The sequence below is a fragment of the Paenibacillus sp. J22FR5 genome (genome assembly GCF_059691975.1).
This window is the reverse complement of the sequence record NZ_JCAUAN010000019.1, coordinates 1-57671: the sequence shown is the minus strand read 5'-3', so window position 1 is coordinate 57671 and position 57671 is coordinate 1. Positions and strand designations below refer to the sequence as shown.

Annotated in this window: 45 protein-coding genes (1 of these 45 running past the window's edge); 8 read left to right on the top strand and 37 right to left on the bottom strand. The window is 44.5% G+C overall.

Features of this window, described 5'->3' with window-relative positions; all coding sequences use genetic code 11:
* The 3 genes from AC58P7_RS21760 to AC58P7_RS21750 form a co-directional block, all read right to left on the bottom strand.
* A protein-coding gene (locus AC58P7_RS21760) for an ABC transporter substrate-binding protein (RefSeq protein WP_497346567.1) crosses the window boundary here: on the bottom strand, nt 1-1483 show its 5' portion. 5 nt of this gene lie to the left of the window's left edge; 1483 of the gene's 1488 nt are visible here — the first part of the coding sequence; the start codon lies at nt 1481-1483; its stop codon lies off the left edge, out of view.
* An 84-nt stretch (nt 1484-1567) separates the two neighbouring features.
* Nucleotides 1568-2497 carry a carbohydrate ABC transporter permease gene (locus tag AC58P7_RS21755; RefSeq protein ID WP_497346565.1) on the bottom strand — a complete coding sequence of 310 codons (930 nt, stop codon included), beginning with the start codon at nt 2495-2497 and terminating at the stop codon, nt 1568-1570.
* A 38-nt stretch (nt 2498-2535) separates the two neighbouring features.
* Nucleotides 2536-3465, bottom strand: coding sequence for an ABC transporter permease (locus tag AC58P7_RS21750; protein WP_497346563.1), 930 nt, complete (start codon nt 3463-3465; stop codon nt 2536-2538).
* A 181-nt stretch (nt 3466-3646) separates the two neighbouring features.
* Here AC58P7_RS21750 and AC58P7_RS21745 point away from each other — a divergent pair, with 181 nt between their 5' ends.
* Together AC58P7_RS21745 and AC58P7_RS21740 are read left to right on the top strand one after the other, a co-directional pair.
* A complete protein-coding gene (locus tag AC58P7_RS21745; RefSeq protein ID WP_497346561.1) occupies nt 3647-5500 on the top strand; it encodes a sensor histidine kinase in 1854 nt (617 codons plus the stop codon).
* Complete coding sequence (locus AC58P7_RS21740; RefSeq protein WP_497346559.1) at nt 5493-7058, top strand: response regulator; 1566 nt, start codon at nt 5493-5495, stop codon at nt 7056-7058. The genes AC58P7_RS21745 and AC58P7_RS21740 overlap by 8 nt, the downstream gene beginning before the upstream one ends.
* A 153-nt stretch (nt 7059-7211) precedes the next feature.
* Here the strand turns inward: AC58P7_RS21740 and AC58P7_RS21735 are convergent, their stop codons facing one another.
* The 14 genes from AC58P7_RS21735 to AC58P7_RS21670 form a co-directional block, all read right to left on the bottom strand.
* On the bottom strand, nt 7212-9596 hold the full coding sequence (locus tag AC58P7_RS21735) for an alpha-L-arabinofuranosidase family protein (RefSeq protein ID WP_497346557.1): 2385 nt from the start codon (nt 9594-9596) through the stop codon (nt 7212-7214).
* 280 nt (nt 9597-9876) lie between these two features.
* Nucleotides 9877-11493, bottom strand: a complete 1617-nt coding sequence (locus AC58P7_RS21730; protein ID WP_497346555.1) for a response regulator — start codon at nt 11491-11493, stop codon at nt 9877-9879.
* Nucleotides 11490-13253 (bottom strand): sensor histidine kinase, encoded by a 1764-nt coding sequence (locus AC58P7_RS21725; RefSeq protein WP_497346553.1) that lies wholly within the window; start codon nt 13251-13253, stop codon nt 11490-11492. The genes AC58P7_RS21730 and AC58P7_RS21725 overlap by 4 nt, the downstream gene beginning before the upstream one ends.
* Before the next feature lie 115 nt (nt 13254-13368).
* A complete protein-coding gene (locus AC58P7_RS21720; RefSeq protein WP_497346551.1) occupies nt 13369-14766 on the bottom strand; it encodes an ABC transporter substrate-binding protein in 1398 nt (465 codons plus the stop codon).
* Between the two features lie 154 nt (nt 14767-14920).
* Complete coding sequence (locus AC58P7_RS21715) at nt 14921-15784, bottom strand: carbohydrate ABC transporter permease (RefSeq protein WP_497346549.1); 864 nt, start codon at nt 15782-15784, stop codon at nt 14921-14923.
* Between the two features lie 16 nt (nt 15785-15800).
* The gene (locus AC58P7_RS21710; RefSeq protein WP_497346547.1) at nt 15801-16694 is read right to left on the bottom strand and encodes a carbohydrate ABC transporter permease; all 894 of its coding nucleotides are present in this window, start codon (nt 16692-16694) and stop codon (nt 15801-15803) included.
* 186 nt (nt 16695-16880) lie between these two features.
* Nucleotides 16881-17741 (bottom strand): glycoside hydrolase family 43 protein, encoded by an 861-nt coding sequence (locus AC58P7_RS21705; protein WP_497346545.1) that lies wholly within the window; start codon nt 17739-17741, stop codon nt 16881-16883.
* Between the two features lie 16 nt (nt 17742-17757).
* Nucleotides 17758-19680 (bottom strand): alginate lyase family protein, encoded by a 1923-nt coding sequence (locus AC58P7_RS21700; protein ID WP_497346543.1) that lies wholly within the window; start codon nt 19678-19680, stop codon nt 17758-17760.
* A 208-nt stretch (nt 19681-19888) separates the two neighbouring features.
* Nucleotides 19889-20203 (bottom strand): glycosyl hydrolase-related protein, encoded by a 315-nt coding sequence (locus AC58P7_RS21695; protein WP_497346541.1) that lies wholly within the window; start codon nt 20201-20203, stop codon nt 19889-19891.
* Nucleotides 20204-20391: 188 nt separating this feature from the next.
* The gene (locus tag AC58P7_RS21690) at nt 20392-21516 is read right to left on the bottom strand and encodes a Ger(x)C family spore germination protein (protein WP_497346539.1); all 1125 of its coding nucleotides are present in this window, start codon (nt 21514-21516) and stop codon (nt 20392-20394) included.
* Nucleotides 21513-22613 carry a GerAB/ArcD/ProY family transporter gene (locus AC58P7_RS21685; protein ID WP_497346537.1) on the bottom strand — a complete coding sequence of 367 codons (1101 nt, stop codon included), beginning with the start codon at nt 22611-22613 and terminating at the stop codon, nt 21513-21515. Before AC58P7_RS21685 ends, AC58P7_RS21690 begins: the two co-directional genes overlap by 4 nt.
* A 22-nt stretch (nt 22614-22635) precedes the next feature.
* Complete coding sequence (locus tag AC58P7_RS21680) at nt 22636-23757, bottom strand: Ger(x)C family spore germination protein (RefSeq protein ID WP_497346535.1); 1122 nt, start codon at nt 23755-23757, stop codon at nt 22636-22638.
* The gene (locus AC58P7_RS21675) at nt 23754-24854 is read right to left on the bottom strand and encodes a GerAB/ArcD/ProY family transporter (RefSeq protein ID WP_497346533.1); all 1101 of its coding nucleotides are present in this window, start codon (nt 24852-24854) and stop codon (nt 23754-23756) included. The genes AC58P7_RS21680 and AC58P7_RS21675 overlap by 4 nt, the downstream gene beginning before the upstream one ends.
* Entirely contained in the window at nt 24851-26386 is a 1536-nt protein-coding gene (locus tag AC58P7_RS21670) for a spore germination protein (protein WP_497346531.1), read from the bottom strand. The genes AC58P7_RS21675 and AC58P7_RS21670 overlap by 4 nt, the downstream gene beginning before the upstream one ends.
* Nucleotides 26387-26689: 303 nt before the next feature.
* Between AC58P7_RS21670 and AC58P7_RS21665 the strand changes: the two genes are divergently transcribed.
* Complete coding sequence (locus AC58P7_RS21665; RefSeq protein ID WP_497346529.1) at nt 26690-26959, top strand: hypothetical protein; 270 nt, start codon at nt 26690-26692, stop codon at nt 26957-26959.
* Between the two features lie 100 nt (nt 26960-27059).
* On the opposite strand, the gene AC58P7_RS21660 is transcribed toward AC58P7_RS21665, so the two are convergent.
* From AC58P7_RS21660 to AC58P7_RS21600, 13 genes are all read right to left on the bottom strand, one after another.
* Nucleotides 27060-29270 carry an MMPL family transporter gene (locus AC58P7_RS21660; protein WP_497346527.1) on the bottom strand — a complete coding sequence of 737 codons (2211 nt, stop codon included), beginning with the start codon at nt 29268-29270 and terminating at the stop codon, nt 27060-27062.
* A 171-nt stretch (nt 29271-29441) separates the two neighbouring features.
* Nucleotides 29442-30101 carry a response regulator gene (locus AC58P7_RS21655; protein WP_497346525.1) on the bottom strand — a complete coding sequence of 220 codons (660 nt, stop codon included), beginning with the start codon at nt 30099-30101 and terminating at the stop codon, nt 29442-29444.
* Complete coding sequence (locus AC58P7_RS21650; protein WP_497346523.1) at nt 30098-31309, bottom strand: sensor histidine kinase; 1212 nt, start codon at nt 31307-31309, stop codon at nt 30098-30100. The genes AC58P7_RS21655 and AC58P7_RS21650 overlap by 4 nt, the downstream gene beginning before the upstream one ends.
* 213 nt (nt 31310-31522) lie before the next feature.
* Nucleotides 31523-32278 carry an alpha-L-rhamnosidase C-terminal domain-containing protein gene (locus tag AC58P7_RS21645; RefSeq protein ID WP_497346521.1) on the bottom strand — a complete coding sequence of 252 codons (756 nt, stop codon included), beginning with the start codon at nt 32276-32278 and terminating at the stop codon, nt 31523-31525.
* Between the two features lie 7 nt (nt 32279-32285).
* Nucleotides 32286-33824, bottom strand: coding sequence for an alpha-L-rhamnosidase-related protein (locus tag AC58P7_RS21640; protein WP_497346519.1), 1539 nt, complete (start codon nt 33822-33824; stop codon nt 32286-32288).
* Between the two features lie 15 nt (nt 33825-33839).
* Nucleotides 33840-34721, bottom strand: coding sequence for a carbohydrate ABC transporter permease (locus AC58P7_RS21635; protein WP_497346517.1), 882 nt, complete (start codon nt 34719-34721; stop codon nt 33840-33842).
* Between the two features lie 20 nt (nt 34722-34741).
* Nucleotides 34742-35665, bottom strand: a complete 924-nt coding sequence (locus tag AC58P7_RS21630; protein WP_497346676.1) for an ABC transporter permease — start codon at nt 35663-35665, stop codon at nt 34742-34744.
* Between the two features lie 97 nt (nt 35666-35762).
* Nucleotides 35763-37277, bottom strand: coding sequence for an ABC transporter substrate-binding protein (locus tag AC58P7_RS21625; protein ID WP_497346515.1), 1515 nt, complete (start codon nt 37275-37277; stop codon nt 35763-35765).
* 180 nt (nt 37278-37457) lie between these two features.
* Entirely contained in the window at nt 37458-39068 is a 1611-nt protein-coding gene (locus AC58P7_RS21620) for a response regulator transcription factor (protein ID WP_497346513.1), read from the bottom strand.
* A complete protein-coding gene (locus tag AC58P7_RS21615; protein ID WP_497346511.1) occupies nt 39049-40800 on the bottom strand; it encodes a sensor histidine kinase in 1752 nt (583 codons plus the stop codon). The genes AC58P7_RS21620 and AC58P7_RS21615 overlap by 20 nt, the downstream gene beginning before the upstream one ends.
* Before the next feature lie 206 nt (nt 40801-41006).
* Complete coding sequence (locus tag AC58P7_RS21610) at nt 41007-42344, bottom strand: glycoside hydrolase family 3 C-terminal domain-containing protein (RefSeq protein ID WP_497346509.1); 1338 nt, start codon at nt 42342-42344, stop codon at nt 41007-41009.
* The gene (locus AC58P7_RS21605; RefSeq protein WP_497346507.1) at nt 42296-42532 is read right to left on the bottom strand and encodes a glycoside hydrolase family 3 N-terminal domain-containing protein; all 237 of its coding nucleotides are present in this window, start codon (nt 42530-42532) and stop codon (nt 42296-42298) included. Before AC58P7_RS21605 ends, AC58P7_RS21610 begins: the two co-directional genes overlap by 49 nt.
* On the bottom strand, nt 42529-42816 hold the full coding sequence (locus tag AC58P7_RS21600) for a hypothetical protein (protein ID WP_497346505.1): 288 nt from the start codon (nt 42814-42816) through the stop codon (nt 42529-42531). The genes AC58P7_RS21605 and AC58P7_RS21600 overlap by 4 nt, the downstream gene beginning before the upstream one ends.
* 454 nt (nt 42817-43270) lie before the next feature.
* Here AC58P7_RS21600 and AC58P7_RS21595 point away from each other — a divergent pair, with 454 nt between their 5' ends.
* Nucleotides 43271-44899: a GMC oxidoreductase gene (locus AC58P7_RS21595; RefSeq protein WP_497346503.1), complete on the top strand. Its 1629-nt coding sequence runs from the start codon at nt 43271-43273 to the stop codon at nt 44897-44899.
* Nucleotides 44900-44944: 45 nt separating this feature from the next.
* Nucleotides 44945-45481: a sugar phosphate isomerase/epimerase family protein gene (locus AC58P7_RS21590; RefSeq protein ID WP_497346501.1), complete on the top strand. Its 537-nt coding sequence runs from the start codon at nt 44945-44947 to the stop codon at nt 45479-45481.
* A gap of 83 nt (nt 45482-45564) precedes the next feature.
* On the opposite strand, the gene AC58P7_RS21585 is transcribed toward AC58P7_RS21590, so the two are convergent.
* The 4 genes from AC58P7_RS21585 to AC58P7_RS21570 are packed head-to-tail and all read right to left on the bottom strand — an operon-like array spanning nt 45565 to nt 49733.
* A complete protein-coding gene (locus tag AC58P7_RS21585) occupies nt 45565-46686 on the bottom strand; it encodes a GerAB/ArcD/ProY family transporter (RefSeq protein ID WP_497346499.1) in 1122 nt (373 codons plus the stop codon).
* Nucleotides 46687-46711: 25 nt separating this feature from the next.
* Nucleotides 46712-46954, bottom strand: coding sequence for a hypothetical protein (locus tag AC58P7_RS21580; protein WP_497346497.1), 243 nt, complete (start codon nt 46952-46954; stop codon nt 46712-46714).
* An 11-nt stretch (nt 46955-46965) separates the two neighbouring features.
* Nucleotides 46966-48120, bottom strand: a complete 1155-nt coding sequence (locus AC58P7_RS21575; RefSeq protein ID WP_497346495.1) for a Ger(x)C family spore germination protein — start codon at nt 48118-48120, stop codon at nt 46966-46968.
* A gap of 53 nt (nt 48121-48173) precedes the next feature.
* The gene (locus AC58P7_RS21570; RefSeq protein ID WP_497346493.1) at nt 48174-49733 is read right to left on the bottom strand and encodes a spore germination protein; all 1560 of its coding nucleotides are present in this window, start codon (nt 49731-49733) and stop codon (nt 48174-48176) included.
* 150 nt (nt 49734-49883) lie between these two features.
* Between AC58P7_RS21570 and AC58P7_RS21565 the strand changes: the two genes are divergently transcribed.
* Nucleotides 49884-50402, top strand: coding sequence for a LysM peptidoglycan-binding domain-containing protein (locus AC58P7_RS21565; RefSeq protein ID WP_497346491.1), 519 nt, complete (start codon nt 49884-49886; stop codon nt 50400-50402).
* Nucleotides 50403-50428: 26 nt separating this feature from the next.
* Entirely contained in the window at nt 50429-51466 is a 1038-nt protein-coding gene (locus tag AC58P7_RS21560) for a GMC oxidoreductase (RefSeq protein WP_497346490.1), read from the top strand.
* On the opposite strand, the gene AC58P7_RS21555 is transcribed toward AC58P7_RS21560, so the two are convergent.
* The 3 genes from AC58P7_RS21555 to AC58P7_RS21545 form a co-directional block, all read right to left on the bottom strand.
* Nucleotides 51467-52252: a sugar phosphate isomerase/epimerase family protein gene (locus AC58P7_RS21555; RefSeq protein ID WP_497346488.1), complete on the bottom strand. Its 786-nt coding sequence runs from the start codon at nt 52250-52252 to the stop codon at nt 51467-51469.
* A gap of 230 nt (nt 52253-52482) precedes the next feature.
* Nucleotides 52483-54084 (bottom strand): GH35 family beta-galactosidase, encoded by a 1602-nt coding sequence (locus tag AC58P7_RS21550; RefSeq protein WP_497346486.1) that lies wholly within the window; start codon nt 54082-54084, stop codon nt 52483-52485.
* A 421-nt stretch (nt 54085-54505) separates the two neighbouring features.
* On the bottom strand, nt 54506-55336 hold the full coding sequence (locus AC58P7_RS21545) for an AraC family transcriptional regulator (protein WP_497346484.1): 831 nt from the start codon (nt 55334-55336) through the stop codon (nt 54506-54508).
* 142 nt (nt 55337-55478) lie between these two features.
* On the opposite strand from AC58P7_RS21545, the gene AC58P7_RS21540 reads away from it, so the two are divergent.
* Nucleotides 55479-57542 (top strand): beta-galactosidase, encoded by a 2064-nt coding sequence (locus tag AC58P7_RS21540; RefSeq protein ID WP_497346482.1) that lies wholly within the window; start codon nt 55479-55481, stop codon nt 57540-57542.
* Nucleotides 57543-57671: the final 129 nt, after the last annotated feature.

The following is a 57671-nucleotide window of genomic DNA, read 5'->3' as shown; positions in this document are numbered from 1 at the left end:
TCTTGGCACGCCAATCGTTGACTTGCTGTTGGATTTCGGCCATCACTTTGTCGAGTCCATTGTCCTTAAGCTTTTGCTTCACTTTGGGTAAATTTTCCTTAGGGTCAATGGTTCCTGAAAACAATGCATTATAAACGGCGTCCTTGGCATTTTTCAAGTTAGCTATTTCTGTTGTGATCTTGGAGGTGTCCAACTGGAAGCCTAATAACGGAGCGTTCTTAGCCGATTCATTGAACACTTTAAACTTCGCCCACTTGTCCGCAGGGTCATTCGTGTTTAAATAGGTCAGCATCAAATTGCCTACGGAGAAAGCAGGAAAACCATAGCCACTGTCCGGAATGGCTTCTTTGGAGGTGGTCCCAGACTTTTTATAATGTACGTTTTCGATGCCATAATCGATTAAATTAATTAAATTCGCGTCCGTGTACAGTAAATTCAGAAACTCCATTGCTTTTTCAGGGTGCTTGGATTTCGCATTGATGGCCTGCAGCGAACCGGCGACGGACCAATTGAATGTAATTGGATCATGCATGGGCATACTGACGACGCCATAGCCTGCATCACTACTCCATAAATTATCCGCATACGGCTGGGAATCCGCTACATCCACGAGCCATTTGCCTGTTTTAAAATAATCGCCGGCATCGTTTTGCGTTGCCACGTCTTTAGGCAAATAACCAGCCTTATAGTATTTGTTCATCGTCTCCAAGTAGCTTGCAGCCTCCGGTGTATCCCATACATTGACAAGCTTATAATCTTTGGTATCGAGTGAAACACCGATGAACGGCAGATCGCTGAAAGGAAGATCATAGGGCAGAAACTCGGCAATTTTCGCAGGAATCGGAGGGATATTGGGTTCGTTTTCTTTAAACGTTTTCAGCAACGGCTCAAGATCCTGAATCTTTCGAACCTTGGACACGTCCAATTTGTACTTGTCTACGTAAGTTTTGTTAAAGCGGAATACGCGCTGCTGTGGGAGTTCTTTGTTCGTCGGCAGCCCATAGTTATGCCCGTTCACCTTCGTCCCTTCTAGGAAAGCCGGATTGAGTGCTTGCTTAATGCCTTGCCCTTTATCCGTCAACAGCTTATCAAGTTCATAAAAAGCACCCTTCTTGGCGTTAGCAAAGTAATCATTGGCCCACGAACTAGTGAAAGCAATGTCATAAGCCTCGCCAGATGCGATAATGATCTGCATTTTTTGAGAGTAATCCCCCCAATCGAGCATTTTCATTTCGACGGTCGCGTTAATTTTATCCTTGATATACTTGTTGATTTCATCATTAACTTTCGCAAGGTCTTTGGGCGGGGTACCAATTGTATACCAAATTAATTTAACCGGACCTTCGACCGATGCCTGAGTCGCGCCCGGACTTGCGGCTGCTGGACTGCTTTTCTCGCTGCTGTTTGTACAACCTGCCAAAACCGCACCTGCTAGGAGGGCGGACAACATAACGCTTGCCCACTTTCTCTTCAATCTGACCATCTCCCTTTTCCATCTGAATGTTTATTTTAACACCTGAAGAGTAAAACCCTTCAAGCCGCCAAAACCTTTCAAGCATGAGTGTCGTCAATCCTTAACCGCACCGATCGTTAGACCTTCAACAAAGTAACGCTGAAAAAATGGATATGCTAACACGATGGGACCTGTAGCCAGTACAACCATCGCCATACGAGAAGTCTCCTGCGGAAGCGAACGAAGCATTTCCCGGCTTTGACCGCTGTTCAGCACGGCTGAATTCTGAATAATAAACTGCATGCTCGTTTCAATACGCATCAACAATGATTGAAGCGGGACGAGCCGGTTCGAATCGATGTAAAGCAAAGCGTTGAACCAATCATTCCAATATCCGAGTGTACTAAAAAGCGCAATGGTTGCCAGTCCGGGAAGTGCTAACGGCAGAACCAAGTTGAAAAGGATTCTGAACTCGCTCGCTCCATCGATCTTGCCGGATTCAATAATCGGGTCAGGAATCATCGTCTGGAAAAACGTTCGAAGAATCACGATATTATAGGCATTCAGCGCCATTGGCAGAATTAGCGCCCAGATCGTATCTTTCAAATGAAGCAATTGAGCGGAGATAATATAGGTTGGGACTAGCCCCCCGCCGAACAGCATCGTAAAAAAAGCGAGGAAAGTGAAAAACTTGCGATAAGCAAAACTTTTGCGTGAGAGCGCATACGCGTATAACGTCGTCATGATGACTGTGAGGGCTGTACCTGCAACGGTGACAAATAAGGTTACCCCATAGGAATGAAACAATTGATCACCGGTTTTGAAAATATAGGAATATGCATGCAGGCTCCATTTCTCAGGTAATATCCGGTATCCCTTCTGCGCCAATGAGTTCTCATCCGTAAACGATATAACGATAACAAACAGGAACGGAAACAGGCAGGCAGCCGCGAACGAACCGGCAATACAATGGAGCAAAGCGTTCCAACCGAACGGAAGGCGATGGATACTGCGCAGTTTCCCCGGTTGTGTAGATGGCATCATGGGTAAGTCCCCTTCCAGAAATTATTTAGAAATGACGTTTAGAAAAGCGCTTGATCCTCATTCACCTTTTTCACCGTCCAGTTCGCCCCAACGACCAGAATAAATCCGATCACAGATTGATAAAAACCTGCAGCCGCCGCCAAGCCGAAATCACCAAGCACCTTCATGGAACGATAGACGTACGTATCGATAACATTCGTTACTGGGTACAGCATCCCCGAATCGCGTGGAATTTGGTAAAAGAGCCCGAAGTCAGCTCTGAAAATACCGCCAATCGCCAGAATCGTCAGGATTACCATCATCGGACGAATTAGCGGAACTGTAATCTTGATTGTCTGCTGCCATTTATTCGCACCATCAATCATTGCTGCTTCGTAATAGGATTTATCGATACCCGATATGGCAGCCAAATAGACGACACTCGAATAGCCGATCCCCTTCCACATGCTCATGAAGACGAGGATGAACGGCCAATATTTCATTTCCGCATACCACGCAATCGGCTCCGCCCCGAACCAAGCAAGCAATTGATTCAAGATCCCTTTGTCCACGCTTAGGAAACTGAAAGCAAAGTAACTGACGATGACCCACGAGAGAAAATAGGGCATAAACATCGCCGTTTGGTAAAACTTCGCGAGCTTTTTCTGAGTCAGATTAAATAAAATGATCGCCATGGTGACGGACAGAACCAAACCGAGGAATATAAAAACCAGATTGTATAGTACTGTGTTTCTTGTAATGATGAAAGCGTCATGTGCATGAAACAAAAATTCAAAGTTTTTGAAGCCTACCCATTTGGAGTGGATCAGCCCGGAGAAGAATCCGCCTTGATCCAACCGGTATTCCTTGAAAGCCAGAAGGGCACCAGGCATCGGTAAATAACAAAAGATAAGAAACCAGAGGGTTCCCGGTAATACCATAAGCAAAAACGCTTTATTCCTCCCCATTTCTCGCACAAATCGCCGCATATTGTCATTCCCCTTTTTCATCTGTCTGTGCCTCGCAAATTCAATCTATCACAGGGCATTCACCCAAAAATAGTGAACATACTTAAGCTTTGTTGTAAAAATTAAAGTTAGCTGCCTCCGCCTCAATTGATAGGGCAACTGCTTCATGTTATCGTAGAGCTACATCGTTCGAAATTCTTCCATGGAGATGATCGCTACGTCCAGGCTATCCAAATTTCATTTCATTTTTTTTCGTACGCGTCTCTTTAATCAGATCCTGCTTATTTTTTCCAGCATTACGATCGTCACCTTCTGTTCAATGGCCGTGCTTGTTTACAAATATTCAACCAATTCTCTGCTGCAAAAAGAGCTCGGCTCACAGCGACAGGCCGTTGACAGTGTCACCCGTTATCTGGATCGCCAGTCGGATCAATCCCATGAAATCGTCTTCCAGCTTTATCAGAATCAGACATTGCTGAATGACATGCTGTTCTTTCTTCGCAATGATTTGCAGTTTTATATTCAAAACCGGTTCAATAAATACATAGCTAGTAACAGCAGCGTGGACACGAATGTGGAAACCTTCATCCGCACTCAGTTGGAGCACGATTCGGATATCCTTCAAATCGCGTTGTACAGCCGCAAGATGTCGTTTCTTTTCACTTTTAACAAGGACAAAACCCAAAATTTACGCATGCTGCGGGAAGAAAATCAAACCGTTGCGGAAGCCGTCAGCCGCATGCGTCTGGAGAAAATGTCCAGTGTCCACTCCCTTGGGATCGCACCCATCCTAAGCATATCCAAAGCGGGTGCCTATACCTTTGCCATGGATCTTAATGATCCGGATACCCTCCAAACCGATGGAGTTCTCCTGATTACTTATCAACCGGACAGTATCCGCCGGGTTCTGGACATGAGCAGCGAGGAGCTGATGGGCCACAGTTTGGTGCTATTCCCGAATGGCCAAGTCATCTATGACTCCCAGCATCGTTACGATGGGAGAAATTATCCGTTCACTGAACAATTAAAAGCGTCTTCCGGCTTAAGCGGATTAGATGAGAAATCGTATACGTCAACGATGCGATCGGCAAAATCCAACGTCCTTGTTAGCGGTATCGTGCCCTTATCGGAGCTAGAGCATCGTTACTCCCATTTCCGGAACAGAGTAATCACAATTACAGGAATCGGCATCGCGTTAACGATCATTTTCTCGTACATCGCCATGTACCGCTATTCCAAGCGAACACGAGAAATCGTCAGGGCCATGAAGCTGGCCCAGCATGGTAATCTGACAGTCCGCGTGCCGACTGGACGCAAAGACGAGTTAGATGACATATCCCGCAGCTTCAACCGCATGTGCGAGGAATTAATGAGTCATATCAATCAGGTTTACGTTTCCGATATCAAGCAGAAGCAAGCGGAATTGATCGCTTTTCAGGCGCAAATCAATCCACATTTTTTGTACAATACACTGGAAGCAATCCGCATGAGCGCACTAAAGAACGGTGCGGATGTCGCAGGGGAGATGCTGTACTTGCTTGGAACGCTGTTTCGTTATGCGGTGAAGCCGGAGACGAGTGTTACGCTTGAGGAGGAGTCCGAGTATTGCAGGCAATTTCTCGAATTGTACCGTGTTCGCTATAGAGACAAAATCGATTACCGCATCTCGATCGAGGAAGGTTTTCATAAATTTCGCGTGTTCAAGCTCCTATTGCAGCCGTTGGTTGAGAATGCTATCGTGCATGGCATCCGGACAGCCAGATCCGGCAATATGATAAGCATCCATGCGCATGCCGATGATACTACATCTTCCCTTATCATAGAGGTTAGTGATAACGGAGCAGGCATGGCTCCGGAGCGTCTTACCACACTACAAGACTTGCTTGCGGGAAAAGGGCATGCTAGCGCCTCCCCTTCACTTGGCCTGCGCAACGTTCATGAACGGATTCGGCTGATCTACGGGGAAGGATTCGGTTTAGAGATTAGCAGCCGTCCGAACGCAGGGACGATCGTTCGCGTACGGCTTCCATATGAAGGGGGGATATTTCATGCTTAATGTTTGGATTGTCGATGACGAACCCTTCATCCTCGACGGACTTGCCAGTCTTATAGAGTGGCAGTCCCTTAAGCTCGTTTTGGCGGGGAAAGCTGAGAACGGCGTTGATGCCCTTGCGCAAATTGAACAGCAAAACGCTCACGTTGATATTCTGATTACGGACATTGCGATGCCGGAAATGAATGGTCTCGAGCTGCTGCGCATTCTCAAAGAAAGAAACCCGGAGCTGAAATGCATTATTCTCAGCGGCTACAATGAATTCGATTATATTCGCCAAGGCATGCGCATTGGCATCGAGAATTATTTGCTGAAACCCATTCATTTCGAGGAGCTTACACAAACCCTACTCAATACCGTTGAGAAGCTGAACCGTTCCAAAATCGATATGTTGGATCAGGATCAGCGAGAATTGCTGAAAGATAACATCCTGTACCGTTGGGTCACAGGCCGTATCGGCAGCGAGCAATGGAAGCTGAGATCCGACTTCCTGCAGCTGCAGCTTAACGTTCCGTCCGTCATCGCAGCAATTGTCAAACCCAGCGCGGATGATGCTGCAACTTTCCCTAGGCAAGCCCTCCATATCCGAAGGATGGCCGCCACTTTCATGGAAAACAACGATATTCCCTTTCTCATCTTTCAGAATATTGATGATCATGTCGTTCTCGTATTGGATGCCGGCGGGAGCTTTTCCAACAAACTGGCCGATTTGCGATCCTATATGGATCAGTTCGCTGAGTTGTTATTCACGACGCTGGGCTTACGTCCAACAATCGCATTAGGCTCTGTGGAATCGGATTTCGAGGATGTGCCGGTCAGTTACCGTAATGCCTTGCATGCATTGGAGTACGAACTGCTTTTTCCCCATGAGAGGCTGTTGGACTTTGAACGCATCACTTCGACCAACGGCAGCAACCAAGACTCGTTTGTGGTCGATCCTCAAGAATATCTGCTTCTAGCCCACGCTTCTGATGACCAGGCACTTCATCAGCAAATTAGCGATTACTTTGCTACTTTCTCACAAATTGAAGGCATTTCGCCTGCGGTGCTTCGACATTCCGTCGTCGAACTCATTATTCAAATGAAAAAATGGCTGAATGATTTCGAACAGAGCCATCCGGTCTCGCAAACGTACCATGACATTATGAACCAAATCAGCGTTGCGACCACCATGGAACAACTGAAAGGCCTCGTCCATGCGATGGGGGACGTGGTTTCACAGGCTTTGAGCCTAAGAATGGAGAAGAGTCCGGTCATCAGACAGGTTCAGGATTATGTACAGCGTTGTTATATGGAGGATTTTTCACTGAAAACTTTAGGGCAAACGTTTCGTATCCATCCCGTTTATTTGGGTCAGTTATTCCAAAAGGAAACCAATCAAACGTTCTCCGATTATCTAAATCGGTTCCGCATCGAAAAAGCGATGAATCTGATGAGAACAACATCCTTGAAAACGCAGGATATCGCCAAAGCCGTAGGCTACTGGGATACGGCCCATTTCTACAAGCATTTCAAGAAAGTTGTTGGCGTCGCCCCCGCTCAATATCGCAAACTGATGTGAACCCACGCAAATAGGCCACCGCCGGAATACTCCTGACGGTGGCGAATGCAGGATAACATACAAGCTACAAGCTGGTATGTGAGAGAAAAGAAACCCGAACCGTCCTCATTATGGCGGTTCGGGTTTCTCTTCTACAATCCGGGACTTGCCCCGTCAAAGTCCTAGCTTAATCTTCAAAATCACGACTGCGTGGGCAGGTACAGGATACAATCTGCCGTCCAAATGGAGCGAGGAAGAGGTCGGCACCACGCGTGTCATCTGTTCCATGGTATTGTACGCATCTGGCTCATCGGCTGTTAAGAGCAGTTGTTTTCCGGCGATTTCCTTCATGTTCGTACCACGGATATCCAGCTCTGTATGAATGACAGATGCGGACGGATTAACCAGCTTCACGATCAGCTCGTTGTTCGTCTCATCCAACGTCGTAACCGAGGTCAAATAAGGAATGGCGCCATAGGCATGCTCATGGACGAGTTGTCCGTCTAGGTAACAACTGACCTGGTCGCGGCCGACAACGATACGCAGCTGCTGGTACTCAGCGGGCGTGATGCTGACCTTCGCATCCGCTGCCAGCTTGACGCGCGACCATCCCACGATGCGGACAAGCCGGCTGTCACCAGATGGCTCCAGCTCCCACAGAAAATAATTCTGCTTCTCCCACTGCTGATGGCGGTCGAGGAAGCGCAGCTTCAATCCATGCTCATCAAGCTTTACGTTCAACGTGACCTCCATTTGCTGCCACGAGGCATCGCCGATCCACAGAGCATTATGAAAAACACGGGAGGATGACGATTGCTCGCTAAGACGTTCCAGCTGTAACAAGGTATCGCTCCCAGACGAGATACGCAAGTCCTTTACCAGCCCAAGCTCGCTCAAGCTAAGCCCTAAGCCGCCGTGAATACGCGGAGGAAGATGATCTGATGTGACCTGGCTCTCCACGACGAATTCACCGCGATTCTCTCCGAACAGCTTCTGCACATAGTAGGATGGCGTACCGTACGCTCGGGTACTGTCAAAATAAATTAAATTCGGGTCCCACACCGTATGATGGATATTCGCAAACAGAGGGGCATAAGAGGACATGACAACAATGTCCTGATTGCGCTCCATGCCGGTCATAAAGGCGGCTTCGCTTAACGCTCCCTGTAGTGTTCCGTTCTTATTGTCGACAATCATCGCATATTCACCGACATAGATTTTCGGGCCGCTGCGGTCATAATGGTCGTACATGTCATGATACAGCTGATAGAATTCATTATCTGCATAGAAATGCTCATCCACAATTTCGACCGGCAGATCCTTTGTTTCTGTGCCGACCTCCCAATGGGTGTTCCAGATCGTTACGATTTCTGGGTAGGCCGCCTTCACCGCGTCGTAGAACACCTTGTAGCGGACGTTATACTCAGGACCGAAATTCTCGTTGCCGATCTCGATATACTTCAGGCCAAATGGCTCGGGGTGGCCATGCTGCGCCCGCAAAGCTCCCCACTTACTCGTGACCGGACCGTTGGCATATTCAATGGCATCAAGCATATCCTGCACCCATTCATCCAGCTCGTCCATAGGTATAAGCTCGCCGGGCCTGCCTTGGCAAGTCAGCCCGCAGTTGACGACAAACATCATTTCCAGCCCCATATCTTCGGCCATTAGCAAATATTCGTAATAGCCGAGTCCGTTCGTCGTCCGGTAATGCCACAGTGTCCAGTGGGATATCCGCTCCGATAGGTCGCCGATGGTCTTCTTCCATCTGTATGCGCTCTCCACAGAGAAGCCCTCAACGAAGCAGCCCCCGGGAAACCGGAGGAACGTCGGCGCAAGCCCCTGGAGCATGCTGACAAGATCAGAGCGAAGGCCATTCTTCCGCTTTTGGAACGTATCGGCTGGAAACAACGATACCAGCTCCAACCAGTACGTTCCGCACGTTCTGGAAGAGATGACAAGCCGCGCGTCAGGATTACTGTCCTTGCTTTCGAGCGTCAGCTCCATTTTCTGCCACTGCTCAGATCCAATGCAGACCGATTGCGAGGCATGAACCGCTGTTCCAGATGAATCCTCTAACGTAATGTCCAGGAAACCAGAGAAACCTGCATCTTTCCTCGCGTAGAAGGACAACTCGTATTTGGCCCCGGCATGAACGGGAATCCCCCAGAATCCGCTATTGCAGACCGCAGCTCGGCCACCTTCCGTACACGCAATATCGACACGAAGCGAGAGCGGATTGGCTGCATTGAGCGGCTGGGAATTATCCAACTGCATGCTGGCTTCTGTGCCTTCTTTGAGAACCAGCTGCCAGCCCGGTATCGGATCGGAATTATCGAATGGGCTTGTCCAGCCAGCAGGCGTATGCATCGTGCATCCATCCACATGGCACCGGTCAGGAACGATCATATCCTCAAACGAGCGGTTGTTGATCAGCTCGGCATAGAGCCCACCATCGCCGGCATGGTTAATCTCCTCAAAGAACAAGCCGTACATGGTCGGGCTGACCGGGAACTGCTTTCGGTCGGCATGGATCGTTACTTTTGCGGATTTACTCATCGTTGCTCAATCCCCCTATGGATTAATAATTTTATTTAATGATTAACATAATTATGATGCATTATACGACTGGATACTTACCATAATTACGACTTTTTCTATGCAAAATAACGACTTTTGCACAGAATCTGCACATGGTTAGCGCATCGGCGGTATCATTGGTGTGCTGATAGACACACAATAAGGGCTTCCCCTTTCGGCAAATATGCCGCATAGGAGAAGCCCTTATATTGAAGTTAAGATATCATCTTCTCTATGGGGTGTCCAATAAAGTCGGTTTCTATCCTTTTGCGCTATATAGCTGTTTGAATTCGGATGGCGTCATGCCTGTATGTTTTTTAAACAGTTCACTGAAATGCGGCCTGTCTTCGTATCCGAGTGCTTGTGCGATTTCTTGAACTTGTTTGCCTTGGGCGAGCATAAGCTTGGCCTGCTCCATCCGTTCTGTTGTCACAAACTGTACAACGGTCAACCCCGTAACTTTCTTAAACAGATTGGCAAAATAACTGCCGCTCAAAAAAACCAGTTTGGCGTAATCAATAACTGTCATGTTAGAGGCCACATTTTGACGTATGTGCTGAATCACTTGTTCTACGACTTGATTCGTATCTTCTACGTGTTGCTTCTGAATTAATTCGCAGCCGATCCTGCACAGTTCCTTGATGTTTCCTTGGAGCTCCTTCAGCTTGTAGAAGGAAAGATTTTTGATATACATGAAATGACGTTCGACTTGTTTCATTTCTTCATCCGTTAGCTTCTCTGAGAAAACACGTTTGATCAGGAAGGCCAGATCATCATAGTACCCCTTAACCACCTCTGGAGCCGGAGGCACGGAGGTCGTAACCGTTTCCTCAAATAGCTCGTCCACAATGGCACATGCTTTATTTAAGTTTCCAGACCGCAGGCAATAAGAGAGCTCTTTCTCCTTTTCCAGGGAGTAGCGCGGAACAGTCTGATGGTTTGGGCTCATATTTTGATAACTGTAGACAGTGTTGCCGCCAGTGTAGAAACTATACGAAAGGGCAGCAATCGCTTGCGCATAAGAATACGAAATTTGATGGATCGCCAAAACTTCTTCCCCAAGGCCTAGGGATACGGTGTATCTGGAATACTTTGCAACATTTTCACGGCACTGCTCCGAAATGGCTTCCACGCTTAGCGAATCCGGCGGATTGAATATGACTACAAACCGGTTCGTGTTATCACGGAACACAAATCCTTTGGTAAACCTCCTTAAGCTTTCTTCCAAAATATTTTGCACCGTAAACCGGATTAGCTCTACCTCCTGCACAGGTAAAGTTTCCGTCTGTTCAGCGAACTGATCAATTTCCGTCAGCATAACAACAAAGCGCTCCCGTTCCAGTCCGATGTTCAAGAAATCCCAACGTTTGGCCGCTAGTTCGGGAGTCGTTCGAAATTGCAGCAGCAGTTGGAAATATTCCTGCCTTAAATATGGCAAGCTTTCCCGAAGTTTTCTTTCCATCTCCTGATAGCGCTGAGTTTCCCCCATTTCCTCTTCGATCGACATCCTTGCCTTTAAGACCACTTCGATAATTTTCTTCGGTGTAATCGGTTTGACAATGTAATCAAACGCACCGAGTTGAACGGCTTGCTGCGCATACTGAAAATCGGTGTATCCACTTAAAAAAATGATTCTCGTGCGTGGAAACTTTGTCAATACCTGCTTTGTCATTTCCAAACCGTTGAGTTTCGGCATGCGAATATCGGTCAAGACAATGTGGGGCTCTGTTCTCTCGATGAGTTCAATGCCTTTCTCACCGTTGCTCGCTGTTCCTACAATGCGAATGCCATGCGTTTCCCAATTGATTTGACTCGCGATCCCATCCACCACAGTCTTAATATCATCAATTACACACATCCTAAGTTCTGTCGTCATTTGATATATCCCTCACCTGCTAGTGGTATTGTTAGAGTGACCGAGGTAGATACATAGGGTTCGCTGCTCATTTCGATATCCGCTTCATTACCGTAATGCAGCCGCAATCGGCCATAGACGTTGCGGAGTGCATAGCTTTTTTGGTGCGCTTGCTCTAGCCGCATATCCGCCATGACGGGTTGGACGTCCATGCCTGCACCATTATCCTCAACTCGAAGCCGCAAACTTGAATCCGTACGTGTTATAGAGATCTTAATGGTTCCTGTTTCCTCCATTTCTTGAAAGCCATGTAGAATGGAGTTTTCTACCAAAGGCTGCAAGATAATTTTCAATATCGGTTCCTCCAGCAGGGACTCATCCTCCAGCTCAATCGTGTATTCAAACAGATCCTCATAGCATTTTTGCTGAATAATCAGATACTGCCTGACGTGGTCGATTTCCATAGCTAGCGTTGTCAACTCGTGTCCGCCGTTGAGACCTAACTGGAACAGCAGCGAGAGCGAAGTGATCATTTCGGTAACATCATGATTCTGGGAGCTTTCTGACTTCCAAAGAATTGTGTTTAATGTGTTATATAGAAAATGCGGATCGATTTGCGCCTGGAGCGCCTTTACCTCCATCTTGCGTTTCTCGAACTCAGCATCTTTGACGTTCTCAATGAGTGAAGCGATTTCTTCCAGCATCCGGTTAAACTTTAACCCTACTTGCGTAACCTCATCTTGGTACTTGCTGGAAAACCTTACATCCAGATTATTATTTTCAACCTTCCTCATCAACCCTTGCAGTTTATGCAGCGGCTTCAGAAGCACGCTCGAGATGACATTGGACAGTACGAATGCCAATACGACACAGCACAACATGATGATCAGTGTGGTTGTTTTGATCTTGTTCACCTGGCGAAGCAAATCCGATTGCGTTTGCAGACTAACCATCGTCCAATTATCGGTCATCGTAAGCCGCGAATAATTGACTAGATAGGGCTTGCCTTCGAGGTTATATTTGAAAAATCCGCGGTCTTGAGCCTGTAACTGCTCTAGAAAAGCCGGGTCATCTTGAAATACAGACTTTTGGCTGTTTATGGGTAGAACAGTCTCACCGTTCCGTGAGATCAGAAAATAAGTACTGGCATGGTCGAGCAAATCGTCGGTGACGACACTGCGTAATGCGTCTTCTTTCACATTAACGACAACATTAACTTCGCGAAATTTATATTCGGTGACTGGCTTCATGATCATAGAGATGACCCTTTGCTTCCCGGAGAAGAGGAGATCCTCATGGTCTTCCACCCAAACAACTCGATCAGGGCTATCCAAATAAGGAGCTATGGCTGTATTCTTGAGTCGAACCTGACTGTTTCGAAGATCATTTGTAGCAAACAGTTCGCCGATCGGCGTATCTACTAAGACGGATTGAATGGAAGGTTCAATCAATTTCATTTGTCCAAACGGCGTTTGCAGTGAAGATAACCGTGTATAATAGTTTGTCCCATCATTTGCCGCCACATCATCCATGGCCAGCTTGAACGGATCACTAAGCATCATGGAGGAGGTTGCCACAATGATATGCCGCAGCTTTTCGTCCAGTACGCGTGCCGATTTATTCAGCGTATTCTGACTGGAAATAAACGCCCCCCTTTCTGTCGATCGAAAGGCAATCCAATAAGACATAATACCCGTAAGCGCAATGGAGAGAATTGTCAGCATCAAAACGGAAATACGCAGCCGTTGGCGGAGAGAAAGCTGATAGTACCATCTTTTCAAACTGTCCCATCCCCTTCTGGATATTCATAAACGTATAGAGATAAAAGATAAGAGACGCGCTGCTTTCGGCTGCGCGCCCCTTGCCCTATGGTTATCATTTTTCACCTAATGAAGCTTACTTTGCAAGGCTGCCCTGCAGCTTATTCGGATCGAAGCTCGGATTCGCTTTGGCTTTCGTATCGCCCGCCGTACGTGCTTTATCCAATCCGGCATTGTAGCGAGTCGTCAAATCTGTTAAGATCTTGTCCAAATCTCCGCCTTCAAGCATATATTTCATAATGGCGTTACCAGTTTTCATTCCTTCTACCTTCGTTTCCGTCACGCCAACCGGTGTTGGAGCGTACAGTGCGTCGAATTTTGTAGGTAAAAAGCCTTCGATACCCGGTGTTGTTGGCTTTTTGGCAACAGCGTTAACGTCCGGCACAATGGAGATCCCGTAACCTTTTTCATGATATTCCTTTTGGAAATCTAGATTGTAAATGTATTGCATAAATTTCCAAGCTTTATCTTTATTCGCCGTGCTTTTACTGATACCGATATAGTTCCCGGCAATAACGGATACGGTCCCTTGTTGGCTGCCATCGATCGTAGGCGGCAGGGCCGCGCTCCAGTTAATTTTTGTTGGGAATTGGCTTTGGTATACAGCAGGTTCCCCAGAGTGATTAAAATACATACCGATCTTTCCTGCAGCGAACTGTGCGCGCAGCGGATCAATGTCGAGCGACTCAACCCCAGGCAGCATGCTGCCGTCCTGCTTCATCTGACGGAGCGCCTCAACAATCGGCTTGTACACCGTGTAATCGAACAGTCCTGTTTTGTAATTGTAGCCATCTACCACGGAAGTTCCGCTGAGCGATCCGATCGGATTGGCGATCCTGCTGAAGGCAGACCCAGGGTTTTTGAAGTTTTCCGCGAAACCGTAGGCGCCAATATCTTTACCGGCTTCCGTAATTTTTTTGGCATCTTCTACCAATTCTTTGATCGTTTTCGGCGGTGCGGTGATTCCTGCTTTTTGGAAGAGATCAACGTTGTAAATCAATCTCCAATATTGCCCCGTATGCGGAAGTGAGTAGATTTTGCCATCCATCGTATTTAACTCTTCAACCAGCAAATTGTTGTACCGCTTCTTCATTTCGTCCGTCATCATATCGTTAATCGGCTGTAAATATCCTTTCTTCACAAACCCGGAAAAATCATTCGTCCTTAAGATGTCGGGTGCTTGGTTGCTTGCAAAAGCAATATCGACCGACTGATTAAAGTTATCAGCAAGAACCGTCATTTCAACTTCAATATTGTCCTTGTTTGTTTCATTGAATTTCTTGATGACTTCCTTCATGTAATCGGCATCGTGACGGTCAACTGTCCAATAAGACAGCTTCGTCTTCGCTCCTCCTGGGGTAGCGGAAGCAGAAGCATCTGTCGTTTTCGGCTGAGCCGTTTGTCCACCGCAAGCCGCTAGTGAAGCGACCATCGTTACGCCAAGCAGCGTGTTTAACACCATTTTTTTCTTCATGTTATAAAACCCTCCTAGTTTAGTTTACCTTAAGACTTGCTTTTAAACCAAAATGTAACTGCTTTCATCATAATTCCTCAGCACTTGGAACCGTGAAGGACAAATCAACTTTTGATAGTGGGAGAAAACACTTTCCTGAGGTATCTACAATCGGTTACCCTTTAACGCTTCCAGCTGTCACTTGGACAAATGACTTGTTCGCCAATACGTATACAACAAGGATCGGAAGGAAAGAAAGACACGCGCCCGCCATCATAAGGTGTGATTCCGCAGCGGCACCGATTCCGTATCGCAAATTGGCCAGTCCCACCGTCAACGTTTGCAATTTCGGATTCGTCATTGTGAATACCAGAGGCAAAATGTATTCATTCCATGCGCCGCGGAACGTGAATAAAGCGGTAACGCCAAGAGCCGGACTTAATAACGGAAGTATAATTCGCCAGTAAACCGTATAGAAATTGCACCCATCGATGTAAGCCGCTTCGTCCAGATCTTTGGGAATTGCCTTGAAAAAGCCAATCAGCATAAAATAGACCGTGGCATGCGCGCTGATCAAGATGATAATGACTCCCCAGAGTGATTTATTGAGGCCAAGCTTCACCATAAGATCGAACTGCGGCCTTAGTACAACCGCACCGATGGAAATAAACATCGTACTAGCCTGGAGCATCACGTACAATCGTTTACCAGGGAATCTCGTACGATCGACAGCATAAGCGGACATCGAGGCTACGAGCAGTGTGCCGATCGTCACAATTGTGCTGATAAAAAGGCTGTTCCATGTAAACTGTGCAAAATTTGCCTGCTTCCAAGCTGTTGCGTAGTTAGAGAACTGCCAGACAGTGGGCAGCAGGGTTGCTCCCGTTGTTAACTCTGCATTCGTTTTAAATGAACCCAATATCGCCATAACGATTGGAAATAGCGTAAAGAAAGCGATCACCAGTAAAAATAGCCATTTCAAGGCTTGCCCAATGACATATCCGCTTCTGATAACACCAGATTTCGTAGTTGTATGCATCCTGCAATCCCCCTTTTTAATCCTGATTCAGCCTCTTGGACAGATAGAAATAGACAATCGTAATTCCCCCGACAATCAGAGCCGTTACAAACCCTGCTGCACTACCGTAGCCGATCTGCTGCACAGTCGCAGACGAAGTGGAAACCGGGAAAAATAATTTAAACACATAGAGATACATAACATCGGTTTTACCAAAGGGTCCACCTTCGGTCAGCACCATAATGCTTTCATAGCCTTTCAATGCCGTGATGATAGCGAGCATAATGATCATTTGTAGAACTGGACCCAGCATAGGAATCGTAATGCTCCAAAATTTCTGCGCGGCATTCGCTCCATCGATAGATGCACTCTCATACAAGTCATCGGGAATGCCTTGCAGTCCGGCGATGAAAAGCAGCATATAGTTGCCGATCGCCCCCCAGATCGCGGTAATAATGACGGTCAGCATCGCGTAATTCGGTCCCAGCCAATCCACTGCTTTGGAAATCAAGCCATACTTGATCAGAAATTGATTGAGTAATCCGTTATACGAATTAAAAATAGTGAAAAATACGATGGACATCACCGAGGTACTAATAATGGTCGGCATAAAATAAATGGCGCGCAGAAACACTTTACCTTTCAATCCTTTATTTAAAATGACAGCAAGTATAAGTGAAATCGGCAGGACAATGATGATTTTCCCGCTCGCATAAATGAATGTGTTATACACCGAGTGCCAAAATTCTTGATCCCGAAATAATCTCGAAAAATTATCGAGTCCAATAAATTTTTTTGCTCCGTACCCTTGATAATCGTAAAACATATAGCTAAGCGCCCAAACAATCGGATAGATCCCAAGCGCTAACGTCAAAAATAGACTGGGAAAAATGAATACATAGGAATTGAAAATCGACATCCTTTTTCGCATCGTGCATCTACTCCTTTTGGTTTTTGTACTCCAAGCATAGTACAACCCCGCTCGGGTACGGGAGCGGCAATTCAACTGTGACCGTAGGACAATTCAACTGTGTTACATCGGGTAAAATCGGATACCTTCATCCTCGGCTCCATAGCAATAAGCCGCAAAGATATCTCTGCGGCTTAGCACGTTTATTCAATTATTTAGGTAGAAGAGAGAGAGCTCTCTTTCCCATTTAAGCTTCAAGACAGCACCATGCCTAGCTCCCCGCGGCAGCTGAATCATTGCGCTAACGTCCTCCCACTTTTTCAAGTCTAATGATCGGTAAGCGCTATAATACTGCTCTTGAAAGCCGTCAACCAGCATGATCCATATTGGTCTCCCACCCTCTTCCAAGACGTACATCGTTGGTCCCTCGGTAAGTGCAGGTGTCAAAAGGTCAGATATATGGCTAACCGAAGGGGTATCATCCTCTTCCTTAGCCAGATGACAGGAACGGATCGCCTTATAGGCTGTTCCTTTTTCGTTAATCCCCCGTTCATCTTTATACAACATCAAATAGTGATCCCCCAGATCCATGACGCTGGCATCGATTACGTTGTATCCGGGATCAAAAAATAGGGATGCCCCCGAAAAGGTTTCAAAATTACGAGTCGTCACAGACCATATCCGGTGGTTTCTTGTACCCTGTCCTACAGTGGAAGACCAAATAATTCGATACTCCCCCCGCACCGTGTCATAGAAAATTTCCGGAGCCCAAGTGTTCTGTGTTGTTGGTAGGTGCTCCATAACTGGAATCAGCTTTTCATCGTGCCAATGGATCAAGTCGCTTGAACGCGCGTAGCCGATACTCCGGCTGCGCCATCCGTCCGTCCAAATGAGATGAAATACCCCTTCTTCATCCTCCAGCAGAAATGGATCCCGAAGCTGTTTCGTTCCAATACTGGATTCAAATAAAGGCTTTCCTCCGTTCCGTTCCTCCCATTGCAGGCCGTCATTGCTTGAAGCCAAGAACAATTTCTCCTCTTTCTCTTTGAAATAACTGAACAGGTACATCGTCAGATTTCCCCTTCTATCGCGTCCAGTTGATTTCGTTACAATCGATATGAATATCCAGATTTCCCGCCTTATCCTTATAGGAAATCGAGACATCTTGCCGCCTATGGTCAATCTCCAGGCGTGTTATTTGTGGCGGTACCGTATTTTCCTCTAAGTCAACCGGTGTGCAGACAGTCACGATCCCCAATTTACCGGTCATTGTTCCTTTACCGACAATGGTTGATGTTTCCTCTTTGACACCATATATTTCAGAAACCCATCCCTGCTCGCTGACAACAGTAAAATGACCTGTCTGATCGCTGCTCGTTTTCCAAAGCATATGCAGTTGAAGGTCTGAGGAATAGTCAACCGTTGTCTTCGGCATGTTATCTAGAGGGCCTCCATCCAAAATTCTAACATTCGTGGAGGGAGGAAGCTGAAACCTCTGTTCAAAGTCATGCCTACCTTCGGCTTCCAGCCAGTCCACGATAATCATCAGATTGCTCTCTTTGCAAAGCAGCAGCCATCGGCGATGCAGAACCGGGTCATCCAACCTCATGTAACCATTATGGGAGGCATCGATAAAATCATACTCCTCCCCCGTGATCCATCGGTTCGTCACGCATTCTGCAAGCGGTTTTCCCCATTCCTGCGTGGAAACATATGGCGTCTGATCCAGCCCATCCACTGTAACCGTATTATGCGCTCGGGTGCTCTTGAAATAACGGCGCCACTCCCCTTCCTCATAGGTATACCTGCCTGGATCAAGAAAGAGCAGGTTGCGCTTCCACATCCATTCCAAATTCAGGGCATCCGCATGTCCATGGGCCCCTCCCATAGAGGCGGCGTCAAAAAATACATAATGTTGTTCATCCTTCATGATGTAAAACCCCGTTTGCGGAAAGGACACCGTAGCAGGAAGCTGCGGTTTGTAGGACTGCTGTTGTATTTTGAACGTCTCATACTTGTCACGACCGAATATCCAAAGAATTTCAGCGCTAATATTGCCCATTGAGATAAATTGCTCATCTTCCAGGATCGCACCCAATAAGGCAAGACGCTCCGTACTAGAACTTATCAGATCGGAATCACCCAAAGCTGTAGAGCCTTGATCGGGTCTGATCATCGCATGCGTGAATGCTGCCATTCTGCGAAGATTGTTTCCATACCATTCTGACATCGGATAACCAGATACCTTCCCAAGTAAATAGGGAGTGCCAAACATCTCAATACTCCCATTATGATAATGCATCGTTAATTCGCATTGTACACCATCCGGATCAATCTGATGGACCATGCACAGTTCCAGCCGCTCAGTGGCAAATTGTCGCCAAAATGAGGCCCTCGGATGGTCATTATAAAAAACGCTAATCATAAATAAGCCCTGCATATGCATGATGGCATGATTGATTTCCGTATTCCCCAAATAGCTCGTCAAATAATTGGCATGCTCAACTAAAGCCGATTTAAACTCTTCTCGGAAGCTATCCGAAATAACCGGACTTCCCTCCATGTATTTAAAAGCGGATATCCATGATTGAACACGTAGTCCAACCTCCAATAAGCGCCAAGGCCCCGGTTGTTGAAAAAAAGTAGCTTCCTCATAGGAAAGATTCTTCGGGACAGGGTTCTGCAGCCTCCAGCCTCGCAGGTGTTTGACAAACGTATGGACGTACTCCTCTTTTAGCGTCATCAAATACGCTCTGCCCAAATCCAGCATGTACCAATGCCGATTGAGAACCCACGTGAATTCGAGATCCTTTGAAGGATTATACTGCCAATCTATGGGATCCCCCATGTCAACCCAATGATCCATGTCCATCGTAAAGGGAACTCGAAACTTGTTCTTACATGCTTGCTCCGCTTTTTCAATAGAAGCCTCCGCCAGCTCTGGATACTCTTGACGATAATGTTCCCCCGTATCCATCAATTCCTGCTTGTTTAAATAATAGTTCATTTCGATTTTCCTCCTTGCTTTCTCTATATATGGACATTATAATAGCGTGTCCACATTCCTTGAGATAGGCGTTTCAACTTTCCTGAGGGGAGAATGGTACTTTCTTTCTAAAAAAAGCCCGTTTCGTTTCGAGAAATAATTGATCATGAAACAAGAAACAGACAGCCGCGTACCAGCTGTCTGTTTCTTGTTTTGATGATCATCGGCTTCAACCAAACCGAAGCTTCATCGTTTTAATTTCAAAAGGATTCATTGTCACCGTAAGATGCTCGCTACTGAATTCCACTTCTGTTTCCTTGTGTCGTTCGACAAGATCGCATTCTATTACTTCCTTGATAGATGCAGTGAATGGAAGCCTCACCGATGTGCGTAAGTCGAGCAGATTTTGGAATCGTACTATGTAGGCATCACCCTGCTCCGCTTTTTTGAAGGATAAGATATGAACATCCTCTACGCTTTCCTTCAGGAAGCCATAGCTTTTGGGTCCTGAAGGATTCCAACTGGAGGTCACCTGAAGCGGCATAAATGCTTCAGTGGCTTGCTGCTGAACACGTCCTACCTTCCAATCCCCCGCATGCGGTGCAATCCGGAATGCATATTGGAAACTGCCGCTAATCCATTGCGGGAAATTAAAGGGGAAAATCCCCCCATTAAAGGTGTAGTTACTGGAGCAGTGATAGGGTAATCAGGTGAGTTACGAACCAAGACCAGTCACTTCATGGGTCCCATACTTCCTATAGTAACCTTAACGGAAACATGAATGTCTGCCTCTGACAGCGCTTCTCCCCAATGATCCTCCACTTTCTTGTATTGACTATATTCATGAGCCCGAGCGTAGAGACCAAGCCCGATCGGATCGATTTGATGCTTCTGAAAGTTCTTGATGAGGTTCTCGAATTGCTTTTGCACATGTTCAGAAATCATTTTCTCTAATTCTTTTCCATTCTTTCGCACATCAAAAGGGAATAAACGTTCAGTAAGACCCGCTGGCATTTTAATGTTGATATCGAACCGAAACTTATTCTGATTGTACGAGGTTTTTATTTTCGTTTTTATTCCTTGAGCCGATATACTTAAATGGTCTGTATGAAATGGACCGCTCTTCTTTTCTCCAGGAATTGGAAGTGTTAAGCTAACAGGCTTTTTGGCGTTTTTATTCAATATTTGAAGTAATACGGTTTCCTCTGCGCTCAGCGAAGCGGTATATTTCCCTTTATGATCTAGCAGCGTTACGCCAGCCAGCCTGATCTGTTTGTCCTTGTCCAACTGAATTTCGGAGATATAGGGTGTCACCCCCTTCTCATACATTTGCCAATGCAGCTTCTGCAGCGTTGTTTTTGCCGTTTCCGATCTAGTACTTTTCGTGTCGACCATCCCCCGCAACAATAAAGGTAACATCGGCTGATCTTTCGGTTGTAGGTATATAATGTCGGAGATAGCTCCATCGAAAGCGATGATTCTTGGTGTTAATGGATTTTTCATATCACGAAAGAAGACGTCCAGTATCGGGAACCAGTCTTCATGTTCCAGGATGCGTTTCCCGATAAGCATGACCTGAACCTTTCTACCTGTAATAACACCTGGTGCAAATTGATCTTGCTGCTCTCTCGATTGACGAATCGTTTGTGACTTCACTTCGATTTCTAGTGTTTTCTTCTTTATATCTCTACCGTACGAAGGGCTGTGCAAATATACAAGTAAGTTGTTTTCATTGTCGAGATCCAGACCGAGAGCGAGGTTGTTTGTGGATTCTTCCAAATCCAACCGGTCACTACACCCCGTTGCGATACCCATCATCATAATGATGGCAAAAACGTATAGTGGCCGCTTGTTCATAAGTGCTTCCTCCACCCCAAACGATCATGTATCATTACATATAGGAGTAAACAAGCAGGAACCATGTACTCGACAACAAAGCCGATCTGACCGAGCAAAGTATTCATCCGTTCGCTCTGGAAATAAGTAGGCATGAAGAAATACGTGCCCACAGCGATGAATAGCCAAAGCAGACGTAAATGATTGCGGTGATCCTGCTTTCCGATTAGCCAAGTTGTGCAAAAAACGCTCATGTACATCGTAGGTATCCATGATAATGAAAAGATAAGTAAATAAAACGCAAGAAATATCACTTCGATCCGTGCTATAAACTTAAACTCGATCGTTTTCAATACATTGATCGTCGGTTCGTTGTACTCCATAATTTCATCTGGACTGAAATAGATGAAACAGATAACGGTAATGAACAAATACATGAGCATCGTCAGTAGATACGAGATAACGATTCCGGCTGAGGCCTTCCGCTTGTTTTTGAGAAACGGATACAGAATAAACGTGGTTGAAAAACCTACATGATAATAGAAAGTGCTAGGTACCGCTGAGAATATAGGCTTCCATCCTTCCTTAAGCACAGGAAGCAGACGGAGCCAATGAGCGTCCTTAAGCGGAATCAAATAAACGAAGGGGATCCATAAAGAAAGGAGCATAATCACTTCCACATATCTACCTAATATGCGAGGGCCGTTCCGCACAATGACATAAGTGGGAATAAGTAGCAGAAGCATAATGATATACGCCGGAGTTTGCTGCAGAAGATATTGTTTTGTAATCAATATTGTATAGATAAGACCAGTGTATCCGTAGTAAAAAAGATATAGAGCAAATAGGACGGCTCCCGCTTTGCCTGCCCATTTGCCCAAATACACCGTCAATAGATCTAACAAGGTGCCATCTGGGTACTTCTTCATCACCTGTATGACGATCAAACTCGCTGCAGTAGAGATCAACCAAACGATGATGAGAGCAATCCAGCCTGACGTACCTGCCTGTTCGGCTAATACTCGCGGCAGCGACAAAAAACCGATGCTCACTACCATACCAAAGTTGAGAAAAATATATTGCATGAAGGTGATTTCATTCAATGCATATTTTTTCACTTGCTGTCCCCCCTTAGAGCTATTACTTCACTGTTCCCATAGCGCCTATGATTGTTTTCACGGAAACATGAATGTCGGCTTTGGCCATCTTTTCACCCCAATGATCTTCCACATTCTTGAAATGGCTATATTCGTGCGCCCGCGCGTAGAACCCAAGCCCTATCGGATCGATTTTATCCGCTTGTATTTTCTTTATGAGGCTTTCCAACTGCTTTTGCAATTGTTCGGTAATCTTATTCTCCAACTCTTTCCCATGATTTCGCACGTCGTGAGGGAACATAAGCTCCGATAGTCCAACGCGCATGCTAATGTGCATATCGAACTGAAAGTTGTCCCTAAGGTAGGAGGTCTTGATTTTTACCTTTATGTTATCAGCGTTTAAAGTTAGTTTGTCTGTATGAAACGGTCCGATCTTTATTTCTCCGGGAATGGGAATTGTTAAGCTGACGGTCTTTTTCGTATTTTTTTGCAATATTCGCAGTAGAATACTTTCCTGTATGTTCAGAGAATCAGCAAATTTCCCTTCATGATCAAGCAGTGTCGTGCCTGTCATTGCAATCTGTTTATCTTTCACTCGAACTTCCGAGATGATGGGAGTGGCACCCTTCTCACGTATTTGCTGATGCAGCCCCTGTAAAGTCGTCTTTACCGTTTCCGATGTGGCGTCCTTCGTATCGATCATATCCCGCAGCAATAAGGGCAGTATCGGCTGATCTTTCGGATTTAGGTATATAATTTCAGAGAGAGGTCCATCGAAAGCAATGATCCTTGGAGTTAACGAATTTTTGGGGTCGCGAAACCAGACATCCGTTAGTCGGAACCAGTTTTCTTGCTGCAGGATTCGCTTAGATATCAGTAAGACTTGAATACTTCTGCCTTGGAAAACACCCTGTGTATAACTGTCCTGTTTTTCTCTTGATTGACGATTCGTCTGTGGTTTCACCCTAAGTTCACGTGTTTTTTTCTCGACATCTTTACTGAAAACAGGAGATGTACTATATACAATGAACTCGTGTTCTTTATCGAGATCAAAACCTACTAATAAGGCAAATGAGGAATCTTCCAGATCTAACCTGTCACTGCAGCCTGGAATGATGACGACAACCATCGCGATGAGCATAATTGGAAGGAGCCGTTTGTTCATATGCGCTCCCTCCACTGAAAACGATCATGCATCCATAAATAGATGAGTAAGCAACCGGGAAAAACGTATTCAATTCCAAAACCAACCCGAGTAAGAAAATCATTCATGCGATCGCTCTGATTAAATGTTGGTAAGAAGAAAAACGTACCCACAGCAAGGAATAACCACAATATCCGCAAATGATTGCGATGATCCTGCTTTCCGAGCAACCAGCTTGTGCAAAAAACGCCCATGTATATAGCGGGTATCCATGCTAATGAAAAAATAAGCAAAAAAAATGCGATAAACAGCACTCCTATCCGTTCTACAAACTTAAACTCGATAGATTCCAAGATACTAATCATGGGTTCGTTGTACTTCTGAATTTCATCCGGGCTGTAATAGGCAAAACAGATAACCGTAATGAACAAATACCCAAACATCGTCAGTGTATTGGAGATCACAATAGCGCTAGAAGCCTTTTGTTTGTTCTTCAAAAACGGATACAAAATAAACGTAGTAGCAAATCCGATATAAGAAAAGAACGTTGTAGGCACCGCTGAAATTACGGGCATCCATCCTTCCTTTAATATAGGAAACATATTGAGCCAGTTGACGTCCTTGAGCAGAAGCAAATATACAAATGGTATCCACCAGGAGATCATAAAAACAATTTCCGCATATCTGCCCAAGACGCGAAGTCCATTACGTGTAATCACATAAGTGGGAATGAGCAATAACAGCATGACGATAGCTGCCGATGTTTGCGGCAAAAGCCATGCCTTCGTGAGCAATACCGCCTGAACGAGCCCAGTGTAAGCGTAATAAAAGAGATACAGAGCAAAAAAGATGGCAGCCACCTTGCCTGTCCATTTGCCCAAATATCGTGTTAGTAGATCAAACAATGTTCCTTCGGGGTACCTTTTCATCACCTGAATAACAATCAAGCTTGCTGCTACCGTAACAGCCCAGCCGATGATGAGTGCGATCCAGCCATCCGTACCTGCCTTTTCGGCTAATTTCCGTGGCATCGACAAAAAGAAAACACTGATTTGAATGCCGCTATTCAGAAAAATATATTGCATAGAGGTGATCTCGTTGAATGCATATTTCTTCATTTCCCATCACCTTTTGGACGATTTGATCCTTGTCTCTGCGATTGGGTCGCTCTTGTCCCTAAAGGTCGCTTGCCCATTTTCCACAGCGGTAAACGGACGAACGTATCTTTCCAATCGGCAAATCGTACCGGTGCGAAAGGGGTACCGTACGGTGTTCCAAGCGATTCGAGCGCAATCAGATGCCCGATCATGGTCATCAATGCAATAATGACGCCAACAAAGCCGAACAAGGAGGCAGCTATCATCATGACGAAGCGGATAAGCCGGACGGCTGCGACCATATCATAATTAGGCAGGATGAACGATGCAATGGCCGTGAAGGCAACGACAATTACCATGATATTGCTGATGAGTCCTGCCTGAACGATGGCTTGTCCAATAACAATGCCCCCGACTATACCAACGGTTTGCCCAACGGGAGCAGGGAGACGCACTCCAGCCTCCCGCATCATTTCTAGAGTTACCTCCATGATGATCGCTTCCACAAATGGCGGGAATGGTACTCGACCTCTGAACTCGCCAATCGTGAGCAGTAATTTAACGGGGATGATCTCGAAGTTATAGGAAATGACGGCAATATAGAACGCCGGCAAAAAGATAGCGACGAAAAATGCGAACATCCGCAGCAGTCGTATAAAAGTAGAGATCGACCAGCGTGTGCTGTAATCGTCGATGTTTTGAAAAAACGCCATAAATGCTACTGGTGCTATCAATACGCTTGGTGAACAGTCTACGACAACAGCGAATCTTCCTTGTAATATTTGTGAAGCCGCAGCATCCGGTCTTTCCGTTGTAATAAATTGAGGGAATGGTGAATACGGATTGTCCTCGATAAACTCTGCTAACTCACCAGTGTTAAGGATGACATCGACATCAACTTGCTGAATCCGGTCTTCCAGTTCTTTCAGCACCTCAGGATGAGCGACATCAGCTAAATATAAGATAGAAACTAAGGTGTTTCCTCTTCGCCCAACCACCAGTTCCTTAATTTTCAATTCACGGTTTTGAATATAGCGACGGATTAAGGCAATATTCTGACTGCCTGTTTCAACAAAGCCTTGATGCGCTCCTTTTAAAGAAGCCTCGATCTGAGAGTCTTCAATCGCCCGCTGCGGCCAGCCTTGCGTCCCTAAGGCGGAGGCTTTTGTTCGCCCATTAACAAAGAGTACACTAGTGCCTTGCAAAATGGCATTCTCAACCTGCGGCCAAGTATACAAGCTTTGAATTTGGCCTACATTTACCGTAATATCGTCAACCGTGCCGGTTCCCGTTTCAAATTGCAGCGGACGGAGCACATTATTATTAATTGCGTTTTTATCTACTAGTCCACTTAGGTAGACTAACGCTGCCTGGTCCCCAGACTTCTTAATGATAAAATGCCGTACAACCAGATCGGGGGTTTGACTGAACTGACTATGTAAATAGGTTATATTTTGCACCAAAGAAGTACTTATGGTGTTGCTAGGCGGCTGATTAACTTGTTCTTGAACCGAAAGATACTTCTTCCTTCCGAACCAGTTTGAAAATAGCATCGATCTTCACCACGCTCATCCCATCTTCTTTTCTTTTATTATGCAAGATTATGGGAATTTTATTCATGTCAAATGTAGGCACTTGACTACATCACACAGCTCAAGTAGAATCTTTAGCTGCGATAGAGAAAAAGAAGAAGAACCATCCAAATAGTTGGATGGTTCTTCTTGCCGCTTACTAGAATGGCAGAATGCTAATTTCCCTTGTAGTAAAACGTGGAAAAGTATACACTTTTCTATGGATGATCGTTTTCCTTAGTGCTGAACAAAAATGAATAAAGACTATGGGGAGGCAACATAACGATGGCACATACAGCCGAAATTGAACGAGTAAAAACCTTGCTCCGCCATGCGAAGCAACTATCTGGTGATAGCAACCAAGCTGATGAAAGAATCAAGAGCCTAAGCAACAGACTGGATGCACTTCAACGACTCGAAGAGGGGAACACAGTTCCAACCGAAAACGAGAACGAGACTGAGACCGAGACCGAGAACGAGAGTACTTCGGAGGAAGTGAATGAAGAAGTCGCTGCAGCTGCAGAGCAATCTGCGCCTGATCTGCCCGGTGAGTAGCTAATCGTTATGAATTATTTTCCATGAAAATAAAGCAAAAGCCGGATCCTCAATAGGACCCGGCTTTCGTATTCCTTATTTTTTTCCAGCTGCCCAAGTGTTAAACTGCTTTTTGCTTCCCCACGATCACTTTATCGATCTCTGCGGCTTTCAATTCCTCCAGGATGGACTCACCTTCAATATCCAGATTCGGAAGGATGCGGTCAAGCCATTTTGGCAAGTACCATGCGTATTTCCCCATGATTGTCATGACAGCAGGCACAATCATCATTCGAACAACAAATGCATCAAATAGTATTCCGAAGGCGAAAGCGAATCCCATGGACTTAACCATAGCATCTTCGGTTAACATAAATCCCAAAAAGACGGAAATCATGATGAGCCCTGCAGCAGTAACTACGGATCCACTGTGGTTAATCCCAGCAAGAACAGCACGGCGTGCATTTCCGGTGTGCTTATACTCTTCACGCATTCGGCTGAGCAGGAATACTTCATAGTCCATAGCGAGCCCGAACAGGACGCCGACTACCATGATTGGAAGAAAACTTAAAATGGGACCCGAAGCATGGAAACCGAAAAACTCACCCATATGTCCTTCTTGCACGACATATACAACAAAACCGAGTGTTGCTGCCAAGGAAAGGACAAAGCCCAAAACCGCTTTAATCGGGACAAGCAGCGATCGAAATACGACCATCAGCAGAATAAAAGCAAGCCCGACGACGACAATAGCAAATTTCGGAAGTGCATCATTCAACTTTTGTGAAATATCAATATTAACGGCCGTACTGCCCGTCACTAGGAGTTCAACGTGATTCTGTTTCAGAATGTCAGGGGACTGGTCACGGATAAGCTGAACTAACTCCTTCGTTTCAATATCATGTTCGCCTGTAGCAGGAACGACACTAATCAGATCTACTTTCCCGGATGGACCTGGTACGGCCGGAGCAACAGTACCGATATTAGGGAATGTTTTCAATAATTGAATGACTGTTGCTAAATTTGCAGCCGATTCTTCGCCGCCGTCCGTTTTGGCTAAAATCACTAGCGGACTGTGATACCCCGGGCCGTATCCCTCAGTGAGCAAATCATAGGCGCGGCGTTCCGTTTTATCCGTCGATTTCTGCGCATCATTCGGCATCCCGAGATTTAAATGAGCGAAAGGCATCGCGAAGATTCCAAGGATGACAACACCAACAATGACAATGGCCCATGGGCGTCTTGTTACAAATTTACCCCAGCGGTTTTCATGATTATTGGAATTGGTTTTTTTTGTAAAAATCTTGAGCAAGCGATTTTGCCTTTTGGGGCCGATCCGTTCTCCTAGCAGCCCAAGTAATGCAGGCATGATAATAATTGCAATCAAAACAGCTGTAACAACACAGAAAGCAGCAGCAATTCCCATTTGAGTAAGAAATGGAATCTGAGCTACCGCGAGTCCCGCAAGGCCAATAATAACGGTAATTCCAGCGAATACAACCGAGGATCCGGCTGTTGCATTGGCGATGGCTATCGACTCTTGTACGTTGTACCCCTCGGCAAGCTGTTGACGGTATCTTGAGACAATAAAGAGGGCGTAATCAATTCCTACTGCCAGACCGAGCATTGCTGCTAATGAGATAGAATTTGAGGTCATATCCATAATATTCGAACTAAGTAAAACAGTGATCATACCTAGAACAAGTCCTATAATTGCAGTTACAATAGGCAGAATACCCGTTAGGAAAGAAGCGAATGTAATAGACAAAATAATAAAAGCAACGAAAATACCAATGGCCTCTGTAGAGCCCCCTGCTTCCATCTTCACATAGCCTGAGCCAGTTAACTCTGCCTGCCAACCTGTATCCCGCATCGATTGTGCAACATGAACCACACCGTCCTTCGATTCTTGGGATACATCCGAACCTGGGACTTTGTAGGTGATGGTTGCAAACCCAATTTTTTGGTCTGCACTTAGTGAATGATTCTCATAAGGACTTACAATTGATTTAACTTGTGGATCTTTTGCAATCTCTTTTAAATTGTTGTTAATAAACTCCTGTGCCGATTCGGAGGACAAGGTTTCTTGATCTGGTGCCTTAAATACCATTTGAATTTGCCCGCCCTCTTCCTTCGGTGACGGAAATTCCTTGTTAAGTAGTTCCATTGCGTCCTGAGATTTGAGCCCAGGAATAGAAAAACCTTCACTGAATGCTGGTCCGATCGACAATACCAACCCTGCAGCGATTAATAGAACGACGATCCCACCAACTATAACTTTGACCCGGTTCCTAAACGCCGATAAACCTAGTCGATACAGAAATTTAGCCATTAATCTGTCACTCCTATCAAAATAATTCTCTTTCTAACCTTTATTTTAAGCTTTTCGCAGACAGGCAACATCGTACATAGGGGAAATAAGGTGCATGTACCTTTGGGCAATTTATGTACCAAATAGGCGACAAAAAAACATGCGAAAGGCTTCCCTCCCGCATGTTTCAGGTTAACTATGAATGATTCCCTGCTCCAAGGCGATTGCGACCGCTTGTGACCGCGAGTCGACTCCGAGCTTGTTGTAGATGTTGGTTAAATGAGCTTTGACTGTACGTTCGGAGATACCCATGTCAAATGCAATTTCTTTGCTTCTGAATCCTCTGGCTACGGACTGAAGGATCAAAACTTCTTTCTCTGTCAACGAGGACGTCATCTCTTTGGGACCGGAGGGAGGCTTCTGAAGCGCTCTGACGCTGGCGGCCAACACTTTCTCCATCACATCGGCCTGAAGCAGAGTCTCTCCTCTCACTGCCGACTCAATCGTTCGAAAGAGTTCTTCCCGGCTGGCATCCTTCAGCAAATAGCCCTTCGCCCCTAGAGCAAGCCCGTTTACCATTAATTCATCTTCGTTGTAGGTCGTCAGAATAATGACCGGAATTGAGCAGTTCTTTTTTTTCAACATCTCCATGGCTTCGAGACCGCTCATGACCGGCATGTTCAAATCCATTAAGATCACATCAGGGTGCAGCTCATCAACAAGATTCACAGCCTCCTGACCGTTTGCTGCCTCCCCAATAACTTGAAACTGCTCGTTTGTCTCCATGATCAGCTTCAAACCTTCCCGAACGACATAATGGTCGTCCACGATTAAAACGTTATACCGATTCATGTAGGTTCTCCCTCGTCCAATGAGGATTGGATTTGAATGCGCGTGCCTGCCGAATTACTAAATACTTCTAACTTTCCTCCAATCAGACGTACCCTTTCCTGGATGCCAATTAATCCGTAATGGCCCGCTTTCCTGCCGATGGTATCTGGATTGAACCCAATTCCATTGTCTCTGACCTCAAGGATAAATAGACCGTCTTGACCGGATAGTTTGACCCCTACCTTTTCGGCCTTGGCATGACGGGCGATATTGGTTAGACATTCCTTCACGATCTGAAGACTGTGCTCAACAACCATCTTGGAACATGGTTTGGTGAGATTAAACTGCAGATCTACTGACATCCCCGTCGCATCCGTAAAATGTCGCACCTCATCGGCAACCGCTTCCCTGAAATCAAGCACGGAAGCTGATTTCGTACGTAGATCGTCAATCGCCCGTCTGGCTTCCGCCAAGGTACGTCGAGCCTGTTTCATGGACTGCTTGATAATGTCATGCGTCCTAACCGTGTTCCCCTTCGTCATATGAGCATCCGCGGCTTCCAACTGCATAATTAACCCTGCGACCCCTTGTGCCAGCGTATCATGCAAATCGCGTGCCATGCGTTGACGTTCATTGGAAAGCGTTAACTCTTCCACCTTCTTATGAGCCGCCTCAAGATCTAACAAAAAGTTTTGGGTTCTTAGGCGTGCCTGAACCTGCTGAAAGAATAGAAAGGCATAGGCCACCACGACGATCATCATCATGATAAATAATGGGAGAAGGAGAATGAGCACCCCTGACTCTCGCAAGGTGACAATGGAATCAATAAACAGCATGATACTCAAAACGGCTAGGAGTATGCTTTTTTTTACATTGTACGCCATACCCATACTTTGCGCGATCAAGACCGGAAGCAGCCCAAACAGAACCGCGGGAGAACCTTTGGGCATGATAATTGCACATACATAAATGATGATTCCCTGTACTAAAAAGTATACCCAGGTAAACTTGGGAGTTATTCGGTACGCGTTCCAGAGCAAGAAAACATGGACCCAGATAACAACTGTAAACAAGATACTGGAGAGGGTAGGATCTTTAAAGTTTTGCAATAACATGGTTGAGGTATAAACCAGAAACACCCAGATCAAGACCGGCAGTCTGGACTCAAACAATTCATTTATGGGATGGGGTTGTTTCCTGAATGGATCGGATTCGGCTCTATTTTTCACTTGACTGGCCCCCTTATCCCCCTATTATAACCATTTCATATCCGTAATTGAATTGTACTTTCGTACATGCCCCTTCGTACATAGCATCGACAACTTGGGTAGTTATTTTTTTCGACATCATTCTTATAGATCATAAATAGAGGCTGCCCTCCGTCATCTTCGATGACTTTTGGACAGCCTGCTTTGCGACTTACTTATGATAAAGTTATCATATCAAATCACATACCTTATCCCTTCCGGTGCCTCTACTTTGAGATCGATGCTACCATCCTCTACCTTTTCCCAACTAACTTTGATCAGCCCTTTCGGGGTTATCACTTCGCCTTTCGCCCATGATAAATAGCCCGGAGTTGGACTTACCCTGACGCTTGCGTAGCCCGGTTCTGCCGGCTGCACCCCCAGAACAACTGCTGGAAGTTCATATAGAATTATTGAGCCCCAGGCATGACAGTCGCTTCGTTCCATCACGTTATCCTCTACACACGTCGTCAAATTGTTCGCCAACATCTGTCTCCAAAGCGTCCACAACTCATCCGTTTTGTGATAGAGACCTGCCTTCTCCACCGCGCGGAAAAGGTAGTAGGACATCGCAACGGAACATGGGGCCAAGGTTTCATCCGTCAAGGCCAGCTCCATCAATTCCGTCGCTTTCGTTCCGCTCACGACATCGGTCAATACCGCAAACACCTGGGCATGCTGGCTGTATTCATCTAAGCCAGGACCATCCTGAATAAGACCATCTCTCCCCATGCAGCTTGCGAGTACCGCCATTTTAATTCTTTCCGCTTTCTTCAGAAAGTTCCCCGCCAAATCAAACCGCTCTACATAGCTGGCCAATTCCGCTGCCGCCTGAAGTCCCATCCGATATAATAGCGAATCGAAGGTTACAGGTCCTTTATAAATAGCATTAGGAACGCCTGTGTTCCATGTCTCTACCCAATCAACGAAGGACCAATAGGGATTCCCCATCCCTCCTTCAGATCCTTGCCGTCAGTCCCGTATTTTCCAAACGCTGATCAAAGAACTGCAGAACTCTTTCTATGGATGGCATATACTTCTCAACCAACTTCTTGTCACCAAAGTACATCATGTGGTCGTGGATCATGAGAATATAGTAGATAGCGAATCCCGGGATGACGTTAGGTCCGGTAGACGGATAACAGCTGTTGGTCAGACCGTCGTAACGCTGGGAACGGAAAAAATCATCGATACACTTTCTTGCCAACCGATCATCGGCAGCGATGTTATACGTAAACAGGATTTGGGCTCGCGAATCCATCGCATATTGAAGCTGTTCATAATACGGACAATCCTCATAGGTCTCATGCATGCAGAGGCGCAAAGTTCGCTCGCTGATCTCCCAGATGGCTTGCAAGGATTCATCCGAGGTTTCCACCTTAGTTTGTACCTCAAGCGGATACCCCGTTTCCCGATAGCCTAGCCTCGTGAAGGTCAAAGGCTCCTCTTCGGTTTCCACGGTGATCTGAACAAAACGGAACGTTCGAAACCAGAAGGGTTCATATTCCTCAGGCCCATCAATTGTACCGAACCCGCTGACACGGTACGTGTCCGGCGTTCCTTCCAGATGTCCATGGATATAATCGGTCCGGTCTCCCTTCGCGGGAGTAGGAATATGCCCTTTCTTGTCTTTGCGCGAATACACGTAGGCTTCCGAGCTAAGAATCGAAACTTTTGCTCTTTCGCCTCCGACAAACGCTGTTTCCAGAAAACCTGTCGTTTCGTTGCCTGCACTGATTTCGACTACAACTTTCGTGTTAGGCGGAATCGTTACGGCGCCGCTCGATTCGATAAGCATTTTCCACTCGTCGGTAATCGTTTCTGGTGTTCTAGCACATACCACACTGTTGAACCTTCTCGGTTTCTCATACAGGAACGGAATCGGTCTAGGGGTCATACCGCCAGGGCTGATTGCCTTTCTTACCTGATTGTCCAGATAAGCCTTCGTCTCCGCCCAATCGCAATCATGAAAGCCAGCTTGCTTCCAACCCAAGGTACGAATATCCCCTTCAACAGTCTCAGCAATATACAATGGGTCGAAATACGGATTTGCCCTGCCTAATTGAATGCGGTCCTCATAGAAGCTTTTCCACGTCTCATCGGCCTCAAATGAAAGTTCGGTTCCATCCTCCAGCATGATTGCTCCATCCAGATAAAATCCTGGCATATCCGTTCTCCAAACGGAATGATTTCCCTTATCGTGCTGAGTAGGATAACGGAGGACAACTGCAGCGAATACATTCACACCTGAACGCAGCGCTGCCCTAACTTCCACCTCGTCATAAAACCAAACTTGATCATCTCCTTTGCACGGTCCCTGCGCAATGGAAATGCCATTTATATAAAGGCGATATCTAGAGTCTGCACTAACTCGGAGAATCGCATATTTTACATCTTGTCGAAGATCAAGTTCTTTTCGAAAGTATATAAACGTAGCACTGTCCCGATCATAGGGGCCCGCGGTCCAGATCCACTTGCTATTCTTATTAAAATCCATACGCAATCTCCCTTTCTAACCTTTTACAGCACCTATCGTAATACCTTTTACAAAATACCTCTGAAAGAAAGGATATAGCATCAAAATAGGCAGCATACCGACAACAGCGATCGCCATACGTATGCTAGTGCTTGGCAGCTCTGTATTTACCTTCTGACTTACCGCGCTAGTGCTTAGAAATTGGATATTGCTTAGGATTCGGTTAAGTACATTTTGCAAGCTGAATAAATTCTGATTAGTCAAGTAGTATAACCCGTTTGTCCAATCGTTCCAGTAATTGATTCCTATCATGAGTCCTGCTGTTGCCAGGATAGGCAAGGAAAGTGGGAGTATGATTTGAAAGAACACTTTGTACTCCCCAGCTCCATCCATCTCCGCGGCTTCAATCAATTCGGGTGGAATATTGTTCGAGAAGTAATTTTTCATGAGCAATACGAAAAAAGCATTCAACAATAAATTAGGTACGATCAATGCGAAAATTGTATTTTTTATATGAAAAACTCCGGTCCACATCAAGTAGGAAGGCACCAAACCACCATTGAAAAGCATGGTGAAAAACACAATGAAAGAGAATAGGTTTCTTTTGGAAAAATCTCTTCTTGAGAGCGGATAGGCTAGCATGGATGTCAACAATAATCCCACAGTTGTTCCGAGAGCGGTAACCAAAACTGTTATCCCGTAAGCTCTCAATAACATAGAGCTTTGTTGGAACAAATATTTATAGGCGGTCAAGCTGAACTTCTCCGGAAAAAATGAGTAGCCATGAAGAGTCAACGTTCTTTCATCTGCAAAGGAGGAAATCACGAGCAATAGAAACGGCAATATGCTGGCCAAAGCCGTTATTGTTAATATCATGTTAATGCATATTTGAAATAAGGTACGCTTATTTGTTAGCATAATAATCTTTCCACCTCCTCTTAAAATAAGGCATTGTCTTTATCTGCTTTTCTGACAATGTAATTGGCTAGGAGTATAAGCAAAAATCCTACAACGGATTGGTAAGCTCCCGCTGCCGAGGCCATTCCGATGTCGTTCATCTGCAATAATCCCCGGTAAACATAGGTATCAATAACGTTTGTTGTATTGTAGAGTGCTCCAGAATTCATTGGGATCTGATAGAACAAACCAAAATCCGCGTAAAATATCGTTCCTATTGACATCAATACCAATGTAATAATAGTCGGCTTAAGCATGGGCAACGTAATCGTGACAATCTGTCTCCATTTTCCGGCTCCATCAATCTCCGCAGATTCATACAGGGATTTATCAATGCCAAGAATCGATGCCAGGTAAATAATACATGAGTACCCAAGACCCTTCCATAAATGGACAAAGATTAAGATGAAAGGCCAGTAAGAAGATTCTGTATACCATGAGATTGGTTTGATTCCGAGGAAAGGCAAGATCGTTTTGTTGATTAAACCGGTGTCCACACTTAGAAAAGCGTAGGCGATATACGCGATAATAATGATGGACATTAATTGAGGTAAGAGCAGCACTGTTTGATAAAAACGTGACATAAACTTACTTGTAAGTTCACTGATCAAAATACCGAAGGTAATCCCTATCAGGGTTCCAAAAATAATAAATGCCCCATTATACAAAAGCGTATTTCGCGTAATCACCCATGCATCTGAAGTGCTGAAGAGGTACATGAAATTCTCAAATCCCACCCAATCGCTATGAAAGATCCCCTTGGTGTACTCAACATTCTTAAATGCAATAAAAAGGCCGCTCATCGGTATATAGTTATTGATCAACAGATACAATAGCCCGGGCAGCATCATTACATACATAGGAAGCATGCTTTTTCTTCTATTGGTCGTTGCGCTCAAAGTCAGTCTCCTACCTTCCTACTTCTTGCTGAATAAATGGGGTACAAATATGCACCAAAGTCTGCGTTCTGGTTTCATATTTGTACCCTATGGTTAAAAGGTGTTACTTTTGGTTTGCGGCAAACCAGGCATCCAGCTGTTTCTGTTTTTCAGCGATGATTTTATCCATGCCAGCCGCTTTCAATTTCGAAATAAATTCCGGCAAATACTGGTCCGGATCCAAGCTTCCTGTATCAAGCCCTGGACGATATTGATTGATTGCATTGTTTACATTCGCGATTTCCGTTTTAACCTTGGAACTGTCATAAGAAAAACCGAGAGCGCTAGAGATGGGTGCGGTCTTATTATTTTTATCGAGAATCTTGTAGTTGTTCGGATCATTTCCTTCCCATACGTGAGCGATCAGTTGATTACCCATCAACCAATCCTGACCCAGTCCATAGCCGGTATTGCTTGCATTCACACCGCTTGGGTAACCAATCGTTCCGTCCGGTTTCTTCTCGTAATGCTTGCCCTCGACGCCCCAGTCAATCAAGTTAATAACATTTGGATTCGTATAGGTTAAATTCAAGAACTTCATAGCTGCATCTGGATTCTTCGAAGTAACCGGCATAACCCAGGTCAGACCTTGAATGATTCCCGAAGTAATCAGCGGGTCCTGCAGCTTCTTCGTGACAAACGGATGTCCTGTGTTTCTCGTCAATTGAGCATCAAGGCCAACTTCGCCGTTAGTAAATTCCGAGAATCCTTTACCTGCTTTGAGCAGATTGACTGCTGTCTCGGTTGTTGTTGCTGCATCCTTCAGGATATATCCCTTTTGATTCCAGTCTCTCATCGTTTTTAGGAGGGATTTATAGGCCTCCGTCTCATACAAATTGACGACCTTGTGGTTGTCGTTGCCAAGAAGAACCCCAAAACCGTCTCCTAGATTATCGTATGTTGGTTGAAACAATACCGAATCCGGCGCCAGTGTAACCTTTCCTGCCCCGTTGGGAACAAGCATGGCCATCTCCGGTTCCTTTTTGGATACCACATCGTAAATTTTAGCTATATCCTCAATCGTTTTCACGCTGTCAATACTTAAGCCATACTTGTCCAATATGTCTTTTCTCATGGCAATATTCGGGACGGCCGCTTTGCCATTTCCAACGGTTACGCCAAAGACTTTGCCATCAACCTTTGTCCCCTTCAAGAAGTTCTCTCCTACAGCGGATTTGATTCCTTGACCGTGCTTGTCAATTAAATCTGTCATATCCAGCAATTGCTTCTTGGCAACCATGTTATTGTAAGAGCCCAGTGTGGACATCAGATCAAGCTTTTCTCCGCTGGAGATCATCAGATTAGTTTGTTCGCCCCAGTTTCCGCCGCTGATCGGCAGCAACTTGGCTTTCACATTAATTTCTTTGATCGATATCTTGTTAACCTCGTCTTCAATGAGCTGCATATCCGCCGGTATGGTTCCGTATACTGGAAAAGCATATACGATTTCGTCAGGCTTGGCGGTAGTTGCCGTTCCCTTTGGTTCGTTTTCAGCGCTATTGTTGCCAGCGCCACTGCAGGCGGAAAGCAGCGAGGCAACTACAGCTAACAGTGCTATGACTTTGTTTGTCTTTTTCACTTTGATTTCCCCTTTTTTTTGAATTTCCGTACAACTCCATTATATAATCGTGCCCGTCCACTTCTCTTTAAATCCTCAGACCTCCGTTTGCCCATTTCAGACCACTGTCCAGAAACCGTTTGCAAATATTACAATAAAAAAACCCCTTAATAAAAGGGATTTGTAGTATTCTGACTTATTTTATTCATTTTCCGACTTAATCCTTTGTCTTCTGTATTCCGAAGGGGTACTCCCAACCGTTTTCTTGAACAGCTTTGAGAAATACGTTAGATTATCATAACCAACTTCGCTTGCCACTGCACTGATAGGCAAGTTGGATTGGTTCAACAGTGCGAGTGCTTTTTTTATTCTTACTTCGGTTACATATTCAATGAGCGATATTCCTGTAGACTTCTTGAATACTCGGGTCAAGTAATCTGGATTGAGAAATACATGATTGGCCATGTCCTCTCTCGTGATTTCGTTGTTCAGGTTGGCTTGAATATATTCCTTCACTTTTCCGATGACCGACTGTGATTTTGCAGTCTCTTCCGTGTAGTCAACGGCCCTGCCGATAAAATGGTGAATCCAGTTCCTCATATTATCCATGGTACTTGTAGAATTTCGATAAAGCTCCTGCGACTGCGGGTCTTTAAAAAGTTGATGCGCTTGAACCTCTTTCTGCTGCAGGAATGCATACACCATTTGCAGCACATCCTGTTGAACCATGCGCAAAACTTCAAGGTTCAGTTTCTCCTCAGCCGCCAGAGAATGAAGATAGGTTACGATTTCCTTCTGCATTTTTTCTTTTTGGCCCTGATTCAGCATGACCGTCCACTCTTGAACAAGGGACTTTAAGGCAACGATCGGGGTATCAAGATCACGATTCTCCTCATTTAGATCATAAATTTTACTGGTCAAGGTAACATTGTTCTTGTCAACTTCCAGCAGCTTCTTATATATATCGGATAGCTGCTCTCCATAAACGAAATCGCCTACATAACAGCTTACACTACATCCCAAATAAGTATTGAAAGCCACTATGAGTTCCTTGCATACATCCTTTATCTTTCCTCGATATGCTTTCTTATCCCTATACTCCGGAAGAATGGCTATCAACTGACCATTCAGAACAATGAGGTCATTTGAGTTTACGTTTCCGAAAATGATCTCACCTGCAATATTCTTCATAGCGTAATCAAGCAAGTGATGGTTCCATGAGTCCAGCTTCGTGACAAGTCTTTTTTTCACTATCACTACCAAACCATATCGTTCATCCACTCTATACGCTACATTTCTTTTTTTTGCGTTTTCGGCGATTGCCGCGGGGCTATCCGTTAGTTGTCCTTGTAACAGATCGGACCAGAAGTTTTCTACAATCATAGATTGATTATTAATCCAGTACTCTCCATACTCACTGTATTCTTTTAATCGTTTCGTTGAGGAAATTTTGGAAACGACCTTATAGATAACCTTTTCCAAGTCCTCGAAAGGGATCGGCTTAACCAAATAATCGAAGCTTCCGAGTTCAATCGCTTTTTTGGCAAATTCAAATTCGGCATGACAAGTTAATAAGACACTCTCTGTTTCGGGCGTATGCTCTCTAATCCATTCAAGCAGATCCAATCCGCTGCCTTGGGGCATCTCAATATCGCAAATGGCTATGTCTATTGGAGTCGTGGACATAATCTCTTTGGCCTGAGAAATGTTGTGTGCTGTATAAACCTCTTCAATCTTGAGCCTATCCCAGTCGATACTATGTTTAATGGCCCTAACTGTCTGAATTTCATCATCAACGATTATTATATTCATTTAGATCGGCTCCATTTTCTATTGGCAATGTAATCTCTATGCGTGCGCCAGACTCTCCGTTGTTGGTTGCGGTCACACTGGCTTTATAACCATACATTAATTTGAGCCTTTGTTTAATATTCCAGATCCCAATACTAATTCCGTCGTCTTTATGATGGACGTTATCTGCATTTATATAGGCCAGAGCTTCAGCCGAAAATCCTTTCCCGCTATCTTGGATCGTGATGCTTGCATAATTGCCGTTCTCATGTTCAACCAAAGCGGCTTTAATAAGTACCGTTACCGGTTCATACATCGTCATGGCGTGCTTAACGATATTTTCAATAAATGTGTGCAGGATCAACGGCGGTATTCGCAGGTTCATCAATGGCTGATCAGCATCGAAATGACAAATCAAATTCTCTCCTGAGCGGATCTTCTGGATTTGAAGATACGTTTGGACATGTTTTAATTCATCCTCAAAGGGGACAAGCGTAAAATTCCCTCTAACCATATACCTCAGATAATCCGCCAAACACCGAACCATATCCTGGATCAATTGATAGTCCTTCATTTGGGCCATACTGTATATGGTGTTTAAGGCATTCAAATAAAAGTGTGGCTTGATTTGCATTTGAAGATATTGGAGTTCTGCTTTCTGCTTATGAATTTGCTCTTCATACACATCTATTTTCAGCTGCTGAATCTCTGAGGTGAAATGGTTGAAGGTATCGATCAGCAGCATAAATTCATAAGGATGTCCTTCAACTTTGATGTTATGACTCAAGTCTCCGCCTTCAAGCTTTTTAATTGCGTGTTTTAACTTTGTGATCGGCTTGAATATCCATTTTCTTAATACCATGAAGGTTAAAGGAATACAAAGAATCGAAAGTAGCGCTATACAAATAATAATAATCTGAATTTGATCCATTCCTTCGAGAATACTATTTTCATTGTCCACGGTTGTTAATCGTAAGTCGCCTCGTTTAGAATCCTGCCCTATCACTAGATATCTTTTATTCACTCCGGTCATATAATAACTGCTTAAGTCACCGGATAGATCTATAGCATGGCTCTGAATAAATTCAGTTTTGTTCAAAGGCTCTCCTTTCAAAGTGGCCAAAATATAGGAATCCTTTTGATTGAGATTCAAATTATTAATGTATTTAATAAAAGTGTCAACATTTATCCAGGCTCCTATATGAATACTTCCTAAATTCAGGATTCTTACTATGTAATTGGAAGAAGTGATTCTTGATGGAAACCACTTCGAACTGTTGACGCTTTCGTCAGCTTTCATTAATGCTGATGTGTATTTCGATACAGCAATTCTTTCCTGGTAGTTCGTGCGCGAACTATATGAATATAAGTAGTCATCCGTCATACTCGAATAAATAAAGATTCCGTCCACCAAATTGTAGGTACCGATGGCTTGGACGATGTTGTCTTTTAAATTAACTTTTGCGATCTCTCTCTTACCGAGATCGTCGTTTTCTAGATTGGAGATACTTAGGTCGTACGATAAGGTTTTTAACAGGTAATCATCTACATTTTTCAGCTCAGAGTCAATCTCATTCATATATAGCGTAATTGTATCCTTTTTTGACTCAGACACTTTCTCGTGCAATACGTTGATTGAATATATATTATCGAAGATAAGAAAAAAGATAAGCGGAATAATAATGAGTTGCGAGCCAAATGTAAGTTTGAAAGTCAACGTTTTGTAAACATTCTTATCCGTAAAGAACCTCATGGAATCATCTGCTTCCCCAGTTTTTTGGTAACTTTTCAAGCATATTCCCAAACCGAAAAACGGAACTAATATTTCTTACGTTCCCGTTTAACAGTATATCAGATTCAATGATGCAATACTCTCCATCGCGCGATAGGCCCTCTGGTATATGAAATAGAAAGAGGCCTACGAACCAGTCGGCAAGCCTCTCCTCGTTGATAGCCATTTTATGTTACATTTGTTTCTGCATAAAAGCCTCTGTCTTTCGCATCGAAATAAGCTGTATCCTTAATCTCAAACGTGTCGCTGATTCGTATTTCATTGGAAGACGCTCCGACACGTACGGTCATTGCCCCTGCCTCAATGATCCATTTCATATTCACATCCAAAAACGCAAACTGATTCACTTTCATTGCGAAATGAACAGTTTTTGTTTGACCCGCTTCAAGCGCAATTCGCTTAAAGCCGGCCAGCTCCATATTCGGACGCAGCATACTGGAAACTTCGTCAGTTACATAAACCTGTACGACTTCTTCGCCAGCTCTCAGACCTGAATTTGTAATATTGCAGGACAAATTCAGCGTGTCGCCTGCTCCAACCACTTTATCCAACTTTAAATGAGAATACTCAAAAGTGGTGTATCTCCTGCCATCGCCAAAATAATACAAGGGCTGCTTAGGGCCTTGAACGTATCTGCTCAGGACCATGCCTTTGATTGGAATATAACCATCACCTTTTCGATGCCCCGCATAAATCGGGATCTGGCCTGCATTTCTTGCGGCAGTCATAGTTAATCGTCCAGCTGGATTATAATCACCGAACAATACATCCGCCAGCGCGGCTCCCCCCGTATCTCCCGGGAACCAGTTCTCAATAATCGCAGGGAAGTGCTCACTGATATATTCACTCGAGAGCGGTTTCGCATCCAAATGTACGAAAACAGCCGGAGTGCCTGGCTCATAAATAACCTTTGCCAGTTCTACCTGCACGCCGTTCAACCCGATATCCGTACTGTCTATGCCTTCACCTGTCGTGCAGCTTCGGCCCCATCCGTACTTGCCTCCAAGTATGAGGATGACGACATCGGCATGCTTAGCAGCTTCTACAGCCGCCGCGAATCCATCACGGTTCGTTCCCGCAATTTCACAACCTTTTTCATAAACAACCTGTGCGTTCGGACATTTTCCTTTGATCGAAGCAAGTATTGTAGGTGTTTTGTCGCGGTACAGTTGATTAATCGTCTCGGTTACTGCTGGCAGTTCCCGATAAACTCTGCTGCCTTCATAACATTTTTCCGCATCATAACTCCCGGCGTTTACTTCACCTGCAATAACGCCAGCCATCTGGGAAGATTCTCCGCTTATGCCCATTTCAAGAGTGGCAGGATAAGTATAACAGCTTAATAATAAACGGATGGAATCCGCATGAGGGCCTATTACAGCGATTTTATTTATGGTTTTGTCTAACGGGAGGATACCTTCATTTTTCAGAAGCACAATGGATTCGCGTGCAGCTTTTAAATTATGAGCAGCATTGTGCTCACTTCCATAGGCTTCTGCCAGCAATTCCTCTCTTGGATATGGATTCTCAAACCAAGCTTGAACTTCGTTCGAAGCACTCTCCGAACGGATCTATCAATCAAAGCCTCATCAAGCCTGCCTTCCTTCACTGCAGCAATCAGACCCCTTGAATACCCATGTGGATATGGCAATTCAATATCCAAACCAGCCTTTAAAGTTTTCTTGCATTTCATATTCCCACCCAACCATTTAAACTAAAGGAGAGATTTCTTTGTTTCTTAAATCTACTAACATAACCTATCTCGTAGGCGAGTTCAGTATTGAATGACTCACATATAGTAGCACTGGCCGGCATCCCGATATTGGGTTTGTTCACATTGACACCACAGTTTCCATTGGCAACAATAAACTCTTCCATTCCATATTTATCAAGCGCATAGAGCCGTCCTGCCTCACCGATCTCTGTCATCCAGCTGTTTAATGAACGAGTCGAGCAAATCAGGATTTGCCAATACATCGGTATATTTAATCAACCTAGATGGTCCATCCGCCTATATCGCTGTTTCTGCAATTCTTGTCCAGTTTTTTTTCGATTTCTTTCTCTAAAGCTGATATAGGCTCGGGATTATCAAAGGAATAAGGAGTCGAAATTTCGAGAAGATCCCCGAGTATGGACACCGACAAACTAAATTCTAGAACTTTCGAGTCAAGAAGCTTAATTTCACTGCTGCTTTTCGCATTCACTAGGGGTCACACGCATAATTTGACTAATTCATTTGCTCAGGTTAACCTTGATCAAATCGTTTTTTTAATGTACTCTGAATCGTAAAATACATATAGAGGACAAGATTCCTTCCAAAATCTAAACAAAATGCTCCTCTTTAACGCATCAACGACCCTTGCTTTTAATCATAGGTTTTCTCTCTTTCACATATAACTGCTAAGAACACAAACAAAGGGATGTGAAAAGTATGAGGATCTATATCGCTCATGACTACGATACTCTTCGAACAATTTCCCGAAAAAATAATGTGGACTTAGCGTCGCTCCTCTCCCTCAATCTGCGTATCATTGATCCCGATTCGAATATTGCCGGCAAACAAGTAACATTGCCCGGAACCTCGTTTTCAGCCAAAAGCCCGATGGATATTCCCATGAACACGCCCTCATCAATAAATAAAAAAGAAACGTGGATTCCTTTAACTTCGCTTGAAGATATGCAAAAAACGGATTACGATGTACTCATTGTTGGTACCGGTGCCGGAGGGGGAGCCGTCCTGTGGAGATTGATGGAACAAATTGGCGGCAGTGGTAAACGTATTGGCATCATCGAAAGAGGCGAACTTTTATTGCCTACACATGTACAGAATATCGCGACAATGAATGGTGAACGTGCCGGAAAATATTTTTCAAGTGCAGCTACAAAACCTCCTCTCTTTCCTTCCCCACAAATTTATGCCTTAGGGGGAAGAACCTTGTTTTGGAATGCAGTCAGTCCTCGCATGCCCGTATCCGATCTTGTAAGATGGCCAGTCCCAGTTAAAGAAATGGAGATTTACTACGCCATTGCAGAGAAAGTTATGAACGTCACGCAGAGCTTTACCAAAGGGGCATCGCTAACTCAAATCCTTTTAAACCGTCTACAGAAAGACTGGTTTCCCGAAGCGACGGATGAGCCAATAGCCATCAACCTCGAGGCGGTAAACAAATATGGAGTCGTCAATTCCAACCCATTTTTCAGCTCTCTTATTTTTTTTGCCCAAGCATTGAACCATCCCTTCGATTTGGCTATCAACGCCCGCGCTGTCGAGGTTCTTACGGAAAAAGACAGAGCCGTCGGCGTTAAGGTAATGGCGCCGGGTAAGAAAACGTATTTTCTGAAAGCAAAAACTGTGGTGCTGTCGGCAAGCACGTTTGGAACGACGCAAATCTTGCTAAACTCAGGAATTAGAAACAGAGCGATCGGTCATTATTTAACTATCCATTCCAGGTTAGTCGGCAATGGAAAAGTAAAGCGGAATGAATTCCCAGAGATCCTAGGACCGCTTCGCATTCTGATTCCGGGAACGGAAGATCGTTCTTATCAAATCCAGATTTGGGGTCCAGGCGATTACACTTGGGTTCAGTATCAAGTTCAACCATTGAAAGAGGAATGGGATATCATTATTTACGCTTCAGGTCGAGTCGAATCCCGATTCGATAATAAAATTACCCTCCATCCGTACAAACGTGATGAGTACGGAGTACCGGAAATCCAAATCGATTTTTCCTTCAGCGATCAGGATGAAGCCGTTATCCGCCAGATGGCTGAAGGCTTAAAGCGAGCTTCGTCAGCGATGAAAACCCCCTTGTTTTCAGATGACGGCCAACCACTCTTACGCTTGTGGCCCCCCGGATGGGACAGCCATGAAGTGGGGACGTGCCGCATGGGCGAAGACCCGTCTACCTCGGTCACTAACCAGTATGGCCAGGTTCATGGTATACAAGGACTTTATGTGGCGGACAATAGCGTCATTCCGACCAGCGGTACCGCCAATCCCACACTCACTACCGTTGCTTTGGCCATACGTACGGCGGACAATATCATCCAACAACTGTAACGGTTTGTCGGCGAGGAGAGTAAATCATGCGATTTATTAGATTTGGTGGCGAATTATGGGACATGTCCAAATTATGCCGATAAGATAGGCGCACGTTACATCATTACCTTTCTTCCTCCAGAAAGGTTCAGCGATGAATCCATGATTCAAAATACGATCTCTTCTTTGAAAAAGATAGGTTTGGAGGTCAAACGCCACGGAATGCAATTTCTATTCCACCCTCACGCTGCAGAGTATGAAATAAGAGACGGAAAACGAATTCTCGACCGCTTGCTTTCAGGCGTCGGCACTGATTTAATGCAGTTGGAGCTCGACTTGTACTGGACGAAGAAGGGGGGCTTAGAGCCTAAGAAAGCTCTTTTGACTTACAAAGGCTTGTCACCGCTTATTCATGTCAAGGACATGGATCCTAGCGGAGCCACAACGGAGGTCGGCCGCGGCTCAATTGATTGGCCGCCGATTTTTCGCATTCTTCAAGATGTCGGTGTGAAATATTACTTTGTAGAACAGGATGATAGTCCGCATCCGCTGGAAAGTGCGAAAATGAGCATTGAGTATTCGAAATCGATCGGAGTGGCCTAGGAAAGAGTTCATGCAATTACTGAACGTATATGACTAAGAAAAGCATTTTACACCTGTTGTCAGCGCCATCTTCCGCTTCCGCTTCAATCCGACGAAGGAATATCCTTTTCCTTGGATTTCATTCCCTTAAAAATTGTTATCAAAGTAATGATAAGTAACGGTAAAACCCCAACTGTAGTAATTAATAATGGCCACATGATCATAACATTCTCGACAAATTCCATTTCATCTTTATACATTGTAAGTGTCAGGAGTAAAGACAATAGCGCTATTGGAGATGCAAAACTTCGCACATCCGACAGTTTCATTAAATTGGACAGAGTCACCATCAAAATAAACATTGTGATGGTTATTTTCATATAATGGCCAACGATGACTGAGATCCCGATTACAGTCTCTATTCTTTCAATAATATCCTGTATAGAGACGATGCTGGCAAGTTGAAACAAGGAAAATTTCAATTCACCGGCTATCGGTCCAAAAACCATTAACGTGGATATTGTGGTAGCCATTAAAGAGAAACCACCTACGATAAGGGCGAAGAAAAGAAATTTGCTCATCCGTTTCTGCTGTTCTTTGCGAACGAAAGGAAAGAGCATTGCGAAGTAGACGATTTCTGCATGAGGAAACCCGAACGAAATGTAAGTCCCATGCAAAATCGGCTTAAATCCTTTAGGAAATATAGGGAATAGATACTCAAAATGATAATTTGGAATAGCTAATAACAACACTAAAACAACAAATCCCAACATCAAATACAACAGAAGGGAAAACATTCTGGCCATGGCTTCAATACCTGCGCGCGCCGTTAAAAATGCAGTCGCAAGAATCACGAAGTGAACTACAAGGGTAGGCATTTCCGTAAACATCGAGCCTGTAAGAAATCCGCCTAAATCAATAATTATTAGGGATAGATCCAATAAAATCATCATTAGAAATGGGATCGCAATCAATATTGTCAACCATTTTCCAAGTGTTTTCCGGCTGTAGTCAATAAAGGTCAATCCAGGGTACTTCCGATTTAGATAAAGAAGACAAGCTAATAACAGTATTGCGAGTCCATTTGAGAGTAATATAGAAATCCATGCTCCGTTATTCGCTACATTCGCCAACGGAGAAGGAATATGAACAATAGAGGAACCTGTTAAAAAGGCCAGCATGATAAGTGCCAGCTGCCATGCGCTAATCGTTTCTAACTTATTCATCGCAATCCTTCTCCTTAGCTAATTATTAGGCAGATGGACTAAAAAATTCAACGATGCGTTTGGACGGTCCGGCGAAAAAAAAGCCGAACAAATCATTGAGGTTCGGCCATTGTTTTTCAAACACATAAATAAGGCTTAGGTACACAGCGCCTAGTAACATAACTCCATATACAATGAGCTCTCTTTTGCAGCTTTGTTTCCATTTACGGCCTTCGTAGACGAATAGAACAGTAAATAAAACAAGAGGAAGGAAACCCCGCACAAGCACTGTCTCACCCCCTATTCTCTAGAAAATGGTTTACCAATCTTCATACCCGTATTTCGAACACTTACGTTTGTTTCGATCTTAAATGACGCTTCGGCAAACCGTTCATCCCAATCTTTCTTCCATTTCTCCCACAACGCAGGATCATTCCTATAAATTCGATTTCCAATACCAATAGCATCGATTTTTTGCTTTTGCAAATATTGAATTGTACTGCGTAAATTCTGTTCTACTGTTCTTTCAATCGTTTTCTCTACATCTTTTTCTTTATCTTTTGTTTCCATGGAAGAACAACTTAATTCACCGATACTTCCTTCGATCTTGGTTACAACTTGAATAGAAAGCGAATTCCCATCGATCTTCGGTGTTATTTTTGTTTTAACTGTGTCCACCTCAAAAGATTCCATTGTTTTATTCTCTTCTGATTGATTGCTGCAAGGAAATTTAATAATCCCTCCGAGATATTTGTCTGTAAGCATAAGCAAACTTTGGGTTTTTGCAGGTTTTACTACGTCGTTAACCATTCTGGCATTTTTAAAAAAGACATTTCCGGCAACAGGAATCGTTCTTGGCGTATTTTTACTTTTGTAAATGTAAGGAACCGTAGCAACGCCGACTGCACTTTTCATCTGTACCATTAAGTCGAGCAGATTTATTTCGGTCGATTTAGAAGTATACCGGGTCGCGGCCTTATCAGACTGTCTTATTTGTTGGCTTATGGTTCCCTCAATTAATGGTTTCATATATAAATAATCGTCTGCCTTTCCCTCCGCAACTGAAACTGTAGCGTTCCCCCACGGCTCATAATCCCTTACGAAAAAATCCAATATTTTGCCCAGGTTTTTAGTTTTTGCCACTTCTTCCCCTATGATGATAACCCTCATATGCCCCCAATGGGCTTTCCGCCCTAATTGAATGGAAATATCGCGAACGGCATCGAAAACCGTCTCCCCTTCCGTCTTAATGACAATCGCAGATGGGGCTTTTACTTTCCCTCCATCATCACCGCCGCCACCGCTTGGCTTATAAAATAGCGTGGTTAATTGAATATGCTGATCCTGCGTTTGATCAATAGCTACCGCTTGTACAAATCCCCACTGAATCAACTCGTACTTCCCCCAGCATCCCGATAAGAGCAGAAAAAGTAAGATACTCAATGGGATAGACATGTACATTCTCATCAATGATCCTTCCCTTGTGTCAGAGCAATACAATGCTAAGGTCAATTATGCTTCTTATGCAAATGTTTATTTCGTGGAGACCGAGAAAGCATTTGAAGCGGAGCACGAATGATAATATCCCGCAGTTGTTCCGGTTGTAAAGGAGCCAGCGCCGATAGATAGGGTTCGCCCAATGATCGCAAACAAATTAAATGCAACAATATCAGCAGAAAAGCGATCATAATTCCTAAGCCTCCCATACAAGCAGCGAAAAACATCAAAGGAAACCGCAAAATTCTCAGAGCAATCGACATATTATACTGTGGCAAGGCAAAACCCGCTATTCCGGTTAGTGAGACAATAATGACCATCATCGGAGAAGCTATTTTTGCTTGAATTGCAGCCTGGCCGATAACAAGTGCTCCAACGATACTAACCGCCGAGCCAACTGGTCGAGGCAATCGAATACCTGCTTCTCGCAACAATTCAAAGAAAAACTCCATGATCACCGCCTCAGCAAATGCAGGAAATGGGATTCCTTCACGTGAGTCAAGAATTGCTAACAAGAGTACAGTAGGGATCAATTCAGGATGAAATGTTGTTAAAGCAATATAAACGCTCGGTAAAACAAGTGATATAATGAATGCGCCAATCCTCAATAGCCTGATTAATGATGCATAAACCGTTCTCGAGTAATAGTCTTCACTCGATTGAAAAAATTCAATAAACAGGCCAGGACAAATCATGGTCATTGGCGTTCCATCAACCATAACCACAATTTTTCCGTCTAATAGCGCCGCGACGGCGGTATCCGGACGTTCCGTATATCGAAACTGCGGAAAGGGGGAAAATATCTTATCCTCCATCCATTCCTCAATATAGGATGTTTCCAAAACCTCTTCCTTCTCTACGCCGGCAATCTTTCTTTTAAATTCAGCTAATGTTTCCGGATTTACGATCCCTTCCAAATAACCAAAAGCTATGTTTCTTTTGACATTAAGCCCCGCTGTAAATTTCTCGATCTTAAATAAAGGAGTTTTCAATAAGTTTCGTAGCAATCCGATATTTTGGGAAATACCCTCGATCATAGCCATGTGAGGTCCTTGCACCACCGGCTCAGTTATCGGTTCAGTGATATTCCTCGTTTCAATGCCAACAGCATTATAGCTAAGAACCTTGTTCCACGAATCAAAAAAGATAACGATACAACCGTCCAATATTTTTAGGACTGCCTGATCCAAGTCATCAAGAAGAATGGCAGATTGAGCAGAAACAACATGTCGAGTGAAATGATACATCACATCCTCAGGACAAATCGTCGTAGCCGGGCCAACTTCATGGGTCACCAGATCCTGAAGGGATTCCTTCATATAATTTAACTCTTTCCCACCAACAAGCGTATCCAAATAAACAGAAAATGCCTCATATCTGAGTTCAGGTCCATATCGCCATGGAAGGATTTGAATATCTTGACAATTGGCAAAAATTTCCTCAACACGCCAAAGATTATCTGTTAAATTCTCTGAAATGGTGGAATTGCCAACGTCACTTTGTTCTTCTACAGGATTTTGGATATTTAGTAAGGGGTTTCGGTTAGATTTAAGCAACTTGTTCCATTTCATCTCATCGAATCCCCCCTTAATTCCTTCCTAATTGGGAACATATTTCCATACTCAGTATGGCTTTTGTATTGAAAGAATATGCACTGTTTCTTCATACGCTTATTCTTGGGACATATACATGTAAGAGCGGAAAGGAAAGGGGGTATACAATTGAGGATCTGTATAGCAAATCATGCCGATACGCTACGAACCATCGCTCGTAAACATCATGTTGAATTGGACCTCCTGATGTCACTTAATCCGCATATCATCGATCCAGATACATATCTTGTTGACAGACATATAAGACTCCCCGATCTTGCCATACCGACAAAAAGTACGGAGAAGCTGAAGAATGAGTGGATTCCCTTGACTTCCCTTGAAGAGATGCAACGCAAAGACTATGATATTCTCATTGTCGGTACAGGCGCTGGAGGAGGGGCTGCCTTGTGGAGAATCATGCAACAATTGGGGAACAGCGGCAAACGCATCGGCATCATTGAAAGAGGCGGACTATTGCTACCTACTCATGTGTATAATATTGCTACCATGGATTCCCAGACTTATATAAAATATATTGACAATGTTTTTACAACCAATCCGGATGTACCATTCCCCCAATTGAATGCCCTTGGGGTAGAACCTTGTTCTGGGGATTGGCTTCTCCGCGCATGCCTGTTTCAGAAATGATAGGCTGGCCCGTATCGCTTCAAGAAATGAATTTTTACTATAATATCGCAGAAAAGGCGATGAATGTAACACGGAACGCTTCCAAAGATGCCTCATTCACACAAATTCTTCTAAATCGACTACAGATGAATGGATTTCCAGAATCAATTGACACCCCAATGGCCGTAAATTTGGAAACAATCTGGTATGAGACGATCAGTTCCAACGTCAATTTCAGTTCAATTGTATTCTTTGCACAGGCCTTGAATTACTCTCCTTTCGACTTGGCGGTAAATAGCCGAGCCGTTCAGGTTCTCACAGAAAATAAAAAAGCCGTAGGCGTTAAAGTCATGTCAGCGGATAAAAAACGCTATTTTCTAAAAGCAAAAAACGTCATACTATCTGCAAGCACATTGGGTACGACGCAAATCCTGCTTAATTCGGGGATTGAAGGGAGAGCGATTGGCCATTATTTAACCGGGCATTCCAGGGGCATTGCAACGGGAAAAATAAAACGAGAAGAATTCCCGGAGAGCTTGGGACCTCTTCTCATACTAACTCCTGGAACCGACCGTCGCCCCTATCAATTACAATTTTCCGGATCCATTAAGGGTACTGTTGAACCGTTGAGCAAAGAATTGAACTTTTTAATTTCAGCTTATGGGACGATCGAATCCCAGTTTGATAATTTTCTAAGCCTTAACCCACAGAGACTGGATGAATTTGGAGTACCAGAACTTCAGATGCATTTTACTTACAGCGAACGGGATCGCCACGTGATTCAACAAACGCGAGAAGCGGTAAAGCAGGCATCAATTGCAATGAAAGTTCCTTTGGTGTCAAATAACGGTGAAACGATTCTTTTTCGTCCGTATGATTTCGGCTCTCATGAAATGGGGACTTGCCGTATGGGAGATGATCCTATGACCTCAGCAACCAATCGTTATGGTCAAATCCATGGTGTACAAGGTCTTTATGTCGCTGATAACAGCGTCCTTTCAACAAGTGGTACAGCTAATCCGACGCTCACTACCGTTGCCTTGGCCATTCGCACAGCCGATTATATTGTCCAACAATTGAAATAATTAGATTTTAGAAGGAACGACGCCGATAGACTTCAGATAGTTCAGACTCCATTTCACACTTTCCAAAGGTTGCGGACTTTGATCATGCTCCACGAAGTAATACTTGACACCAACTTCATTTAAAATACGAAAAATCGGTGGCCAATCGATCGTACCGCTGCCAACATCCGCGAAGTCCCCGCTTTGATCCATATCCTTGATGTGAATGAGCGGAACGCGGCCTTTATATTTTTGAAGGGTGGCTTGCGGATCCAGTCCCGCCTTCTTCACCCAATAAAGATCGAGTTCCAGTTGCATAAGATCACTTCCTACATGCTCCAACAAATGGTCGATGATATACTGTCCATCTTTTTTCGCAAACTCGTAATCATGTGGATGATACAAGAGTTGCATACCATGACGCTGAAGCTCTTTTCCGAAATTTCGAAGACTGTCCACAAGAGCTTTGATTTTGGAATCATCATTGAAAGTCTCTTTGGGAGAAGAGACTACAAGATACTTCGCGCCTATCGTTTTGGCGTATTTGATCTGTTCATCGAAATTATACGCGGCGCTGCCAAAAGTAGATATCGCCTTTAGACCCAGAGTATCTAAATACTTTTTCATTTCCGCTGCCTCTATACCTTCATAACCGGCGAATTCCACTACTTTATATCCCATGTCAGATACTTTCTTAAGCGTTCCAAAAAAGTCCTTCCGAGTCTCATTGCGTAACGTATACAGTTGTACTCCAGGTGGGATTTCGGACATTTCCCACATTTGACTTCCTAACCTAATAAACTTCACCTATGTTCCTCCCTCAAGTCTGACAGAATCATGTTGAAACATTATATGCATCAAATTTTATAAAGTTAGCTGCAGTTTCATGCATGATCTTCCCCTGGAGCGATATTAAAAAGGCCAACCGGGTAGTCCGGTTGACCAGGTGATTCTTATTCGTAATTTTCAATCCGCCATTCTTCTTTCCAATCCAGATAGGCCATTTTCCCGTCAAAGCGGAATGGCAGCCATACATTTTATTTGTATGCAAATAATCTTACTTTTAGCAAGGTCGGCTTATCATATCTCATTAACGCAACTTCATCACCATTTAGTCTTCGAATCATCTTCCAATTTCCATTCTCAAACTTTCCTTCTTCCAACGAGAGGATATCCAGATTTGGCTTTCCTTGATTTGCGGAAAGCGGCTTGAGAGCACAACCATTTGCAATGATATAGAATTCATCTTCGGACTCTTTTAATATCAGACATACTCCATCTTTTCTCGTTAACATTGGCGAGTTCATCATTACTTGAAAGCCATATCTTCCAAACATCATGGTATCATCATCATTACGTTCACTAATAACTGCCTGCAAATCGGGTGTACCATACTTTTCCGTTAATAAAGGCATCATGTCATTTAATGTTCTGGAGAACCATCCATATTCTTCTGCATTCTGTGGTACGGACAGTGCTGGATCTGAAGTATCCATTCCAAAAAGGAATGAAGCTGTTGCTGAAAATGGTTCTCCCATCTCCTCAAATCCAAACGGAGAATAACAAAGTGCATGATAATGCCCTACTACATATACTTCTCTTGGTCCTGCATAACTGTGGGTTGCCGCCTCAGGGATAAACAACGGATTTCCTCGTCTTGTATATTCATCACATACACCGCAGAAATCAGTAACATAAATATCCGGTGCAATAATATCTATGGAAGGTGCACAATATTTCCATACCTCCATCATCCGCGATACCGGACCACCGCTTGGATACTTTCCGGCTTTTTCTCCTTTATCCAGCCAGCAGTTCGCTACCGTAGGAATCGGATAAACCTCTTTTCCTGCTGTAGCAACTTTATTCACATAACTTACTATATAGTAAGCACTGAACATTTCTTCAGCTACATCACCAAATACAGCCTTCCAGCTGCCACTTTTTGCCCCTTCTTCTACTGCGCTTCGCACATCAGAAACCATCGTATCTGTGTGTGCCTTCATGTAATCAGCGAAATTTTGTGGAACCTCTGTCTCAAATAATGCATCTGCTTCATCTGAATTTTCTCTTGCGGAACCCATGACTCCAGTCTCGTTCTCTACCTGAATTATCACAACAGTATTTTCCAGTTCATCAATCTCTTTGATATGCAACATTAATTCCCGAAAAGCTCTTGTGTCTGACTCATTTGTTGCTTCACACAGATAGGATAATGATGTGTAAGACATTCCATAGAAATCCTTAAGATGTGTAAAATTCTGTCCTTTCTCTATTTCAGCTCTTTTAAAACGTTCCAAGTCAGTCTTCACCCAGGCTGGTGCATAATAACACTGTGCATTTTTCCATGCCCCAAACCACAGAAATCCCAGTTTCTTACCACGCCTTCTTGCCTGTTCAATCAGTCCATCTACCAGGCTAAAATCAAATGCGCCTTCCTCCGGCTCAATCATCTCCCAAGTCACCGGCAGCAATAAACTGTTCATTCCCAGTTCCTCTGCTTTATCCCAGACCTGCTCCATGTACTCAACTGACGATGAACTGGAATTATGAACTTCACCAGAAAGCATAATAAATGGCTTTCCCTGCACCATCAGCATTTTCTTCCCCTGTACTTCTTTTAAATATGGATTTGACATCTGAATCCTCCTCGTTTTTCCTATTGATTTTTTTATTTATTCCATTGTTATTTTATCCAGTAATTTCCATATTCAGGACCGATCGTGAAAGAGCAAAAGTTCTCGCACCTTTTGAAAAACTCCATTTGTCATTAAAAGATTTCTTTAGCATGTTAGTCCCCCTCTCAAATGAATGTTCTCTCCTAATCTTATTGCAATTGATGCAGGTCAACTAACATTATGTCGACTACTTGGCTAGTGCTTTTTCGACACATTGCAAATACCCATACGTCGTCGTCGTTGTTCGGAGACAATTAAGTTTAAAAATGCAAGAAGCCAGCAAACTCAAGGGTTTACTGGCTTCTTGTGAAATAAAAATTACAATTAAATTACTGAACTGGTTATTTGGTGCAAAAAGACTGAAATACAATTAAGTTTAAAGTTATGAGTTGTACCAACGTCGATATTCCTGTGGGGTCAGTCCGGTATGCTCCCGGAAGCGTGCGATGAAGTAACTGCTCTGGGAAAAACCCGTGTTCTCTGCCACTTGCTTAATCGTCCATTCGGTAGACATAAGCAGTTGCTTGGCTACAACAAGACGACACTCAAACAGCCATTCCATAGGCGTCCGTCCCATCACTTCGTGAAACATCCGACTAAAATAATAGGTACTGAAGGATGCCTGCTCGGCCATCTGCAGGAGCGTCAGCGGCTTCGTACAGTTGTTGCGGATATATTCCGCAACCTCCCTCATCCGTGCACGCTTATCCAGCATTGTCGCTGTTCCAAGCGTCTCCGCACTTAATGCAAGCTCGGCAAGAAGTTCATAGAGCCGTACCGCCAATTGCACCTCGTTCCTATCATAAGGGGAAGCCAGCTCCAGTAAGCCCCCTGCCAGTTGTTTAAGCTTTGGCAAATCGCCAAATGTAAACAACCAAACAGAAGAAGTTCCTTGACCGCTCAACAGTCTGCTGAGCCCCTCGCCTGCTATGTGTACCCAGAATACTTCCCAAGGCTCCTTCGGATCTGTTCGATACTCCTGCGCTAGACCCGGCCCGTAATAGAAGCCCTGCCCTGCCTCCAAGCAGAATTCCTTTCCGTTATCTATCACATACCCTTTCCCGCTTAATACGATATGCAAATTTGCTTGCTGCAGCTGCCCCTTAAACCTCCACTCTTGATGATCGGGAGAATTGGCATATCGGCCAATCATATCCGGAAAAACCGTGTAGTGCTTGTACATCGGTTCTGGTAACACATAATGAATTTTCATAACCCCTCCAAAACGCAAGAATCTAATACGGTCAACAAAATGATGTTATTTAACTTCCTATTATAAAGAAATATAATGAGTACATAAAGGACTTTATATAGCAAAAAAATACTATGCGATTAGAAAAGAGGTTGTTTACATCATGGATAAAACCATTCCAGGAGAAAAATTTGATCTAGGCGTCTGCTACTACCCCGAGCAGTGGCCTGAGCACATGTGGGCTGATGATTACAGACGTATGCAAGAACTAGGCTTTACAATTATACGAATGGGTGAGTTTGCATGGAACTTTTTCGAACTGGAGGAAGGGGTATTTACGTTTGATTTGTTTGACCGTGCCATAGACCTTGCTTACGAGCACGGACTGAAGGTCATTCTCGGTACCCCGACGGCTACGCCGCCCGCCTGGATGACCTATAAATACCCCGAAATTCTGAATGCCACTTTCGAAGGCGTGCAGTATCAGCACGGGCTGAGACGGCACTACAATTACAGCAGCCCCGTGTATCGGGAATATTGCGCAAAGATTACAGAAGCTATGGCTAATCATTATGCGAACCACTCCGGCGTAGTAGGCTGGCAGATCGACAATGAGCTTAACTGCGAGGTCAATGTATTCTACTCCCAGGCAGACCATGCAGCATTTCGGACTTGGTTACGGGAGAAATACGGTTCCTTAGAAGTTTTGAATCAGACATGGGGTACTGTCTTCTGGAACCAGGGTTATTCAGACTGGGAGCAGGTTCATTTACCTCGCCCTGCGCCTACTAAATCCGCTAACCCTCATCAAGCTCTGGATGAAAAGCGGTTTATCTCGGATAACACCATTTCTTTCGCCCGTTTGCAGGTAGAAATATTGCGAAAGCTTGCACCAAAGCAATGGATCACAACCAACGGCATGTTTGGTCATCTGGATAGTCATGCCATGACCGATGAACTACTGGATTTCTTTTCTTTTGACTCGTACCCGAACTTCTCAACCATTTGGAACGATGCGGATCGAGAGAGCCCGCTCATGGACCGCAACTATTCAAACCAACTCGCTAAGGTTCGTTCGGTCTCCCCTACTTTCTGCATCATGGAGCAACAATCGGGCCCAGGCGGTTGGGTGAACCTGTTTGGACAATCTGCCCCAAAACCGGGACAAATGAGATTGTGGACTTATCAATCTGTTGCTCACGGTGCGGATATGGTTTTGTTTTTCAGATGGCGAACGGCTACATTCGGCACTGAGATTTATTGGCATGGGATCAATGATTACCATAACCGTCCCAACCGGAGGGTGGCCGAAGCAGCTAAGATTAGCCGGGAATTGGGACAAATCGGGGAGGCCATCGCTGGATCTCGTTACGTTGCGGAAGTGGCTATCTTGCACGATTATGACAACGAGTGGGACGGCGAACTCGACCAATGGCACGGTCCTCTAACGAAAGAGAGTGAATACAGCTGGGGTAAATCTCTACAGTTTAACCATATTCCTTTCGATTATTTGTATTTGCAGAATAAGACTAACCTGGATGACCTCGTTCGTTACAAAGTGCTGATCTACCCTCATCCGGCCATTATGTCGGAGGAAACGTCGGAGCTGCTTAAGCAGTATGTAGCGGGAGGAGGAAAGCTGCTTTTCGGAGCTCGTACAGGTTATAAGGATAAACGTGGACATTGCCGAATGACACCATTCCCTGGTCTAGTCGCTGAACTGTGCGGAGTGACAGTAGAAGACTTTACGCTTGTTCTGAACGAGGCATCCACACCGAATATTCGATGGATTGACGGCGGAGACGAAGAAAGTACGCCAGCACACCTGTTCAACGACATACTCCAGCCAGAGAACGGCAACGTACAGACACTTGCCCTGTTCGACGGAGATTATTATGCAGGAAAACCGGCACTTACTCGAAACCCCTACGGCAGCGGTGAAGCCTATTATTACGGGGCCGCATTCAGTCGCGAAGTAGCGGATGCCTTGATTCGCCGTCTCGGACTGAAGCCTGCTACAACAGGTTGGGCCGAACTGCCCCCTGAGGTGGAGGTTGCCATCCGTGTGAAACAGAATCGTCGCTTTGCCTTTATACTCAACTACTCCGACAAGCCGGTCAAAGCTCATCTTTTGCAGGAGATGGAAGACCTCTTGGAAAACAAACGGCTTGACGCAGGATATCTGAACATCGCTCCTTACGATGTGAAGGTCTTATCTTTGAACTAAAGAAAAGGAACCGGTCGTCTGAACTGTAACCCGTTTCGTAGACATTTTAATAAAAAGAACTAAGCAGCAAGGAGATGGTCCCTGAACTGGTCAGGGGTCATCTTTTTTAATGTCCACTGATATCTTGAT

Excerpts from the sequence above, each read along its gene's own strand:
- AC58P7_RS21755 (WP_497346565.1), bottom strand. The coding sequence starts at position 2,497 with ATGATGCCATCTACACAACCGGGGAAACTGCGCAGTATCCATCGCCTT.
- AC58P7_RS21750 (WP_497346563.1), bottom strand. The coding sequence starts at position 3,465 with ATGCGGCGATTTGTGCGAGAAATGGGGAGGAATAAAGCGTTTTTGCTT.
- AC58P7_RS21745 (WP_497346561.1), top strand. The coding sequence starts at position 3,647 with ATGGAGATGATCGCTACGTCCAGGCTATCCAAATTTCATTTCATTTTT.
- AC58P7_RS21740 (WP_497346559.1), top strand. The coding sequence starts at position 5,493 with ATGCTTAATGTTTGGATTGTCGATGACGAACCCTTCATCCTCGACGGA.
- AC58P7_RS21735 (WP_497346557.1), bottom strand. The coding sequence starts at position 9,596 with ATGAGTAAATCCGCAAAAGTAACGATCCATGCCGACCGAAAGCAGTTC.
- AC58P7_RS21730 (WP_497346555.1), bottom strand. The coding sequence starts at position 11,493 with ATGACGACAGAACTTAGGATGTGTGTAATTGATGATATTAAGACTGTG.
- AC58P7_RS21720 (WP_497346551.1), bottom strand. The coding sequence starts at position 14,766 with ATGAAGAAAAAAATGGTGTTAAACACGCTGCTTGGCGTAACGATGGTC.
- AC58P7_RS21715 (WP_497346549.1), bottom strand. The coding sequence starts at position 15,784 with ATGCATACAACTACGAAATCTGGTGTTATCAGAAGCGGATATGTCATT.
- AC58P7_RS21710 (WP_497346547.1), bottom strand. The coding sequence starts at position 16,694 with ATGCGAAAAAGGATGTCGATTTTCAATTCCTATGTATTCATTTTTCCC.
- AC58P7_RS21705 (WP_497346545.1), bottom strand. The coding sequence starts at position 17,741 with ATGTACCTGTTCAGTTATTTCAAAGAGAAAGAGGAGAAATTGTTCTTG.
- AC58P7_RS21700 (WP_497346543.1), bottom strand. The coding sequence starts at position 19,680 with ATGAACTATTATTTAAACAAGCAGGAATTGATGGATACGGGGGAACAT.
- AC58P7_RS21695 (WP_497346541.1), bottom strand. The coding sequence starts at position 20,203 with ATGCCGCTTCAGGTGACCTCCAGTTGGAATCCTTCAGGACCCAAAAGC.
- AC58P7_RS21690 (WP_497346539.1), bottom strand. The coding sequence starts at position 21,516 with ATGAACAAGCGGCCACTATACGTTTTTGCCATCATTATGATGATGGGT.
- AC58P7_RS21680 (WP_497346535.1), bottom strand. The coding sequence starts at position 23,757 with ATGAACAAACGGCTCCTTCCAATTATGCTCATCGCGATGGTTGTCGTC.
- AC58P7_RS21675 (WP_497346533.1), bottom strand. The coding sequence starts at position 24,854 with ATGAAGAAATATGCATTCAACGAGATCACCTCTATGCAATATATTTTT.
- AC58P7_RS21670 (WP_497346531.1), bottom strand. The coding sequence starts at position 26,386 with ATGCTATTTTCAAACTGGTTCGGAAGGAAGAAGTATCTTTCGGTTCAA.
- AC58P7_RS21665 (WP_497346529.1), top strand. The coding sequence starts at position 26,690 with ATGGCACATACAGCCGAAATTGAACGAGTAAAAACCTTGCTCCGCCAT.
- AC58P7_RS21660 (WP_497346527.1), bottom strand. The coding sequence starts at position 29,270 with ATGGCTAAATTTCTGTATCGACTAGGTTTATCGGCGTTTAGGAACCGG.
- AC58P7_RS21655 (WP_497346525.1), bottom strand. The coding sequence starts at position 30,101 with ATGAATCGGTATAACGTTTTAATCGTGGACGACCATTATGTCGTTCGG.
- AC58P7_RS21645 (WP_497346521.1), bottom strand. The coding sequence starts at position 32,278 with ATGGGGAATCCCTATTGGTCCTTCGTTGATTGGGTAGAGACATGGAAC.
- AC58P7_RS21640 (WP_497346519.1), bottom strand. The coding sequence starts at position 33,824 with ATGGATTTTAATAAGAATAGCAAGTGGATCTGGACCGCGGGCCCCTAT.
- AC58P7_RS21635 (WP_497346517.1), bottom strand. The coding sequence starts at position 34,721 with ATGCTAACAAATAAGCGTACCTTATTTCAAATATGCATTAACATGATA.
- AC58P7_RS21620 (WP_497346513.1), bottom strand. The coding sequence starts at position 39,068 with ATGAATATAATAATCGTTGATGATGAAATTCAGACAGTTAGGGCCATT.
- AC58P7_RS21615 (WP_497346511.1), bottom strand. The coding sequence starts at position 40,800 with ATGAGGTTCTTTACGGATAAGAATGTTTACAAAACGTTGACTTTCAAA.
- AC58P7_RS21605 (WP_497346507.1), bottom strand. The coding sequence starts at position 42,532 with ATGAAATGCAAGAAAACTTTAAAGGCTGGTTTGGATATTGAATTGCCA.
- AC58P7_RS21600 (WP_497346505.1), bottom strand. The coding sequence starts at position 42,816 with ATGTATTGGCAAATCCTGATTTGCTCGACTCGTTCATTAAACAGCTGG.
- AC58P7_RS21595 (WP_497346503.1), top strand. The coding sequence starts at position 43,271 with ATGAGGATCTATATCGCTCATGACTACGATACTCTTCGAACAATTTCC.
- AC58P7_RS21585 (WP_497346499.1), bottom strand. The coding sequence starts at position 46,686 with ATGAATAAGTTAGAAACGATTAGCGCATGGCAGCTGGCACTTATCATG.
- AC58P7_RS21575 (WP_497346495.1), bottom strand. The coding sequence starts at position 48,120 with ATGTCTATCCCATTGAGTATCTTACTTTTTCTGCTCTTATCGGGATGC.
- AC58P7_RS21570 (WP_497346493.1), bottom strand. The coding sequence starts at position 49,733 with ATGAAATGGAACAAGTTGCTTAAATCTAACCGAAACCCCTTACTAAAT.
- AC58P7_RS21560 (WP_497346490.1), top strand. The coding sequence starts at position 50,429 with ATGAATTTTTACTATAATATCGCAGAAAAGGCGATGAATGTAACACGG.
- AC58P7_RS21550 (WP_497346486.1), bottom strand. The coding sequence starts at position 54,084 with ATGTCAAATCCATATTTAAAAGAAGTACAGGGGAAGAAAATGCTGATG.
- AC58P7_RS21545 (WP_497346484.1), bottom strand. The coding sequence starts at position 55,336 with ATGAAAATTCATTATGTGTTACCAGAACCGATGTACAAGCACTACACG.
- AC58P7_RS21540 (WP_497346482.1), top strand. The coding sequence starts at position 55,479 with ATGGATAAAACCATTCCAGGAGAAAAATTTGATCTAGGCGTCTGCTAC.